This is a genomic window from Sphingobacterium sp. JB170 (assembly GCF_900163865.1).
In the GTDB taxonomy this organism is placed as follows: domain Bacteria; phylum Bacteroidota; class Bacteroidia; order Sphingobacteriales; family Sphingobacteriaceae; genus Sphingobacterium.
This window is the reverse complement of sequence record NZ_FUKU01000042.1, coordinates 1-57671: the sequence shown is the minus strand read 5'-3', so window position 1 is coordinate 57671 and position 57671 is coordinate 1. Positions and strand designations below refer to the sequence as shown.

Genomic DNA, 57671 nt, shown 5'->3' with positions numbered 1-57671 from the left:
TTGATGATTCTTACTATGGATTTCCTATTCATGAGATCCGCGAGATGCAAGTTGCTAATATGGGACAATATGCACACGGGAACCAGCCTATTCAACATATGATCTACCTTTATAATCATGTCGGTGCGCCGTGGAAAACGCAATATTGGGTTCGTGAAACGATGAATCGTATGTATTCACCGAATCCTGATGGTTATTGTGGCGACGAAGATAACGGGCAAACATCTGCTTGGTATGTTTTTTCTGCGCTCGGATTTTATCCGGTTACTCCAGCTACGGACGAGTATATTTTGGGAGCACCATTGTTCAAAAAGGCGACTCTACATTTATCCAATGGAAAACAAGTATCCATTAAAGCGGAAAACAATTCGAATGAAAACAGATACATCAATGCGATGAAATGGAATGGGAAAAATTACACGAAGAATTATATTAAACATAGCGAACTTGTAAAGGGCGCTAATATTTCTTTTGATATGCAGTCCGAACCGAATAAAAATCGCGGCGTAAATAAAGGAGATTTACCTTTCTCGCTGAGTAAAGACGATATCTAAGGGTTGTATACATTTTAGAGATTAGAACCTCCCTTTTTGCAAGCTATATGTTCGCAAAAAGGGAGGTTCTTTTTTTGGGAGCTTGTTAAAGTTTCGAACCGTTTAACTTTAAGGAGTTGAGGATTACCGAAACAGAGCTCAGGCTCATTGCTGCAGCAGCAATCATTGGCGACATCAAAATGCCAAAGCTGGAGTATAAGATGCCCGCAGCTATAGGGATACCGATGATATTGTATAAAAAGGCAAAGAGTAGATTTTGCTTTACGTTCCGCATCATCTTGTGACTAAGCATTATTGCTTTTTCTATCCCCAGAAGGTCGCCTTTTATGAGCGTTATTTGGGCACTCTGCATGGCGATGTCTGTTCCGTTCCCCATAGCGATACCAACGTTAGCTTGCGTTAACGCAGGTGCATCGTTTATGCCATCGCCGGCCATCGCGACAATTTTCCCCTCTTGCTGCAGTTTTTTTATCGCTTGGAGCTTATCCGCGGGCATCATACTAGCTTTGACGAATTCTATGCCTGTTTTTTTAGCGACAACCTGCGCGGTGTTTGGGTTGTCACCGGTAAACATATGGACAGTGATGCCTTGATCTTGGATGTGCTCGATTGCCTCTTTACTAGATTGTTTCACCTGATCAATGATGGTCAGCAGGCCGGCGTATTTTTTGTCCACCGCAAGTATAGAGATACTGTTGCCTTGTTTTTGCGCTTGTGTGATTTTAGTGCTCAGGTCCTTTGGAAGCTCAACATGGTGCTCGCTGATTAATTTTTCGGTTCCGAGTAGGACTTGCATATGATGAATCTGTCCGGAAACCCCTTTTCCGGGGATGTTTTCAAAGTTTATTAAATCCAATAGCTGCAGGTTCTGCTCCTTCGCGCTGTTCATCATGGCTTGAGCGAGCGGATGTGAGCTCGTTTTATTTACCGATGCGGCAATTTGTAGAATGTCTTTCTTCGTGAGAACGTTTTGTTCGTTCGGCCAGATCTCCGATACGCTAGGACGCCCCTGGGTCAAGGTGCCGGTTTTATCGACGATCAAGGTGTCAACTTTTTGAAGGTTTTCTAAAGCTTCTGCATTTTTGATAAGGATGCCATTTTTTGCCCCCTTTCCAATCCCTACCATAACGGACATGGGTGTCGCGAGCCCCAATGCACATGGGCAAGCAACGATCAAGACCGCTAACATATTCGAGAGCGCAAAGGCCAACTTGTTATCTATTCCACTGAAATACCAGGTCAAGAAAGTGACAAAGGCAATGATCATAACCACAGGCACAAAAACACGTGATATCTTATCGGTGAGCTTCTGGATCGGTGCCTGACTTCGGCTAGCATCGTTCACTAGTTGAATAATTTGCGCAAGGAGCGTTTGGTTCCCTACGTGCTCTGCTTGCATTAAAAATGTATGATTCCCATTAATAGTTCCGCCAATCACGGGGCTGTCCACCTCCTTTTCAACAGGAATGGGCTCTCCGGTAATCATAGATTCATCAATGCTACTTGATCCTTCTATTATTTTGCCATCGATAGGTATTTTATCGCCAGCGCGCACACGTAAGGTATCACCTACTGCAATATCGGATACCGCGATTCTTTCTTCATTGGATCCCTGAACACGAATTGCTTCTGCTGGTGCCAATTTGATTAACTCTTTCATCGCAGAGTTTGTTCTAGAATGCGCTTTGGCCTCCATAAGCTGTCCGAGTAGCACGAGTGTCAAAATAACGCTAACTGATTCGAAATAAAGTGGTGGTTCGCCGTGCTGACCGAGCAGTTCGTCAGGGAATATCGATGGAAAAAATAGCGCTACAAGACTGTAAATAAACGCAGCTCCCGCGCCAAGACCAATCAGACTGAACATATTCAAATTCCATGTTTTGAATGACGTCCACGCCAGTCGGAAGAACATCCAGCAAGTGTAAAACACAACCGGAAGAGTCAGAATCAGCTGTATATAGGGGTTTACTGCAGGTGGGATAACCTGGCTTATTATTTTGCCAGGTAGCATATCGCCCATTGCAATGATGAACAGTGGGAGTGTCAGTGCGAAGCTAATCCAGAACATTCGACGGAGATTTTTGTAAGTGGTATCTTCTTCCTCCTCAAGTGTATTACCTACCAGATTCATTCCGCAAATCGGACAGTTGCCAGGGTGATTTTGTTTCACTTCGGGGTGCATCGGGCAGCTATACTCCGTACGCAAAGTTAACGCTGGAATCTTTTCTAGATTCATGCCGCAAATTGGGCATGAGCCCGGCTGGTCATAAACCTTATCCCCTTCGCACATCATAGGGCAATAATATTTACCAGCGTTTTCCGCTGGAGGAGACTTTTTTTCATGATGATGATTGGCGTGTGTATGTTGATCGATCGTCTCGATCGGGACTAAAAACATATTGCATACCGGACACCTGCCTTGTTCGTGGTAAACTTTATGGTCGCCTTCACACAACATAGGGCATATATAACGGCCGCTAGGTGAGGGTTGCTGCTCTTTGTCTTTTGTGATAACCGTAGTATGTAGATCGTGAATTTGATAAGCGCCGCCCGCAGTAGCTAGCTGTTTTTGGAGATCAGGCAAAGAATATTTGCCATCTTGTTCTATCGTTGCTGTTGCCGTTTCTAGGTTTACGGTGGCCTGAACGCCACGTAACTCATTTAGTTTACGTTCTACGGTTGCTTTACAACCACTACAAGTCATACCAGAAATTTTATATTGTTTGGTCATACTAATGTGTTCTAAATGGTGATTTTCCAAGCAAGAGGATTTGCTTTCATAGGCAGTGCTCGGCTTGAAAATCGGATTGAATCTTGTTATCTAAACAATACAAATATCGAAACGTTTTGTAGGTTTTTATTATATTATTCCGCCAAAAAATTATAGAATTTAAGAGTAAGAGGAGGGATGGGGCGATGACGTGCACAAGCCTTAAAGCAATGGCAGGCTACACGCGGTCGAGTGGAATTCGGTTATGGTTGTTTTGTTTTTTATAGGCTGTGGGTGACATGCCCGTTATTTGTTTAAATTGGGTGCTCAGATGGGCAACGCTACTGTAATGGAGTTTATAAGCAATTTCGTTCAAGTTTAGCTCCGCATAGCTGAGTAGCTCCTTCACCCTTTCAATTCGTTGACGTATATAATATTTTTCTAAAGTATACCCTTCGACCTCTTTAAATACCGAACTAATATACGCGTAGCTCTTTCCTGATTGCTTAGCCAGGTAATCCGAAAGGTTATATCGGAGGATGTGATCCTGTTGAATGTGCTCGATAATAAGTGCTTTTATTTGCTGTACGAACGCCTTTTTGTCGTTCTCCAAGAGCTCGAAACCCAATTGATACAGGTTGTTTATGAGTTGTTCTTTTTTACTGCCCAGCTCGGATTCTTTTATCTCTATTTCTCCCAACTTCACCACTACAGGTGTGAAACCGAGCTGCTTTAGCTGTGATTCCACAGCCATTTTACAGCGATCACAAACCATGTTTTTTATGTAGATTTTCATCAGGCGCTTTTGTGTGTAATAGTTTTCATTTAAAGGTACGGAAAAAAAGGGGAGCGCTAAAATGTAACAATATCGCCCAGATTTTTTTGATCATTCTTAGATGATGGGAAAATTCGTATATTGCTTTTGCTCTTCAGCATAAACCTTATAAAATAAATGACGCATTATAATTTAAATAAGACAATTCGAGTGGGGGCAATCGGCCTTAAAGGAATGGGGTGGAATAACCTTCAAGCGATCTTGAAAGTTCCAGATGTGACTTGTGTCGCCATATGTGATATCGATGACCTTGTACTTAATGAACGATCAAAGGAACTGGAAGAAATGGGTATGAAGCCCAAATGGTATAAGGACCATAAAAAAATGTTATCCGAGGCCGATATCGATGTCGTGATTGTGGCAACGCCCGATCATTGGCACTGTTTGCAGGCTATAGACGCCATGCAGGCGGGTAAAGACGTGTATGTAGAAAAGCCTCTCGCCAATTCCATTGGGGAGTGTGATCTGCTTATTCAAGCACAACATAAATATCAGCGCGTTGTACAAGTTGGACAATGGCAACGTAGTCAGAAACATTTCAATGACGCCGTCAAGTTCGTTCACAGTGGTAAACTTGGTAAAATACGGACAGTAAAATCATGGGCATATCTAGGTTGGAAAAAACGTGTGCCTGAGATGCCCGATGGGCCGGTTCCGGCGGGAGTTGATTATCTGACATGGCAGGGACCCGCTGCGCGGAGGCCATTTAATCCCAACCGTTTCCATTACAACTTTCGTTGGTATTGGGAATATGCGGGTGGATTGATGACTGACTGGGGTGTACACCTGCTGGATTATGCACTACTGGGTATGAAAGCTTCAACACCGACGGCAATTATGGCGATGGGCGGTAAATTCGCTTATCCAGATGATGCTGGTGACACCCCGGATACATTAACCGCTGTTTATGAATTTGATGGTTTTAATATTGTCTGGGAGCATGCAACGAGTATAAGTAACGGCCCCTATGGAAGGGAGCACGGTATTGCTTTCATAGGTGATAAGGGGACGCTGGTACTCGATAGAGGGGGCTGGGAAGTGATTGCCGAGAAAGATCGAATGCAGAGCGTTCCGGTGCAGCCCAAGGTGGACAACGGACTCGAGCGGCACATGGTAAATTTTATCAATGCCGTGCGTGACGGTAACCCGCGACACGTTCATGCGCCGATACAGCAAGCGGCCCATATTGCTAAACTCTCGCAGATGGCTAATATTGCTTACCGGACGGGGGATAAGTTGATTTGGGATGCAACAAATAATATGTTTGAGCAAGAAGAAGCAAATAAATTATTGACTGCGACTTATCATAACGGTTATCAATTGCCGCACTTTAAAGATTAATCAACGAAAAACTAATTTATACATGAAAAGAAAAGATTTTATACGAAGCGCCGCTGTGCTTGCAGCTAGCGGTATGTTTTATAAAGCTTCTGCCCAAACGATGAATAATGAACCGCTTCGGGTCGCGTTAATTGGTGTGAATGGTATGGGCTGGGCAGACTTAACCGCGATCTTGAAGGTGCCTAATGTCGAATGTATCGCGCTATGCGATGTGGATGAAAATGTTTTAGATAAGCGTATCGCGGAACTTGCAGCCAAGAATATCAAAGTAGAGCGATATATAGATTACAAGGAGCTTTTGGAAAATAAGCGTATCGATGCTGTTATTATTGGTACGCCTGACCACTGGCACTGTTTACAGATGATCGATGCGGTAGCTGCAGGGAAACATGTATATGTCGAGAAACCGTTAGGGAACTCCATTCATGAATGTGAAGCGATGGTGGCTGCGACAACAAAGTACAACCGTATAGTTCAGGTCGGGCAGTGGCAACGCAGCCAAAAGCATTTCAAAGATGCGGTTGACTTTGTGCATTCGGGAAAACTGGGCAAAGTACGACTGGTGAAAGCTTGGGCATACCAGGGCTGGATGAAGAGTATTCCGGTGAAGCCTGATACTGCCGTTCCGGCTGGTGTACACTACGACAGATGGCTTGGCCCCGCTAAGAAACGTCCGTTCAATCCAAATCGTTTTCATTTCGAGTTTCGTTGGTTCTGGGATTATGCCGGAGGACTTATGACCGACTGGGGTGTTCATATGCTCGATTATGCCTTATTAGGTATGAAAGTTTCAGATCCAAAATCTGTTATGGCGGCCGGAGGTAAGTTCGCTTATCCCGATGACGCTGCCGAGACGCCCGATACGTTGACCACAGTTTTTGAATTTGATGATTTTAATATTCAGTGGGAACATGCCAATGGAATTGATTTAGGGCCGTATAACAGAAATCATGGCGTCTCCTTTATTGGAAATAATGGAACACTCGTGTTAGATCGCAATGGTTGGGAGGTAATTCCCGAGGGTGATCGTATGGAAGCCATAGCTTTGCAGCCGTCCAGTGATGATGGACTATTGATGCATATGCAGAATTTTGTTGCTGCAATTCATAAAAAAGACACCGCGCTGCTTCATGCCCCTGTTCAGGCGGGCGCCCATATCGCGATTTTCTCGCAAATGGGTAATATAGCCTACAAAACGGGTAAAAAATTGTATTGGGACAAGCAAAAACGTCAATTTACCGATGCGCAAGCAAACACATTTTTACGTGCAGAATATCATAATGGGTACACGCTTCCCCAGGTATAATGGGCACTGACACTTCGGTTAAATGATATTAATTCGGCCTGGCTCAGGTGGTTATCTAACGGCTTAAGTGCTTGTTCATGGGGTAGATAGAATTTGGAAATGGGTGGTGAATTTCGTATCTTTGCACATATACCTTTAACACCGCCTTTTATCTTTCGATAAAGCTCTAAAATACGAAGTGTTAAGACATATAGCATTTCTAATAATTTAAAATAATTAATTTCATTGAATGGGTAGAAGCCAAATTACATTTAACAAAAAAGAGCGCGTTAAGAAGCAACAACAGAAAAGACAACAGAAGCAAGAAAAAAAGGAACTTCACAAATCCGATAACAACAAAGGTAAAGCATTAGAAGAAATGTTTGCGTATGTTGACGAATTTGGGAATATTTCAAATACACCTCCAGAGAAAAAATACGAATTTAAGGAAGAGGATCTATTGCGTCCAACGAGTGACGAAGATGAATATCACCATGGAAAAGTTTCTTATTATAATAATGAGGGACACTATGGTTTCATCCGAGATAATCTAACAAAACAGACCGTTTATTTTAACGATAAAATTGCGGGGATTGTGTTACGCCTGGATCAGCATGTGAAGTACAAATTTATTCGTACTAAGCAAGGAAATCAGATCTCTGAAGTGATTTTAAGTTAACAATTGTTTGAATTTTCATAAAAATAGCGGGATACGACATTAGTTTATCCCGCTATTTTTTTAGTTTTTTTGCCGACCCTTTCTAGGGTAGCTTGAATGCTTGACGGCTTAATAACTTCCATGTCCCTTGAGTCTTTATCCAGGTAAGGGCAATGCCTAATTTGATACTCGCCGGCCCATTTCCAGGGTCGTTTGTTTTTGCGAGTAGGGTATGACGCACGATTGCTGTATTCTCTATTACTTGAACGGTTTGATTCTCAATTTCGATCTGTTCAAATACTGAAGTGCCCGATACCAAGGTGCCGATAAATTCTTGTTGACTTTCCACTTTCCCGCTAGAATGTCCGTAGGTCAATTGTTCGATGGATAAATTTTTAAGGGCCGGCTCCGAGGGGTGCAACATTGCTTTTACAAGATTGTTTACTGCTTCCTCGACTTCGGTAACGCTTTTGTCTTGCCCATGAGCGGAGGGTAAACCAACGGTAACTATTAATGTCAACATAAATAATGTGATTTTTTTTACTGGCATAAGGATTTATATTAGTTCTATTCTAAGGTAAGTAATACGATTCAATCTTCCTAGCATTGAATTTTGAGTTTCGTTGTTTAAGCTCTAAAATAGCCGCTTGGGCTTTTAATTTCTGTATTTTTCATTATCTTGCTGCCGTTAGTTTGAACATTCCAAAAGATCTAATTATGGCAATTAATAATAGTATATCGGAAAAAACAGCATTATATATTCAAACCGAAGAATTATATGGAGCGCATAATTACCACCCGTTACCCGTTGTGCTGTCCAAAGGGAAAGGTTCCCTCGTTTGGGATGTGGAAGGGAAGCGGTTTTTTGATTTTCTTTCGGGGTATTCTGCTGTTAACCAAGGGCATTGCCATCCACGTATTATTTCAGCTTTGATCGAACAGGCCCAGCAGTTGACCTTGACCTCGCGCGCATTTCATAGTGATAAGATGGCTTCGTATACCCAGTATATCACGAAGTATTTTGGATACGAGAAGGTGTTACCTATGAATACGGGAGTCGAAGCGGTTGAGACGGCTTTGAAGTTAGCCCGTAAGTGGGGATACAAGGTCAAGGGCGTTCCTAGCAACACAGCAAAAATTATTACCGTAGAGGGCAACTTCCATGGAAGGACGATTAACGTGGTGTCGTTTAGCACAGACCCAGCCGCAAAAAACGGTTTCGGTCCTTTCGTCCAGGGGTATATAACCATTCCCTATAATGACCTTAGCGCGTTGAAAGATGCATTACAGGATTCTGCCGTAGTCGGCTTTTTGGTAGAGCCAATTCAAGGAGAAGCCGGCGTACTCGTGCCTGATGATGGCTATTTGAGGGAAGCCTACGCTTTATGCAATGCACATAGCGTTTTATTTATTGCTGATGAAGTGCAAACAGGGCTCTGTAGAACGGGACGAATGCTAGCCTGTGACCACGAAGGGGTGCGTCCCGATATTTTAATTCTCGGTAAAGCTTTGAGCGGCGGCGTGCTTCCAATTTCTGCCGTACTTGCAGATGACCGGGTGATGTTAAGCATTGGTCCAGGAGAACACGGCTCTACCTATGGGGGGAACCCGCTAGCATGTGCAGTTGCTATCGCAGCCTTAGCAGTCCTGGAAGAGGAAAAGTTAGATAAAAGAGCACAGGAGCTCGGTGAATATTTTCGAGAAAAGCTCCGTGCGATCCATCACCCTGCTGTGGAGACGATCCGCGGGAAGGGATTGTTAAATGCGATCGTTATTAAACATAAGGATCCACAGGCAGCTTATACATTATGCTTAGCGCTTATGCGAAATGGCTTGCTGGCCAAACCCACACACGGGGATAAAATACGATTTGCCCCACCACTTGTCATTTCGAAGGGAGAAATTGACCAAGCGGTGGAAATTATAAAGGTTTCGCTAGATGTTTTAACCTAGGTGCTTCCCCGTAAACAAGGCTAAGGCTGGACAATCGTAGGGGACGCGGCATTGATTCACTGCAGGGTAATCGGGACGAGACATATATTTTTTGTTTTCTTAACATATGATATCTCGAATTTTAAAAATGTTGTATACTTTTGAATTAACAAATTGAATTAATAGATTAAAGAATATATATTTAACAAATGAAAAAAATCGGTTTATCTATTGTGGCTGCAGCAGCCATCATTTTCGCCTCATGTGGCGGTAATTCAACGAATACAAATGTTAGCGAAAAGCAAGAAGTTGCGGAACACCAAGGTGATGTTTTCGCGGTAGATTTAGGTACTTCTTCTGTTTCATGGAAAGCAACACATAAAGGTGGATTTGCACCTAGATGGGGAGTTATTTCATTGTCTTCGGGTGAATTTTCGGTTGCTGACGGTAACATCGTCGCTGGTGAATTCGTTATCGATATGTCTTCGATATCGGTAGATACAGCATCTGTTACGGAAGCTGATAAAGAAGCTTCTGATCTTGAAAATCATTTGAAAACAGGAGATTTCTTTGCTGTTGAGCAGCATCCTAACGCGGACTTCAAAATTACCAGCGTAACGGATTTAAGCGGAGCAGCGGCAGAAGGTGCGGTTGCGGGTTCGAATAAAACAGTGAGTGGTAACTTGACCCTATTGGATAGCACGCTAAACGTTTCGTTTCCAGCGAAAGTTGCTCTCGAAGATGATAAGGTTACCGTTGATGGTAAATTCATCGTCGATCGTACAGCTTGGGGTATTAAATTTGGTGCTACAGCGGCAGATCCTGCAGAATGGGGTATCAGTAAAGATATTGAGGTTGGGGTGAACGTAATTGGTACAAAAAAGTAACCAATAAGGTTTAATTTATACGAAAGTTGCTATCGAGCCGATAATTTTTATCGGTTCGATAGCGACTTTTTTAGTTTAATTTTTAAAAAGCATTGACTCTCTCTCAACAAAAGAAAGCCGATACTTTTTGAAAATTTGCTTTTTCCTTGCTGAAGGCAGGATTGTAACCTCCCCAATCATCGCTGATGGACTGGGTTTCAAGCTTTATTGAAAGTGCATACATCCAGTTAAAGTCTAAATTTCGCTCCATTCGTGTACTCGTCGGTCCCTTCGAATTTTTTTAGTTTTTATCCTGAGAAGCCAGATGGACAGTATAAGTATGACGCTTGCAGCCGATAGTAGTGTACATCCAAGTTCGCATAAGTGACGAATTTGTTTATGCTACTTCTTATAAACCTAGGATCTCACGATTTAACGCATCGTCGGCACCGGTGCTAGCAAAGTCGTCAAAAGTTTTCGTTGTTACCTCGATGATATGGTTATTGACAAATTCAACGCCTTCTTTCGCTCCTTGTACAGGATCTTTGATGCAGCATTCCCATTCAATAACCGCCCAGCGGTCAAAACCGTAACGCGATAGCTTCGTGAAGATGCCCTTAAAGTCTACCTGCCCATCACCTAACGAGCGGAAGCGTCCTGGACGATCAATCCAATCTTGATATCCACCGTATACGCCCGATTTGCCACTCTTAACAAATTCAGCATCCTTAACATGGAAAGCCTTAATACGGTCGTGGTAGAAATCAATGAATTGAAGGTAGTCTAGATGTTGCAATACGAAATGGCTCGGGTCGTAAAGTATATTCGCTCGAGGGTGGTTATCGAGTGCTTCCAAAAATCGCTCGAAGGTGACACCATCGTGAAGATCTTCTCCTGGATGAAGCTCATAAGCAACGTCTACACCGTAGCTATCGCAGATATCAAGAAGTGGTTTCCAGCGATTTGCTAGCTCTTTAAAGCCCGTTTCAACGAGGCCTGCCGGGCGCTGAGGCCAAGGATACACCGTGTGCCATAGCAATGCTCCAGAGAACGCAGCGAGGGTATTCAGCCCCAAGTTTGCTGATGCTTTTGCTGCCAATTCAACTTGATTGACGGCCCATTCTGTACGCGCTTGAAGGTCATTGTGGAACGCCTCCGGCGCAAAGCCGTCAAACATGGTATTATATGCAGGGTGCGAAGCAACCAGTTGTCCTTGAAGATGTACAGAAAGTTCTGTGATTTCTATTCCTTTATCATGTAGGCTTCCTTTGAGTTCATCGGCATACGTTTTGCTTTCTGCTGCTTTTTTTAAATCGATACAACGCGAGTCCCAGGTTGGTATTTGGACACCTTTGTACCCCAAATCGGCGAGCCATGTGGAGATATTATCTAAATTGTTGAACGGTGCTTGATCATCCATGAATTGCGCAAGAAAGATTGCAGGACCTTTGATTGTTTTCATCGTCATAGTTGCTTTTTTTGTTTATATACCAGCCGCGGTATTAACTTGATGATTTGTAATATACGTTTAACGTGCGTATACAGGTTGATTGTTAATGCTTGAAGCGGCTTTTATAATGTAATACTAAAAATACAAACAAATACGATCATTAACAAATCGATATCTAAGCGAATGTGTTTTATTGCGGATCGTTTCCTAAGACGGGCGCTGTGCTTTTTTGAGCGATGAATCAGATGTTATTTATTTTGTTATTAGGTTTTTAAGAAAAAAAGAAGGGTTTTCAAACGGGGAGAATGAAAACCCTAACTAACCAATTATAAACCTAAATTATGAACCACAAAGATAGTGTATTTTTAACACTAAGCAAATGTTTTTGTTATTATTTTTTTGTGTTTGATAAACACGCAAGTTGCTTCCGCGGATTGTATTCTGTATTTTTCAGCACTACGCAGTTTACAATGAAGAAATATTTCTTTTCACGTACTCGGTTTCTTTGCAAAGCTCCTATATTGATCGGTGTTTTGTCATTCGTTTTTTGGTTTAGTGTTACTTGTTACGGACAAACCATCCCGTGGGAAGGGAAGTGGCAATTACGCTACAAGCAGGCGCCACATATGCCGCCTCTTGAAATGGCGCTTGATATTGCGGCGCCGGTATCCCAAATGCTTTATCCGTCTCGTTTAACATTGAAATATCGAGATTTTGTGGGTGAATATAGCCTACTCTTGGTGAGAAAGAATGAATCGGAGCTGGCTATTGCCCGAAATAAATACCCGATTAGGGAAGCGCCTTATTCACTCGGACCTTGGATGATATACCTCAACGGTGTGTTTCATCGGACGGCGGACAATTCGATTCGTATTCGCCGGATGTGGTTCGATAATTTTGCGTTTTTTATGAAGGGGCTGTCTGACAACGAGGTTTTTGTCAATGATAAAGTTTATTTACGTGAATTTTTGTATCGTACCCCGCTGGAATTAAAAAAGGTTGATCCACTCGCCTGGTCGGACAGCGTCGCCATTCATGAAATACTCTCGTCCGACTCGATCTATTATGGAATCTACGACACGTTTTCCACAAACAGTGAGCAGCTCGATTTATCGATACGCGATCAGGAACGTTATGATCGGGATACGATTACGATCGTACATAATGGCCGAACTTTTATTAATAGAGTGCCCATCGAGCGTATGATGGAGCAGCGAAAACTGAAGCTCGATTCTGGACAGAATTATATTGCTTTTTTTGCAGATAACTATGGAGAGCTTCCACCGAATACCGCGAATTTTATCCTCACCGACACAGACTACGGAGGTTATAGCTTTAATTTCGCAGATCGTTCCAATGCATTTGCAACTTTAATGGTTGCGAGTTTTAACTATCAGCCGGATTCGGTTTCCAAAACGGCCGGAAAAAACGATGTCAAAACTTCTGCGCGTAAAGGGAAAACCGTTGCGGTAAGCGATAAGCCAGTAGAGGTGCCCCGTGCGCTACGAAAGGTCGGCGTATGGAAGGTCTCCGATCCTATCTTGTTTCTCGAGTTTTGGGACGATCAAATTCAAGACGGAGATAAGATTAGTATTTTGGTAAATGAGGTACCGGTCCAAAATGGACTAGCCGTTTTACGCGAGCCGCAGCGAATCGGAATAACGCTTAAAAAGGGATTGAATCGGATACGTTTTGTGGCGGATAATGAAGGGGGGATACCACCAAATACCGCTGTTCTAAAAATGTCGTCGGGCAATAAAAATAGGCTGTTTTACCTAAATACCAGCCTGGAGGTTGACAACGTGCTAGAGATTACCTTGTCTTAAATTTTCCTATTGCCGTCTTCTCAACCGAGCAGATTGTTAGTAAATCGCATTTTTATACCCACTTGGAAGTTGTTAATTGTTTTAAAAATTTCGATTAACGTAACTTTTTCGATTTTTGTCAATTTGTCAATCCGGATATAGTTGTTCGGTTCTATCTTTTCAATTAAGATTTGATTGGCTTGGTTTTCAAGACGCAGCGCCATTAGGTAATAGTATGATTGGTAAAGCTCTTCGTACTGTTTTTTGCTGAACACGCCGAGTTTGGTGAGCTTCGCTAATCGCTCCCCTGTGTTTTCCTCATAAATACGGTTCTTAAGAGCATACACGCGCACCAAATCGACGATTGGTGTCATCGCATTTTTAATGTTAAGTACCTCGGACCTGTCGATTTTTTCGGTTTTAATATTTTTAAAAAATGTTAGCGGCGGTTCGTATTGCAGCGCGTTACGTCCAATAAAAGTGAAGAATCGATCATTGGGTTTTTGAAGCTCTTCTTCCAGAAATTCTTTCAATTGGTGGATAATCGTGCGGTCTCCATATAAAAAGCGGCAATCGAAAAATGTGGAGAACTTAATGGCATTTTCGGGTACGGTTTCATCGATCCAATTTTTATAATTTCGCTTCCAGTGTGAGAGCGAATGGGTCCAATCGGGATTGCTTGCCATGTAACCTCCTTTGCAGTAAACGAAGCCGATTTCATTTAATTGGTCAGAGACTTTATTGGCAAAATCGAGGAAGTAGGCGCGTACCATTTCACGGTGTTCGTTGGCCTTATCTTCATATATGATAGCGTTATCCTGGTCTGTTTTTAAGGTTTGTTCTTTGCGACCTTCGCTACCGGTAACCATAAATACGAATTTAGCCGGCGGCTCGCCAATTTCACGGATAACTTTCTCGATGACTTTTATAGCGATCGCATCTGCAATGGTTGTGATAACTTGGTTCGTAATTTCTGCATTGATCCCGCGGCCCAGAAGCTGGTTGATGATTTCGGGCACGTAATTCCATTTTTGTCCCAGCTCCTGGGTGGTCTCAGCTAGTTTGACCGATTGGATGAATACCAGGGGAGATTGCCCCTGTTCACTCAGTAAACGGTTTCTGCTCAAAAACCCGACATATTTGCCGTGTTTCTCCACGAGTAAATAGCGTGTTTTTGTGCGGAACATCATCAATACGGCCTCGTAGAGGTATGCCTGATGAGAAATCGATACAATGGGGTTATCCATCACTGAATCTATTGTTTGATTGGTGTCAACCTGCTTAGCGATTACATTATCGCGCAAGGTAATATCGGTGGCGTAGCCGATAATATTTTCTTGCTCATCGCGAATAAATAAACAACTCACGCGGTTGTCGGCCATATGTTTGGCGGCCTCATAGATAGGGGTTCCTATCAGACAGGAAACGATATCCTTGTAAATAATGCCATCAATGCGGCGGGAGTAGAGCTGTTCGGCGGCGATGTAGCTTTCCTCGAAGGAGGCTGGTGTTTTGACAAAATGAGAAAACTCATCGTTTAACATTCGCTGGCCGAAATCCGTGGTGTAATATTGAAAGAACTCATTATGACTTTGGCATAATTCCAAAAACTCTTTGCGTGGCAGGCTGCAAATGACTGTCCCCTTTTTTGCCATAACGGATTTTAATGCCTTTGTTCTATTGAGTAGGATCGATAGTCCACCGAAGCAATACGGGGAGTTATGTGTCTCTAGCAACCGCCTGTTCTGCACACTATCGAAGAAAAAAGTTTCGTATTCACCTTTTACAATAAAATCAACCCCCTGCAGCTCGGTGATTTCTTGCCGGTAAGCTAGGGTATCTTTAGTGAAGGTTTTTGTTGTCAACGATTTAGCTACTTCGGTGAGTACACTCATTGGAAGGAGGTTAAAAGGTTGTGTCCTTTTTAGGAGTTCGATCATGTTTTCCATAAGACCTATCTTTATTTATGTCCTCGTTTTACCTTTAGTTTTTCTATAATATTCAGTTCTTTCTCAAAACGTTGCTGCTGGATTTGGAAATCCTCGCGCATGAGTTCATTTCTACTACGAAGTTCAAAAAAGCAGTTTGCTGTTAGCTCGGCATCTGCGAGGGCTTCGTGTAAAGTTTTTGGCATCACCTTAAAAAGGTAATCATAGAGCTGCGCTAACTTCAAGTATTTTGTCTGCGGATTAAGCGCGTATTTTTCACTGTTTAGCATTGTGCAGAAAAAATCTTTTCCAATAAATGGATTGTCGAGCTGCGCTCTAAAAAAATCAGCACTCAGAATCTGCACATCGAGTTCAACGAAATGACCAATAATTAAGGGATTGTATTTATTGATATCGTGCGACAGTTTGCGTAGTACATCTTTGCGGCGGTTGCCACGCTCGGCGAGTAGCGCGATATCGATCTGATGGACTTTTTTTGAGCCTTTGCTGATGGAGATATCTTTTTCATAGATGTATTCGCAGACACGCCGGATTTCGTTGGCTTGGCGATCGTAGATGATCCAAGCAACTTGGATGACCGAAGGCCAGTTCTTCTGGTCCGAATAGGGACGGTCCCAGCGTAAGGGCACACCCGAGGTTTCTGTATCGATAAATAAGAGATATTCGTTCAACGCATACGTAGTTGTTCCAAAACGAAGATAGGCATTCAAGTGTGAAATTTACAGTTTATCAGCGTGCTTTTTCGGTTCGTGTAAAATCTGTATCTTTAAGGTATGAAAAACCTATGCCTATTAATTTTATTATGTAATACAGTCCTTGCTTGGGGACAGGATAAAGGGGAGGTTATACTTATTTCGGGGGATTTTAGTTTTACCGAGGGACCTGCGCGGGATTCCTTGGGCAATATTTATTTTACCGACCAGCCCAATAATCGTATCTGGAAATACTCCAGCGGTGGGCAGCTCAGCCTTTTTTTGGAGCCCGCAGGCCGCTCTAATGGACTTTATATCGACCAAGAAGGATATATTATCGCTTGTGCGGATCAGAACAATGAGCTTTGGCGTATTTCTACGACCACCAAGCAAAAAGAGGTGTTGGTTAAAGGCTACAAGAGTAAAAAGTTGAACGGTCCGAATGATCTATGGATTAGCAAGCAAGGGATCATATACTTATCGGATCCTTATTACCAGCGTTCTTATTGGACCCGGACGAAATCGGAACTACCCGAAGCTGTGTATAAGTTGGTTGGCACCGAGCTGCAAAATTTGGATGCTGATTTCGGCCGTCCGAATGGTATTGTTGGATCTCCGGATGGTACACTTTTGTATGTCGCTGATATCGGGGCTAGTAAGACTTATGTCTACGACATTCTTGATGACGGTGCTCTTGCTAATAAAAAGCTATTCTGTGCACGAGGGTCCGATGGGATGACGGTCGATCAAAATGGAAATCTATATCTTACTGGCGACGGCGTATTTGTGTATAATGCTCAGGGGGAACAAATAAAACATATTCGGGTGCCTGCAAAATGGACGGCGAACGTATGTTTTGGGGGTAGCAACAATGAATATTTATTTATTACTGCGTCGGAGAAAGTTTTTAAGATTTACCCAGATTGGCTTTAAGGTCAGTAATATATGGAATGTCGCATTTGGTTTTAGGCGGCATTAGTTTCCGCTTGATGTTGAACGTGCCGCTAATAGGTGCTGAATTTTTTTAGCCACAAAGCGGACGGTTGCCAGAACGGATATCATCAGTACGACATCAATTAACAGGTTTTTTATTTGCAAACCGTCGGAGAGTGGATTGTAATGAAAGTCTATTGAGGTACAAATGACTTTGTAAATAATCAAGGTAACGACTATAATGAGCGCTTTCATTTTGTTGGTGCGTTTGTTGTATTTCGTTAGACGAATATATAAAAAATATCCAGAATTCTTGGGTAGTGGAAAGCTTTTATTTTTTTAGGAAAACTTTTAATTTGTTTACTTGTTTTTAGCGCATATTATAGAGTTGTTTAAACAAAATTAATATTGAACTTTAGTTAGAAATTCTTATATTGTTAATCGATAGAGAGGTTTTTTTGTATTATTACGTTCTTTTTTTTGAATTAATAGTAGCCAATTTCGCTCATTGTTATCCCCACCTGTCTTATTGTATTATGTGTTATTGAAATTTTGAAAACAGTTTTATAATGGAAGAAAAAAAAACAAAACTTACTAGACAAACTGGTGCACCAGTACCAGACAATCAGAATTCGCAAACGGCCGGTCCTCGTGGTCCTTTATTAATGCAAGATTTCTGGTTCCTTGAAAAGATGGCAAATTTTGATCGGGAAGTTATTCCGGAACGTAGGATGCATGCGAAGGGATCGGGAGCATTTGGCACATTCACGGTTACGCATGATATTACGCAATATACCAAAGCAAGTATTTTTAGTGACATAGGTAAAGAGACTGAAATGTTTGCTCGTTTCTCTACTGTTGCAGGTGAACGTGGTGCGGCAGATGCAGAGCGTGATATTCGCGGGTTTGCGATGAAGTATTATACCGATGAAGGTATTTGGGATTTGGTGGGAAATAATACACCTGTTTTCTTTTTTCGTGACCCTATGAAATTCCCGGATTTAAATCATGCGGTGAAACGTGATCCTAAAACGAATTTACGTAATGCAAATAGCAATTGGGATTTTTGGACGTTGTTACCTGAATCGCTACACCAAGTAACCATTGTAATGAGTGATCGTGGGATTCCGAAAGGTTTTAGAAATATGCATGGATTCGGAAGCCATACTTATAGCTTTATAAATAAAGATAATGTTAGGCACTGGGTTAAGTTCCACTTTGTTTCTCAGCAGGGCATAGAGAATTATACGGACGAAGAAGCAGCTCTAGTGGTTGGCCAAGATCGCGAGTCTTCGCAACGAGATTTATTCGATGCTATTGAGCGTAAGGATTTTCCGAAATGGAAGATGTTCGTTCAGATTATGAGTGAGGAAGAAGCTAAGACGTATCGTTTTCACCCGTTCGATTTAACTAAAGTGTGGTCGAAAAAGGATTACCCATTGATCCCCGTAGGTGAATTTGAATTAAATAAAAATGCGGAAAACTATTTTCAAGATGTCGAGCAGGCAGCATTTAACCCAACGAACATTGTTCCGGGGGTCGGTTTTTCGCCCGATAAGATGCTTCAGGGTCGGCTGTTCTCCTACGGCGATGCACAGCGCTACCGTTTAGGTGTGAACCATTTCCAAATTCCAGTGAATAGGCCGAGATGTCCTTACCATGCTTTCCATCGCGACGGACAAATGCGGGTTGATGGTAACTATGGAGATACGATTCATTACAACCCGAATAGTTACGGACAGTGGGAAGAGCAGCCTGAAGCGAAAGAACCTCCTTTAGATTTGGAGGGTACTGCATATGCACATAACTTCAGAGATGATGATGAAGATTATTTCACGCAACCCGGTGATTTATTCCGTATTATTAAAGCCGACGGAAAAGCGCAGTTGTTGTTTGATAATACTGCTGCACAGGTAGGTGGAGCCGATAAATTCATTCAGATTCGGCATATCAGGAACTGTTTTAAAGCAGATCCAGAATATGGCCAAGGCGTAGCTGCTGCGCTAGGGCTTACTATGGAAGAAGTTAATGCGTTTGATTTGACGCCGTACGATAAATGGGCGCCAAGACCTTCGCGAGGCTAAAAATATTGGTTGATTATGATTTAGGTAGGGCCCAATTTAGATGGTCTCTACCTTTTTTTATTTAAAGTCTCTGGATGGAAATAACTCCGTCTGCACGCTTTTGCTCGAACGGTTGTGCATGGTGCGGGTTAATTTTTGTTCTTTTTGTGCCTTTTTATCCGCTGTGCCTTTGATTTGTTCCATGCTTTCTAGCTGTAAGAGCTGGTTCATATTGTGACAAGAGTGTACAATTACATGGAGAACTTTACCCTCTATTTGTAGCTTTCCAACAACCATCAATAAGCGAGATTGCAAAATTACTTTTCGGTATATGTCAAATGTTTTCCCCCATACCACAAGATTCGAAAACCCTGTTTCATCTTCTATCGTAATAAATAACACACCTTTGGCCGTACCCGGACGCTGACGCACGGTAATTAAGCCACATACCTTTACAAGATCCCCATCTTTGAGGCTGTTAAGCTGGGTTGCGGGCGTTACGTGGAGCTTCTGCAGGTGTTTTCTAGCAAAGCTAACAGGATGCGCTTTGAGTGATAAGGATGTGTACGCATAATCTTGCATCACATGTTCCTTAACGGAGATGGAAGGTAGCTCGATCTGCTGCTCAAAAGCACTATCTGAAAGCTGCTCCGCAAACAGTCCGGTAGGATTGTCTGCAAGGGCAGAAACTGCCCATAGCGCTTGCCGGCGATCGAGTCCAATAGAAGCAAACGCATCAGCATCTGCTAGGCGCTCCATAGCGGAGATAGGTACGCCGTTATGAAACACTTCGTTTATTGTTTGATAAGGCTTTGTTCGTCCTTTTAACAAGAGTGCTATTTCTTGTTGTTGTAGTGATTTCACTTGACGGAAACCTAAGCGTAAAATATGATGCATTCCTGACTTTTCCTCCAGCGTATTATCCCATTGAGAATGGTTGATGTCCACCGGACGTACTTGTACGCCATGTTTGCGCGCATCGATGACAATCTGTGCCGGCGAGTAAAATCCCATTGGTTGGCTATTCAGTAGCGAACAGGCGAAGATATCGGGATAGTAGCATTTTATCCACGAAGACACGTAGACCAGTAGTGCGAAACTTGCTGCATGACTTTCGGGGAACCCATAACTACCAAAACCTTCGAGTTGACGATATACGCGCTCCGAGAATTCTTTTTCATATCCGTTTTTTATCATCCCTTGGATAAGCATCCGTTTATACTCGGCGACCTTTCCTTTAGCTTTGAAAGTCGCCATAGTTCGGCGCAAACCATCGGCTTGTGCCGGGGTGAAGCCTGCGGCAACAATAGCGATCTCCATAGCCTGTTCCTGAAATAAAGGGACTCCCAGCGTGCGCGAGAGTATACTCTGCAGTTCTTTAGAGGGGTATTCTATGGGCTCTTCGTCATTTCGTCTTTTTAGGTAAGGATGTACCATGCCCCCCTGTATCGGACCGGGTCTCACAATGGCTACTTGGATCACTAGATCATAAAAATTGTTAGGTTTCAGGCGCGGCAGCATAGACATTTGTGCGCGGCTCTCAATCTGAAATACGCCTAAGGTATCCGCAAGGCTAATCATTTGATAGACTTTAGCGTCATCCTGCTTGATGTTTGCTAAGGTTAGTTCGATGTTATAATGCTTCTTGGCTAGCTCAAATCCTTTACGAATACAGGTGAGCATCCCGAGTGCCAGTACGTCAATCTTCAGAAAGCCCAGCGCTTCGATATCATCTTTGTTCCACTCGATATTGGTGCGATCTTCCATCCGCGCATTGATAATCGGACATAGATCCCAAAGGTTGTTTTGGGTTATTACAAAACCTCCAGTATGCTGGCCAAGCTGTCTGGGGAAACCGATGTATGTTTTCGTTAGCTCGAGTGTCTTTTTTAAATGAAGATCGTCAGCAGCAAAGCCATCTGTAGTAGGTTCGTTGCTGGAAAACCAATCCTCGGTAAATTCATAAGCCGACTTGGAGAGTTTATCGAGCAGATCCACGGAAAGTCCCATTGCTTTTCCGACATCCCGAATAGCCCCTTTCCAGTGCACCTGTGTTACCGTAGCGACGATGCCAGCTCGGTGACGACCGTATTTAGTATAGATATACTGTATGACCTCTTCCCGTCTTTCATGTTCGAAATCTACATCAATATCTGGTGGCTCATTTCTGGCTTCACTCATGAACCGGGCGAAGAGAAGTTTAAATTTTGTGGGATCGACCGCTGTAATTCCCAGGCAGTAGCATACCGCCGAGTTGGCTGCAGAACCGCGGCCTTGACATAGTATTTCACGTTCCCGCGCGAAACGTACCAGATCGTATACGGTAAGGAAGTAAGAGGCGTAGTTCTTTTTCTTGATAAATGCGAGCTCCAGTTCCAATGTTGCACGCAGTGTCTCGGGGATGGAATCTCCGAAATATTGATGAGCACCTTTCCAGATAAGCATAGTTAGCTCTTCTATGGGAGACTTGCTTTCGTTAACAATTTCTTCGGGGTAAATATATTCAAGCTCCTGTAGGGAGAATTTACAAGTATCCGCTATTGCTAAACTGTTTGCTATAGCCTGGGGGTATTGGCGAAAAATTCGGTACATCTCTTTGGGGGCTTTTAAGTAACGTTCCGCATTCGCATGCAGTTTTAACCCGGCCGATTCGACGGTGCATTTCTCACGAATACAGGTTAGTATATCCTGTAGCTGCCGGCGCTCGGGGCTGTGGTAATGTACATCGTTTAGTGCCGCAATAGGGATGTTGAATTTGTCTTCGAGCTGCCATATGCGGTGCATTTTTTTTTGATCATTACTGCTATACAGGAATGCTGCGCCAATATAAAGTTTAGGTCCAAAGGCTTCCTTATACTCTTGTAAACTCTGGAGATAAGTCGTATCGAAGTCAAAATCATTATTTAGGGTATCGGGTGGTAGCACGATGAAAGTAATTCCCGCCGCATGCGCATATACATCAGATTTATAGAGATGACAAGCACCTTTTTCCGCTCGTAGGTTCCCCTTTGTTAAAAGGCTCGAGAGGTTGCTATATGCCATTTTATCTGCTGGGAATGCCAGGAGGCTGGGACCATCGAGCAGGTCTAATCTACATGCGGGAATAAAGCGAATATCTTTGTTTTTGGCAGCTAGATGGGCACGGACGATTCCTGCTAAGGAATTCCTGTCGGTAATAGCGATAGCTTTGTACCCAAGAGCGGCAGCAGTTTCTACGAGTTCCTCAGGGTGAGAACCGCCACGCAAAAAGGTAAAGTTACTGGTTACTTGTAGTTCTACGTAGTCCATCTTTTAAGCAAAAAATCCATGCAGGAACCATTGCGGTTCCCCTTGTCCATATTGACCTAGACGAAAGAGCCAATAACGGGCTCCCTGGTCATCTTCTACCCGGTAATAATCTCGGGCTTCTCCATCTTCTATCCACCATTCTTGCTCGATCCTTTCTGGGCCGTCCGCTTTGGTTAGTTTATATACTTTTTTCTTATGAATGAATAAAATTGGTGGGTAATCGGGCAGGGGTACGGTCACCTTAATGGGTTCGGGTTTACTCAATAGGTGTATTGGCCTATTCAGGTTGTTCGACCAAGGAATGGATGGTGCCTCTTGAAGCGAATGCGCTGTTTTTATCGAGCGTTCGGGCCAGTGCTGCGCTGCGGGCAGGTAGCGACGAATGGCACATAGACCTACCTTCCCTGCTATATTATCAAGGAGCTCAGCGATCTTGCTGTACGCGCTCGGGGCGCCCCATAAAGTTTCCTGCGCATCTTGTATATCTTCCACTATTGAAGCTTCTAAGACAAACAATTCAATACCCAGCGCAGGCTCGATGGTTGGAATCTTTAGCTCAAATAATTTAAAAAGATGTGCTACATTATGAGAAGCTTTATTAGTACCGATATGTATTTGCTGTATGTTTCCATCGATGCGGTGCCCTTTAAAGATGCCGCTGCGCAGACCTTTACCTTCTTTTTGAAGTCTTGCGCAAAGTTCTTCGAGTAGATTTTGCAAGGCTATGGCTATGCCTGTAGCAGTACATATCGGTTCCAAACAGGGGAGACGCTGTTCATAAGGTGCTGCCGGTTTTATCGGCGTAATAACCTCCGGGTAATTGCCCAATGCTTGATGCAAGCGCTGTAATAAGTCCTCTCCAAATCGCCTTCGCAGGGAGCTTCTAGGGATGTTCATGAACTGACCTATGTGTTTGAACCCAAGTTTCTGCATGCGCAGTACGGTTGCTGGCGCTATGCGTAAAGCTACCGGGGGAAGCAAGCCTAATGCTTCAGCATGCTTTGTGGGCTCTACTATGGGAAGCGGAGAGCTGCTATAGCGGGCCAGCGCCCAGGCAGCTCCAATTGTATCGGCAATAGCCGCGCGTATTTGGTACCCTTCGCGAGCAAGCCTATGTTTTAAGCTTTCTATATAAGAGCGTTCATCCCCCCATAGATGCGTACATCCGCTGATATCTAGGAGTAGGCAATCGGGGGAAGTTACAGCAACAATTGGCGAAAAGCGAAGGCACCATTCTGCAAGTGCGTTTAAGACCCTTTGTGTCGTAATGGGGTCGTCTTGAAAACTTGCTACCTCCGGCAGGATTGCTCTAGCACTAGTCAATACATCACCTACGTTGATGCCCTCTTTTCTAGCCCGGGTGCTGACGGCTTTAATGATCATTTTTCCCTGCTCCGCAGCGCAAAGCACGAAGGGTTTATCACGAAGATCGGGCGACTTTTTTAGAACATTATCTACGGATAAATAAGGAAACCATATCGCTAAGAAACGTTTAGGCATACTGCTTGTTTTTTTAATGTGCGTTGTTGTGGTGCTTGTTCTGCGGCAATAGAAATGAATTTGTTGTCTCGCCAACCTAGGGCCCATTTTCTTGGTTTTCCTCCTCGTATTTTCTCTAGGTTTACCTCCCATAAAGGAAAGCCAACTCCTGGTAAGCCGTTCTCTGTATAACTCGCTAGCGGGGTGATCTTCCATCGTGCGGTGCAGGCAAGTGTATTTTCGCGACGTGGCTTTCTGCGATGCAAGAAGCCTGTTACCTGACTTTTTTCGACAGCAAGCTGAAGGCGTTGCGATTCGGTAAAAGACACCTCGCTGAGTTCCGCTACTACCGCCGAGAGGGCGCTGCATTTGAGTGCTTGCTCCATTACCCACAACGCTTCTTTATCTTTTGTAATGTCGATGAATATGATCTTGTCGGGTTGAACACCGAAGTAGCCTAAACCGGCGGGGAATAAGCTTCGCTTGGTGCTAATCCAAAGGCAAGGTGTGTCATTATTCATCAATATGGATAAGATGGATGACACGAACCCACTTACCGCAGTAGCACATGCGGCTGTTTGGCTGATAAATTCATGAATTGTTCCTTTTGGGAAGGTATGTCTAGGAAATGCGTCCGCCATTAACTGGAAACCTATATCTTCTTGTTGTAAGTCTGTCGTCGCGCTTTTGAAACCTTCCAGCGAAAGTATCTCTTGCTGCAGTTTCTTGATGATTTCTTTTTTTTCTATCCCCACCATATCCGAAAAATTAAGTACATTTGTTATTATTAATAACAAACATGTGTTATCAATTATAGCAAATGAAAACTGAAAAACAAAAAATATATTTTGCTTCTAATATTAAATTTCTTCGTGAGCGCAAGCGGATGAGTCAAGAGGCGAGTGCAGCAAAACTTGGGTTGACAAGGGCTAAGCTAGCTGCTCTTGAAGCTGGAAATACAAAGTCTCCACAACCGGAAGATTATTTAAATTTTTCATTTTTTTTCTCCGTTAGTGTCGATACATTATTGAAAGTAGACTTGTCCAAGTTGGGGGAGCTGAAATTGCGCGAGCTCGAGGAGGGCAATGATGTGTATATAAGAGGAGGTAACCTGCGTGTGCTGGCTATCAGCGTCAATAAAGAAAACAATGAGCATGTAGAGTACGTCCCGATAAAGGCGAAGGCCGGTTATGCTACGGGCTATGCAGATCCAGAGTTTATTGCCGGTTTACCAAAGTACTCGATGCCAAATTTACCCAAAGGCGATACTTATCGTATATTTCCAATTACAGGGGATTCCATGCTTCCTATACCGGAGGGAAGTGATATTACAGGTAAATACCTTGCCGACTGGAGTTCCATAAAGCCCAATACGCCCTGTATTGTTATTTTAAAAAGACAAGATGACTTCGTTTTTAAATTGGTGACTATTCATGCCGATGGTACCCTTGTTCTACGGTCGTTAAACCCTGCTTACCAGCCTTACCAAGTTGGCATCAATGAAGTCTTGGAGATCTGGAAATTTCACAGTTATACTACTAACGTTTTTCCCGAATCACCTTCGGATATATCGACAGTGCTTCGGGCCATCCAAGAATTGGATCGTAAGATGAATACAAAATAGATACATACCTCCGGGTCTTTTGTTGTACGTCTGGTGTGCCCATAAGGCTGCTTAGATTATGTTTTGGTTAAAAAATCAAGTATTTTGCGGCCGTTAATTCAGTATATGGAATATTTCGAAGAACTTACCTCTCTATTAGATCAGGAGCAGCATTACGATCGAGCGCAGTATGAAACCCTTTTATTAAAAAGCTCGTTGCAGGAGCGCCGCGCGCAGGGGATGACCTGGTTTCCAATTTCTATTGGGGAGAGTGAGCTGGGACGAGGTGATTATTTAACCATTAGCGTGAATAAAGTTAATAATCTTCAAGAGGGAGATAAATTCCGTTTCGGTATGCCGGTGTCCTTATTCTCTAATCATGATCCAGAGTATGATCGGATTGATGGAATTATTGCTTTTGTGCGTGGGAACACAATGCGCATTTCATTCCGCGTGGATGAGCTCCCTGACTGGAGTCGTAGAGGTAAGCTGGGGGTAGATTTGCTGTTCGATGAAAACGCTTACCGGGAGATGCATGATGCCCTGCGTAAAGCGAAAGAGCTAAAGTCCGCTGGTCAGCAAGGAGCACTTATTCGGCAGCTTGTCGGAGAACAAGTTTTGCCAGCAGCTGCCTTACAACAGGAATTAAACTATACGAATGAAAACTGTAACGCCAGTCAAAATAGCGCTATTCAGCATATCTTAAGTGAGCGCCCCTTATCGATCCTGCATGGCCCTCCAGGTACGGGTAAGACAACAACATTAATTAAGGGCATAGCGGCATTATTAAAGCAGGAAAAAAGACAAATTTTGGTTGTTGCTCCAAGCAATATAGCTGTTGATGTGCTCACCGAGAGACTCGATGCGGCAGGACTGTCAGTGGTACGCATAGGAAATCCTGTTAAAGTGTCTAGCCACTTACAGGAGCTCACGCTCGATGCGCAGATGGAAACCCACCGAGCAAATAAAGAAGCTAAAGACCTAAGCAAGCAAGCTCGCGCATATACCGAGATAGCTCATAAATATAAACGGAGTTTTGGGAAGAATGAACGGGAGCAGCGTAAGGCTTTGTTTGATGAAGCGCACAAACTACGTAAAGAGATTGAACGTGTACAGGATTATATTTTGCAAGATATTTTGGACCATGTGCAAGTGGTTACAGCAACCCTCGTGGGTGCCAATCATTTTACAATTCGTGATCGGACGTACGCCACCGTTGTTATCGACGAGGCGGCACAGGCACTTGAACCGGCATGCTGGATTCCTATTCTTAAAGCAAGCAAACTCGTGCTGGCAGGGGATCACCTGCAGCTGCCGCCGACCGTGAAATCGCATCATAACATGTATGAAGGCCTTAATAATACTTTATTTGAGAAGCTTGTTCGAAAATATCCTGCAGAAGTCTCTTTGCTTGATATGCAGTACCGGATGCATGAGCAGATCATGCAATATCCATCGCAAGCGCTCTACCAGGGGAAACTGCAAGCAGCTAGCACGGTTGCAGGTTGGACGTTGTTGCAAGATTCGGCCCCGATCGAGTTCATTGATACAGCGGGTAGTGGTTTTGAAGAAACCCAGCTTGATAGTGCCATCTTTAATGTTGAGGAGGCTGCGTTTTTACGGAAGCACCTTAGCCAGACAATAGCGTCTCTTGCAGCGGCTTATCACGAAAAGCCGTTTCCTAGCATTGGCGTTATAGCCCCATATCGCCGCCAGGCGGCATTCTTAAAGGAAATCATCACCGAGGATGAGCAGTTGCGGCCTTTTGCAGCATTTATTCAGATAAATACTATCGATAGTTTTCAGGGGCAAGAGAAAGATGTGATTTATATTAGCTTGACAAGGAGCAACAGTGGACAGCAAATAGGTTTTCTGTCTGATGTTCGGCGCATGAATGTCGCGATGACGCGCGCCAAGAAGAAGCTTATAATTATCGGCGATAGCAGCACCATTGGGCAGCATCCGTTTTACCAGGGGTTGTTATCATTTGCGGAGTCTACGGCGCAGTATCGTAGCATCTGGGAATGGGTCTAAAGTTTTTTATAAGAATTTTGCTTTCAATCTATTTTGTATTTTTGTTCTTGATTTCCAAGGATGTCGTTAGTATTTTTCTTAAGAATAATTCTATCTCGTTATATGCCGAATTTAAATATTATAAATTATTGTACGACCAATGCATTTAGAAGTGTTTTGGTTCTGTGTATTATGCTGATCTATACCAGCGGTCTGCTTGCTCAGGGAAAACGTATCTTGTTTCTCGGCGATTCTATTACCGATGGAAATTGGGGTGGGGGCGGCGTAAAGTCCAGTAGTGAGCGTAACCATTGGGATCAAAACCACCTTTTTGGAAGTGGGTTTATGTATTTATCGGCGGCTTTTTATATGGGCGGGTATCCCGAGTATAAACTCGAATTTTTTAATCGTGGGATAAGTGGAAACACGTTAGATGATCTTTCCAAACGCTGGCAAGAAGATGTGCTTGATATAAAACCCGACGTCGTTTCGATTTTGATTGGAACCAATGACATTGCCCAATTTGTGCAATCAGAAAAGAAATCATTCGACTACGCACTTTGGTCACAAACATATGCCACGTTAATACAGCAAACTCTCGAAAAATACCCTGATGTTCGGATTGTTTTATGCACACCGTTTGTAGCACGTGGGGAACGTGTGAAAGATGAACGGTATGTTTCGCTTGTAACGAAACTCTCCGTGGAGGTCCGTCAGCTAGCCACCGCGTACGGCGTTACGGTAGTGGATTTTCATGCATTGTTCGCTGAGCTGGAAAATGAGCACCCGCGGGTAGCTTCGGATTACTGGCTTTGGGATGGTGTCCATCCGACGGCAGCGGCTCACCAAAAAATGGCCGAATTGTGGCGATCCGTGGCGGGGGAGTACGTGACTGAACATAAATAATGGTATTATCTGGTTATTATGTATTTACCTAGCATTCCGGAGGTGTTGAAGGTACGGTTTCTCGCGATACATTATTCAAAGACCCGAAATATTTATAGTGGCGATGTTTCCTCGTCGCTATTTCCTTGATCCTACTTGAAGCTTAAAACTTCGAAAAAATGTTCATTTTTTCCTTCACGTTAACTAATTGTGATCAAAATATGAATTAATAGAAGGGTTGAGCACTACCACCCATAAAAAAAACATATTTATTTTTATTTAAAAACATTTTTTTTACGTGTGTATGTGATAATAATGATGTTTTTAAATATTACGTTAGCTTTCTTGTTATTTTTTTACGTTAAAAATTGTTAATTAATTTAAAATGTATTCTTAATAGTGTGTTAATAATGCGTCGCTACTTTTGGGAAATAATAATCAACCATTAAAGTGATGAAAATTAAAATGTCGTTTTTAGGTGCAATGCTATTCTGCGGCGCATCGTTACAAGCTCAAACTGACAACGGAATCATGCGCATGGACGAATTTGCGTATCCCGTAAAAAGACAACATGTAAGTATTCCCAATGTTGGCGGCTTTCAGGTATTGAAATGTGATTTTCACATGCATACTGTATTTACAGACGGTCACGTATGGCCGAATGTTCGCGTGCAAGAAGCATGGAAAGAGGGGTTAGATGTTATCTCGTACACTGAACACATGGAGTATAATCCCCATCATGAAGACGTAAAGGTCGATCATAACCGATCTCATGATTTAGCGGTTAATCTAGCCAAAGAAAATAATATTGGCCTGATTAAAGCAACCGAAATAACCCGTCAAACGCCTCCGGGACATTTTAACGCACTTTTTATTAAGGATGCTAATAAGCTGGTTGCTGATAACGATTCGAAATTAGATCAAGAAGCGATTGATAAAGCGATTGAGCAAGATGCATTTATCTTTTGGAACCATCCAGGATGGCAGGTGGATAAAATTCCCGGTTCATACGAATGGATTGATTTTGTCGAGAAAATGTATCAAGAGAAAAAGCTTCACGGTATCGAAGTGGTAAACGGACTGGGGTTCCACAAGAAGGCATTAGACTGGGGCCTAGACAGAGATCTCACAATTATCGGGAATACCGACATACACAACCTTATTGCACATAGTTATAACATTGGCCAAGAAGGTGTTCATAGGACAATGACCCTTGTGATGGCTAAAGATAAAAGTGCCGCATCAATTCGTCAAGCGCTCGATGCTGGTCGTACCGTAGCATGGTCGAGTAAATACTTGTTCGGTAAAGAGGAGCATGTACGTAATTTGGTTGATGCTTGTATCGAGGTAGGTTCGGCTTATCACGAAAAGAAAAATGCAAAAACGAACCGGGTAACGAAGTATTACGAGGTGAAAAATAATAGTGATTTATATTTCGAGTTGATTTTAAAAGAAGGTAACGGTACTAAGCGTATCGTACTTTATCCAGAATCTACACAAATATTAACCGCGCAGGATGGGCAAGCTAAATTAAGTTATGAAATCGTATCGACCTATATCCGCAGCGATAAACATCTTCAATTTGATATAAAATTGAAATAAGCTATTCGTTTTATGAGACCATACATACCAATATTTCTATTGGCAGGGACGATATTGTCCTTCCCGATGGAGTCGAAAGCTTCGAAATTAAGGAACGAACTAGCTTTCCGAAGCGATTATCAGCAAACTATTTCAGGGCAAGTTGTCGATGGCAATGGGAATCCAATTGAAAATGCAACCGTGACCGTACAGGGAACAAATAAAGGTACGGCGACGGATCAAAACGGACGATTTACTTTAGAAACCGATGCATCTTCTGTTACGCTAGCCGTTTCCTACGTCGGTTTTACCACCAAAACACAGCAAGTCACTGGCCCATTTAATAATATCGTGATACAGCTCGATAACAAAAATGACTTAGAAGAAGTTGTCGTGGTAGGTTACGGAACACAGAAAAAGATAAACCTTACTGGTGCGGTATCGCAAGTAGGATCTGAAGTGTTAGAAAACCGTCCCGCAGCGAATTTAAGCCGTATGCTGCAAGGTGCCTTACCGAACTTAAATTTGAAAATGGTGGACGGAAGTCCTACACGTGGAGCAACATTTAATGTGCGGGGAACAACTTCGATTGGAGCCGGTGGTAGTGCGCTTGTTTTGATCGATGGGGTAGAGGGTGATCCGAATATGGTGAACCCGAATGATATTGAGAGTGTAACGGTTTTGAAGGATGCTTCGTCTGCTGCAATCTATGGTTCACGGGCAGCATTTGGGGTTGTTTTAATCACTACTAAATCACCAAAAGGCGGTAAAGCTACCGTCACATTTAATTCGAACCTCTCGATCAACAATCGTGTTGTTGAACCGAAATTAATAACCAATGGATACGAGTGGGCAAACAACTTCAATACGGCATTCAATGCATGGAACGACTACAAGTCAACTCCAATTTCTGTAAACAATATTTACCCTTTTTCGTTGGAATATTTGGAAAGGTTAAAGCAACAATCGGAGAATCCGACGGGCGAGGATGCTATCTTCAATGAAGCAACCAACCGTTGGGAATATTTTGGTAATACGGATTGGTATAATATGGTCTATCGCGATGATATGCCAAGCACCGAGCAAGCATTGAGCATTTCAGGTGGCGGCGAAAAAGCATCTTATTATTTATCCGGACGTTATTATCATCAGGCCGGGATTTTCAATTACAATCCAGATAAATTTAATAAATATAATATCCGCGGTAAGGGTGATGTGAAAGTTAACGACTGGTTAACCTTTGAAAATAATACTGAAATCAGTTCATATGATTACCATTATCCCATGTTTGCTGATGGTGACGGGAATATTTGGCGTCAATTTGAACACCAAGGATATCCGATGGCGGTAATACATAATCCTGACGGGACATATACCCATTCGGCAGTATATACTGGGATAGCTTCTTTTATGGAAGGTAATAATGCTTCCGATTTAAACAATACGGTATTAAGAAATACAGCAGGCGTGATCATTAAGCCGTTTAGTGCTCTTACCTTAAAAGGGGACTTAACGTACTCGCGAACGTGGCAGGATGAGCAGCGGACGAACAACTATGTTGATTATAGTAACTCCCCGGGCGAGGTTTATCGCTTCGGCCGCAGCATGTTGCGCGAGCTGGGGGAACGTACCAAATATATCGCCGGCAATATTACCGCAAATTATACGCAAACTTTTGACGAGAAGCATGATATTAATGCCTTGGTAGGTTATAACGTCGAATCGCAAACTTTTAAAACGTTAAATGCACAGCGCGACGGGATTATCCTTCCGGACAAACCTGATTTTAACCTGATGGACGGGCTAAACTATAATATCGCCGGTGGTGGTAACGAGTGGGCATACATAGGGCTATTCTACCGTTTAAATTATGCGTATGATGGTAAATATCTATTGGAGCTGAATGGCCGTTACGATGGGTCGTCCAAGTTTCCTGAAGATCAACGGTATGGTTTCTTTCCTTCGGTGTCTGCGGGTTGGGTCGTGTCGAACGAGTCATTTTTTGAAGATGCTAAACCGCTGGTCAGTAATTTGAAGTTCCGCGCATCTTTCGGTTCATTGGGGAACGGGAATGTTGCGCCGTACCGTTACTTGGAACAAATGTCTGTCGCTAAGACAAATGTTGTATTGGGCGGCGTACAACCAAGTTACACGTCGATTCCAGGAGTAATTCCTGATGGACTTACTTGGGAACGTTCAACGACCTTCAACGTGGGGATGGATTTAGGCTTCTTTGACAACGCGCTGAACTTGACGTTTGACTGGTACAACCGGAAAACTTATGATATGTTCACTATTGGTCAGCCCTTACCAAATGTATTTGGTGCAGCAGTACCGTACGGTAACTTTGCCGATATGTCAACAAAGGGATGGGAGCTGACGGTTAACTATAACAATCAGTTTGAGCTTGCCGGGAAACCTTTCAATTGGGGTATCAACGGATCGTTATGGGATAGCAAATCACATCTTACCCGCTTTAACAATCCTGAAAATGTGCTAAGTAGCTATTACGTAGGACAAGAAGTCGGTGAGATATGGGGATATCAAACATTGGGTTTTTTCGCCTCAGACGAAGATGTAGCGAACCATGCTGACCAGAGTTTCATTCGTAACTCCAATAATAATGTTTGGCTGGCAGGCGATTTGAAGTTTGCGGACCTCAACGGTGATGGTGTTGTTAACCAGGGTGACAATACTCTGGATAATCCGGGTGACCGTAAGGTGATCGGTAACAACTCTCCGCGTTATCAATTTGGTTTTACACTATCGGGTCGTTGGAATGGGATAGGCCTATCCGCTTTTTTCCAAGGTGTTGGCAAGCGTGATTATTATTTCGCTAAAGAAGCCGGCTTATTCTGGGGACCGTATAACAGACCTTATGGTTACCAGCCGACCAAGATGATGGAGGATATCTGGACCGAGGATAATCCTGATGCTTACTTCCCACGTTACCGTGGCTATACCGCTCTTGGTGCCGACCGTTCGTTAGGCGCCCCACAAACACGGTATTTACAAGATGTTTCGTACTTAAGACTGAAAACATTGACTTTGGATTATACATTGCCTCAACGGTGGGTACAGGGAGCTAAATTGAGCAATGTTCAATTGTTCTTGACTGCTCAGAATCTATTCACGTTTTCGGGTTTGTTTAAGCATACGGAGAATTTCGACCCAGAAGTCATCGAAAAACCAATCGGAGAATTAACCAATGGATCCGGAGAAGGATATGCGTATCCGCAGCTCAAGACCACAACATTTGGTATTAATGTTACTTTCTAAACATACTTCAATGAACTTAAAACTAAAAATCGGCATATTAGGATTCATAGCTGTGGCTTTTTCATCATGTAGCAAAGATTTCCTCGATCGCGAGCCTTTTGACAAATTGGTGCCTTCTACATATTTTAATACCGAAGCGGACCTTCAGCTTTATGTAAATTCGTTCTATCAGCAATTTACTCCATCCGCGTTAGCGCTCGTACAGGCAGACGAAATGGGAGAGTATACTTCTAAGAATAATTCCCCAAAGTTTATTGCAGGGAATTTCTCTTCAGTTGATCAAGGCGCGTGGAGCTGGACCAAGCTGCGAAACGTGAATTACTTTTTGAGTAAATATGATAACCCTGCCATCCCTGAGGAAGCAAGAAATCATTTTGCCGGAATCGCACGGTTCTACCGCGCACTGTTTTACTTCGATATGGTAAAAGATTATGGAGATGTGCCTTGGTATTCACAGCCTCTCTCAACGGAGGATCGCGAGCTATTGTATAAGCCGAGAGACCCGCGAGCGTCCGTTATGGATTCTGTACTGGCAGATTTGGATTTTGCGGTAGCCAATATTCGAGACGCCAAGGATAATACATCCTCTACCATTACTAAATGGGTAGCCCTCGGTCTTAAATCTCGGATTTGTTTATTCGAAGGTACCTACCGTAAGTACCACGATGAGTTAAATCTTCAAAACACGGCCGACAAATGGCTCACTGATGCATTTAATGCATCGAAAGAATTGATAGACTCGAAACAGTATAGCTTGTACAGTACGGGAAGTCCGGAGACCGACTATAGAACCTTGTTTATTAGTGAAAATCCTGTTTCTACGGAGGTGATGTGGGCAAATGTTCACAATAATTCATTGAAACGATGGCATGAGATTACATGGAAATTTAATTCTGCTACCTATGGCGCGCGGTGGGGATTAAATAAACAATTTGTCAACACGTATCTAAACACTGACGGAAGCCGGTTTACCGATAGGACAGGATTTGATGAGATCCCGTTTGTCCAGGAGATGAAAGAACGTGATCCACGACTGGCGCAAACTGTTCGTAGTTTAGGATATACGCGCTCAGACGGTTCGGCTGCTCCTCCAAACTTTGGGTATACCTTCACGGGCTACCATCTATTGAAATTTAGCTTGGATGATAAACGTTTGGATGGAGTTGCAGAAGGATATAATTCCATCACAATGATGCGCTATGCTGAAATTCTGTTGAACTATGCGGAAGCGGCAGCGGAACTTGGAAAGTTAACTTCTGATCCCTTGATCTGGGATGAAACTATCGGAGCCCTTAGAGCGCGTGCCGGTATTGAAGAAAATCGACCCGTCGTTGCTGATCGCTACTTGCAGCAAGTCTATTTTCCGGATATCACCGATAAATATTTACTGGAAGTACGCCGAGAGCGTGGAATCGAACTTGTGTATGAAGGATTGCGCTATGATGACCTTATGCGCTGGAAAAAAGGCGAACTGCTAGAAATGTCGTGGAAAGGTATTTATGTGCCAGCGATGGATCAAGCAATGGACTTAGATGGCAATGGTACACCGGATGTTTCGTTTGTTAGTAAAACACCATCGTCCCCGCAACAAGGTGTATCATATGTCGTTATCGACGGTAGCGCTTCGAAATTATCAGAAGGTACCAAGGGGCATATTATCTGGCGAGACGACGAAGATCGTCAATTTGACCAAAAGAAATACCTTCGACCAATATCTAATACGGATTTGGTTATCAATCCTGATCTAGGTCAAAACCCAGGTTGGTAGTACATTATACTTAGTTTTTATCGTAGGAGTCCTTTGCGCGTATTGCAGGGACTCCTTTTTTTCTTGGCGCGATAGGTAGGCAAAACTGTCGAGGAACACTTTAGCAAATTTTACTGTTGCCGGAGGTGTCGATCGATGCTATTTTTGATTTTGTTGATCATATTGTTTTTTTAATATAGGACCAGGTTGATTTATTTGGTGAGCATTAAATTGTGCACCGGGTTTTTCTCCCTTGCTCCATTTTAACGGAAGTCGTTTCCCCTCGATATCGTCACGATCGGGTGTGGGATTTTCGGGCCGAGAATCTCCGGTTTCTTTAATCCATGTGGTAAGTACGCTACGCAGGTAGGATAATATTTTTTGATTGTTTTGGTCGTTCACCAGGTTGGTAAATTGAAAGGGGTCGGACGACACATTAAATAGCTCTTCGGCCGGTCTCGGTTTTAGAAAAACATCTTCTTGATTCGCGTTAGTCGCCCCTTGCTCGTAGCTTGTCCAGAGCTCTTCTCCGGCGGGGAACATTTTTGTTGATTCGCCAGCTAGGTTTTGCCTGTTTGGGAAACCATTGCGGATATATACCCAGTCTCCAAACCTTACCATACGTTCATAGGCTTGAAACACATGCCAGTTATGTTCTGCGAATACAAAATCTCTTGTTGCATGTTCGCGACCTTGCATTGTTCCCAAAAAGCTTTTTCCTTGTATTCGATTGTCTATTGCGGGAAGCCCGGCTATTTCTAAAATGGTAGGAGCAATATCAATTGCGCTAACAAGTGAAGAATCGCGCGCAATACCTATTTGTGGGCCGTGGACAATAAAAGGGCTTTTTATTCCACTGTCGTATAGTCGAGCTTTATTACGCGGAAATGGACTTCCGTTATCGCTCATAAAAATGATATAGGTATCTTCATAAATTCCTTGACGTTTAAGTTCGCCAACTACCTCACCAACGTAATGGTCGAGTCGCGAAATTTCGTGATAGTATCCAGTAACGTCTTTTCGTGTTTGAGGTCCGTCGAACATCATTGGAGGTACTTTTATACCGTCTGGATTATACATCGTTCCGTGCTGATCGAATTGCCAGTCGCGATGCGCATCGTGTGAGGCAAACCACATAAAAAACGGTTTTTCTTTTGGCCGATTTTGAAGTATCGATAACCAATCTTCTTCTGCGCCAGGCCCTTTTCCTAGCGAAATCAATTCAAAAGCTTTTTTGACCGCATTACCCATATGATTCTTCCCTGAAAGTGCAGTATAATACCCTTTATTCCGGAGGATTTCCGGAAACATAACTTGATCCGCCGGTAGAGGGTCGTGTAGCTCGGGGGCGCCGGTATTGTGCGGGTATCTACCCGAGATTAAGCTACACCTACTTGGACTGCAGCTGCTTGTTGTAAGATACATATTGTTAAATACCAGACTAGAAGCTGCCAGGGCGTCAATGTTGGGCGTTTTGACATCCGTATTTCCATAGAAACCGATGTCGCCCCATCCGATATCGTCTGCAATAATAAGTACTACGTTCGGCTGGCTATTTTTATCAATTTGGCCAAATAGTGATTGTAAAGCGCAGACGCCTATTATTATCATTACTAATGAAAGTTTTCGAAGCATATTGACTGTAGATTGTACGTGATCAAAAGTAGTTAATGTTCGATTAATTGACCGCTTGTGCCGATCTATACGTGTGGATCGGCTGCGCACTTGAATTCAATCGCTCGATTAACAAAGTTAACGAGTTCAAGATGAACTATTGTTGTTTCAATTATTCAAATTCTTGTTGATTTGTCTCAAAAACATGCTGATTGCGAATAAATTCGAATCGTATGATATTGATAGTGTGTTTGTTATGGTGTTTGTCTATCAAAGTATTATTATCTTGATGATTATGGGGAAAAGAATATTTTTATTAAGTTTATCTAACGAGACGAATATTAGTAAATAGGCATGTAAAGTTTGCCTATAGTTGTCTTAACTAATTATGAGCCTGATATATCATTTCATAAAACAGGTAATTTAACGGGTCTTAGCGAAAGCTTGGCGGTGAATCATTTTTGTGGCGATTACAAAACAGTAGTTCTTTTACTTAAGTTTTAGATTGCGGACGTTTGATTTGTTGCTTACAGGATAGGTAATAGAAATCGACACGGAGTTGACGACATTCCAAGACAATTAGCGGAATTCGAAATTAAATGGGTGTTGAAAAATGTACGAATATGAAAGAATCGATTTTAATTATTGATGATAATAAAGAAATACTTGAACTACTTTCTGACGTTTTAGAAGATACATACAAATTACATCTCGCAGAAAACGGAGAAAATGCTTTGTCTTTATTAAATAAAGAGATTGTTCATCTAATCATTTCAGACGTGATGATGCCGGGAGTTGACGGGTTTGAATTATGTAAAATTCTTAAAACAGATATTAAATACTGTCATATTCCAATTATATTGTTGACGGCTAGAAATACATTTAACGCCCAAATTGAAGGCCTAGAAAATGGAGCCGACGCGTATATACAAAAGCCTTTTTCTCAACGTTTATTACGAACACAAATGGCAAATTTGCTTAGTAATCGTGTCAAAATAAAGGATCATATTGCAAATTCTCCGTTCGAGGATGTAAGGGTAATCGCACTATCCAAGGGTGATGAGTCTTTTCTTAAAAAGTTAGATGACTATATATGTAAAAATATGAAAGAGCCGCATTTGGATATTGATTTGCTAGCCTATCATATGCACATGAGCCGGCCGACATTTTATCGGAAAATAAAATCTCTATCCTCGCTGTCACCAAAGGAATTGATCGATATCAAGCGATTAAAAAGGGCGGTCACGCTCATTGCCGAAAATGAGTTTTCATTGTATGAGATTTCAACTATGGTCGGGTATAGGTCACAAAGCGTTTTCACGAAAAACTTTCAACGGTATTTTAAACTTGGCCCACGAGAATATTTCAATTCTCTTCAACGCGAAACTGAATATCGTCGATAAAATTTCGAAGACCTAATATTTCGCTATCCTTTTTTAGCCTGTCTTGTCATTTTATGTTGCAGTAATTCCATACGATAAAAGTATACAAATTGGAAGTATCCTTTAAACGTATGAAATTACTATTTTTTACCATTGAATTTGCTGATCTTCATCTGGTATTAATGTATTCAAATCACGTTGCATGGATAATGTCCCCTCTACGCGATATTTTAGTCGTTGGCCAGGAATTGCAGTATAATCTTCAAACTCATAGGAAAGATATAGGGTGATATAAACGTGCTTCATATAGGGACGCTGAGCGTCCCATGCCTCATCAATGGTATAATAAGATTGCTGTTCTCCTACTTTAAATTTGTTATTTTCCGAATTATCACTCCATATTTCTAATTTTTTCTTTTGAAGATCGATCTTGTCGTCCGTAAACTTGATAAACACCTTGTAATTTTTGCGGTCGAGAAAGTCTATATCTCTGAGACCGGCATAGAGAAATAATGTTTGTTCATCCACAACAAATGTACGGTGGGTATTTAATGTAAGCGGCTCATTATCTCCTTCAAGATATATCTTATACAATGTTCCACCATATTCCCCGGAATAGTCGTTAAATGGTGTGATACGCAGCATTGCTCTGCGGTAGTGTTTGTGAGGATTTGCGATGTAGTTGTAGTTAGGTTCATCTAAAATCTGTAAAGGTAACAACCATTTGTCTGACTGATCTAAATCTCCTAATGTGAAATCGATGGGCACAGTGACGGTGCTTACATTTGCCGGAACATCAACGACAAGTGGCATACTATAATATTTACTTTCTAACTGTTTGAAATATAATTCGCTGCGATGGCCATATTGCTCTTGGTTTAATTTTGCCAAAGTATCCGTATCCAATCCTAGATGAATAGTTCGATCAATGGAATTTGGTGTCGAACCACTCACAATTATTGGGAGATCAAATCGCATTTTCCCTGCCGCATTATATCGGACGTAGCAGAACGTTACACCTTCGGTATTGGGGCTTGCTTTGAATGAAGGCATCTGGACGAACTGTTCTTCTTTCCACTCATCATTGCATGATACAACGCATCCTGCGGTTGCAATCATTAAAAAAACTAGATAAATACTTTTTTTCATTACAAAAAATTAAAACTATTATTCAGGATTTGTCCAACCTGGATTCTGAATCAGGTACTTATTGCGCTTAAGTTCATTAAAGCTAATTGGCCAAAACCACATTTTGAGGGTAAAAATAGAGGGCAATGACGGGGTGGCTATTGGTGTGTGGAAAAGTTCTGCCTGCGCTTTTGTCGCGTATGCGTCATTTCCATAAACTTGTGCCGATTCCTCTGCGGGGGCGTCCGTCCATCGACGCAAATCAAAGTAACGATGTCCCTCAGCAAATAATTCGATTTGGCGTTCTCTTTTAAGTTTTTTTCGAAATTTATTTTGGTCGGCATATACTTCGCTCGCATAATCTACTAATCCCGATCGAATCCGGATTGGTTGGATTCCGTTTTTCATTTCACTGATATTGCGCGAGATAGAATGTGTTTTACTGCCATCCCACGATGGAATGTTAAATGATCCTGTTAATTCATTCAGCGCTTCAGCATATATTAATAGAACTTCGGCATAGCGGATTGCCGGATCAACTTTTTTCGTCATCCGACTTTGATCATAGGCAGTAACGGCTACATTACTGATGTCATCGGGATGTATATATTTTTTTATTCCAATCCCAGTCCGTGTCCAATACGTCGTGTTTTTATACCCATTTGGATCTCCACGATAATACCAAATTTGAACATTGCTTTTTTCGTCTCTAACGCTTTCTGAATTTAGTAAATTCCAAGTCGATCCATTATAAGAAACCGAAGCGTAAAATCGAGGCTCACGCTGTGCATACTGTTTACTCACGCCTATACCTAATGGTCCCAATTCAGGGTAGAGACTTAGTTCATCTTTTGTGACAAAACCTGTCTTGCGGGCTTGCGTATTATAACGTCCCTCGTATGCATCTAGCCCGGCGTACATACTGTTCATTCCTGGTATGTCGCTTCCGTCATTCATATAATACGCGTCCACCTGTTTCTGTGTCATACCATGCGAATTATAGCCTTTTCCTTCCAGCCTAGGTAACTGATGCAATACCAATACATTAATCCCTTCACCACCTTGGTTTTGACCACGTGTAAATATCAGTTCGGGATTTTGAAACGCAGGCACCGTGCCATTAAATAAAGCCCGATATGACTCAAAGGGGTCAATATTAAGCCAGCCAGATGGCCAGTTTTCATTGGAAAATTCACTATCTAGCGGAGGTGTAACGGTAGCGGGATATGCAATGTCGCCTGTTTCCTTTTTATACGCTACAAATAGTTGATATTGCCCCAAATCTATTACATCTTTTGCGGCGGCCGCCGCTTTTGCCCATTTAGATTCATCATAAGTCGGCGAAAGTAAGGGAGTCCCATCTTCGTTGATCATCGCCGTTGCTACCGCCCCAGGGGCTTTCCCATTGGCGAGCGGACTTGCGGCATACAACAAAGCTCTGGCACGAAGCGCTAAGGCTGCGCCTCGGCTCGGCCTCGCAATTTCTTGGATACCTTGCTTCAGCGGAAGTCCTTTAGCGGCTTTAGAAAGTTCGTTCGCAAGATAATTTGCACATTCCTCGTACGTATTTCGTGGCTGCGCTATTTCATCATATTCTTTCGTGTAATCAATGCCCTCATCCGAAATTATTGGTATTGGACCATATGTACGTAATAAGATAAAATAATAGTAAGCTCTTAAAAACCGCGCTTGACCTTTAAGAGCAGCAATTTCTGATTCTGAAAATGTTGTGTTTATATCGATATTATTAAGAAAAATAGTCGCTTGTCGAATTCCTTTATACGCGGTATTCCATATTTCACTACTTTCGCCGTGCAAACCACCTTCATCATATTGCCCGTTCTTCCATCTTTTGTAACCATTATTCTCGTCGCCAAAGAACATGTCATCAGCGAAATTAAAAGGGACTGTTTTTTTACTGGCTACATCCTGTAGATAGTTACTACCTAAAAAGGAATACGTTCGCGCTAACCAACGATTGACGTAATCGGGGTTCGTGAAGGCGTCTTCTGTTGTCAATCGTTCATCAAATAGATAATCGGAGTCCAAATAATCGGCACATCCCGTACTTAATAAAGTAAATCCGACGAAAGTTAAAATTGAATATATATTTTTCATAATGTCGTTGATTATAAATTAATAGAGACTCCTGCTGAAAAAGTTCTACTTAATGGGTAAGTCTTACCCGTTGAACTTCCCAGTTCTGGGTCCCAGAGCTTAAAATTGGTGAATGTCAGTAGATTGGTGGCTATAAGAAACACGCGAACCTGTTTAAGATGTGCTCTGTTTACCAGCTTTTGAGGTAAAGAATAACCTAAATCCAATGTTTTTAACCGTATGTACGAACCATCTCGCAACCAGAAAGTAGACTTACGATAATTATTTGCATTTGCGCCGTATGTCAAACGCGGATAGTCAGCATTTGGGTCTTCATTTTCACCTAATATCCACCGATTACTATTTGCCATGTCCGACATGATATTTCCCCAATTTTCACCCAAACTAAACATATACACCGATGAACCGTCAATAAAATAAGTTGATTTCCCTACGCCCTGAAAATGCATATTTAAGTCCAACCCATTCCAACGGACCGACGTACCAAAGCCAAAGGTGAGGTTCGGTCTAGTGGTCGCGCCAATTGCTACTCTATCATCGTCGTTAATAATACCGTCGCCATTAACATCTTTGTATTTAATATCACCAGGCATCACTTCGCTAAATGTCTGTGTCGGGCTATTCCGAATGTCTTCATAGTCTTTAAATAAGCCTAAGTCGATTAATCCCCTTGCCTGGTTCACTCGGTTTCCTGCCTGGAGTTTATAGTCGTAAATTGTATTTTCTTCGTCTCGTTCTATAATTTCATTTTTACTATAGGTGATGTTACCGCGAAAAGTCAAATCCACTTGTCTTATTTTTTGTTTAAAAGAAAAATGGCTATCAAATCCTTGTGCTTCGACGATACCGACATTAGCGGATGTGTTGTTTTCTAACCCAACGAATCCGGGTAGAAAATTTCGACTCATATAAATTCCTTCACGGCGTTCTGTAAAATAATCGACCGACCCATTAAGCTTATCTTGGAAAAACGAGTAATCGATTCCCAAATCTTGTTTGGTCGCAATTTCCCAAGAAACGTTAGTAGCAGCAACGGACGAATAACGCATTCCGCTCCAAGAATCGGAAGCGTCAAAATCGCCAAAATTGTACCCGCCTCCATCCATTTGCTCGATCGTATACAAATACGGAAACCGAACATCACCTAAATTGTCGTTTCCAGTCTTTCCGTAGGAATACCGAACCTTAAGCATATTGATCCACTCGGCATTCTTTACGAAAGGTTCTTCGCCAATATTCCACGCACCTGAGATTGCAGGAAAGAAGCCGAATCGGTAATCTTTGTGAAAATTTTCGGAGCCAGTGTATCCGAAATTGAAATCAATATAATACCGGGATTTCCAATTGTAATTTACGCGTCCTGCCCATCCCTGAAGACGTCGTGCAATACCGTTTTTAAGATCGGTGCCGATATTTTGAGTGAATACTTTTGCCTGCTGATTATATTTAATTACACTTCCAAAACGATGATCACCGATACTACGGTTATAGTGTAATTCCCATTCAAAAAACTCTCGTTTTTCACCGTCTGAACCTGATGTTTGCGTCATTACCTTCTCTTCAAATATTCTTTTAAAGATTAATTCTCCGTCAGCATCTCGATAGCGGTTCGCATCCCATAATTCTGGACGTTTAGATCGGTTGATATAATTGTTATTATAGGTGTCGTAACCAAAGCGACTTACGAGCCGAAGTCCTTTCGTCAGGAAATTTAAATTTTGGTTTAAACTTAATGTCGTTTGAATATTATTGCTCCAATTTTCATTGTAGCCCGTCATTGTAGCCTGAGTCCATGGATTTATGCGGCCGTCACCATTATTGGGATCGTCGTCACCATCATCGTCGGCGGGTATTTTTCCGTCCGAGTATACAACGGGAGCAGTTATCGCGTTATATCCCATCAATGCTGTCCAAATAGCATCAGTTCCAACGCCTGGGTCATTTTGTTTACGTAATGATCCTGAAATACCAGCAGTTAACAATGTAGATTTTGTGATATCCATATCGACACTAAGTCGATAGGTATATTTACGGAAATTGGCGTTCGTGTTATAATCTCTTAATGCATCGTCCACATTATACATACCTTGTTGGTTCTGGTAACTTCCCGAAATGTAATAACGCGCCGTCTTTCCGCCTCCATTAATGTTTAGAATACTACGCTGGCTTTTTGCTCCATCACGCAAAACAAGGTCGCTCCAATCTACATTGGGGAACAGATCTGGATCCAAGCCCAGACGAAGTATTTCAAGCTCTCCAGATGAAAATAATGGCTGCTCATTCCGCGCAACTTTTGCCTCATTGGCCATAGAAGCATATTGATAACCATCAACAAATTCTGGAAGTTTCGTAAAAGTGTTATAAAAGCCTTCCACTTTAGCATGAATATTAACTTTTCCTTCTTTACCTCGTTTGGTTGTAATCAGAATAACGCCGTTGGCGCCTCTACTTCCATAAATTGCGGTCGCGGATGCATCCTTTAACACAGAAAACGATTCTATGTCTTCCACATTTATTTCATTTAAATCGCGTTCAAATCCGTCGATTAGTACCAAAGCAGCGTTGCTAGCGCCGAATGTCGAGATACTCCGTATCCAAAATTCTGAGATACTCCCTGGTCGACCTGAAGTTTGCATCGCCATTATACCTGGTACGACTCCTGCTAGTCCATCAGCAACGGAAGAAGAAGGGTTTGATTTGAGCTGCTCCACATCTACGGTGGTAATTGCTCCAGTTATAGCTATTTTTTTTTGCGCACCTGTAGCAGTAACCACGACTTCGTTTAAGACGCTTGCATCTGATTCTTTCAATTCGACGTTTATCTCCTTTTGAGTTTTCACTAATATTTCTTGCTTTTGGTAACCCAAATAAGTAAAAACAAGTGTTTGATACGAATTAACTTTTAGACTGTATTTGCCGTCGATATCGGTGATGGAACCTAAACCCGGAGTGTTACTTATCGAAACACTTACTCCACTAATTGGATGCTTATTTATATCTGTTACCGTGCCTTGAACAACGATCTCTACCTGTGCTATGGCATTAAATGGGATACCAAGGCACGCGATACATGCTAGTAAAATAATTTTCATAATTTTTGTTCTACTTTGATTGATTATTCTTCTCTAGCGATTTTTCGGATGAGATAATTGTTCGTGTCACCAATGTAAAAACACTCTCTTTCGTCATCGTAAGCAATTGCTTGTGGTTTATTAAAACGAGCTTCTGTTCGTAAATCGCCATCTGCGTATCCACTCGTGCCATTATTTCCGCGTCCGGCAAAGGTACCGACTCTCCCTTGTGGGGTTAAAATACGTATTGCATGATTGTTAGAATCACAGAAATAGAAATCATATTGGTCACCGCCAGCAGCGTCGTATTCTAAATTTTTCACAAAAACACCCTGTACAGGATTATGCAATCTCGCGCTAGTTCCTATTCCATCGGCATATCCAGATATTCCGGCACCTCCACAAATTGTGTAAGGCGTCTTAAAGGTCTTTTTCTCTCTATCATAGTCTGTTCGCATGATAAAATGCTTTTCATTTTCGATCAAATAAGCATAATCTCCAGAAGGGTGTATTACCATGCGTACTGCGATGCCACTATAAGGATTCGCAAACACAAGTTTATCTTCTTTTGATTCAAAATCGTATCGGCGTACGTCACCCGCTCTATATCTAGAATAGTATAACTCACCGTTTGGATGAACCATTGTTCCCTGGACACCACGGGCATAAACAGGAATAGCTTCCTTTTGGAGGAAATTAGAGTTTCTGCTAAATATGTAATTTCCATATTTAGTGTCACTGGCATGGTTGTCAGCAACTACCATATCTTGATCGCCATCTGCTTTCCAACTGATTATAGAAGTTCTTCCAAATCCTGTTCGAAAGTAACTGACATATTCATTTTCGAAGTCGATCAAACGGGAACTGTTACCATCGGCAGTAAAATATAAATGGTTTTTATTTTTTGGATCAAAAGAGAGCCACATTATCCCTTTAAAAGCACCGCAATCATTGAAGGGCCCTTCTTTTTCTTGGAAATCTGTTGAAACTTGATAGTATTTTCCGAGAAAGGTAGATACAAGCAGCTTTCTATTGTAGGAGAATGTCTCCTTCGACATTGCACTCGCTACTTCTTTATTCTGTTGATCGATAATTGCGATGTGAATATCCCCGTCATATGCTTTTTCGGGAATGGTACAATAAAGGCTATTATTCTTTATTCCAATAACCTTTGCGACTTTCCCTCCAATCGTTACTATAATTTTAGTCGGGTCGTTTCCGAAATTTTCTCCATATATAATCAGGTTATTTCCTACTCCTCCTTCTTTTGGATAGAAGTCTGTGATTAAGACCGGTTTAGAAGCATCAAAGCCGCCTTCTTGTGTTACCGTCTCTTTTTTACATTGCGTTAAAGTAAGCACGATCAATCCGAGCAATAATCGATGGATGTGCCAACACCTAACTTTGTTTTGAATTTGCATATACATATAGGTTTCGTCCGAAATACATCGGTTTAAATAAGGTTAGTTAATTTGTATTATTTGTACGATGGTTGTGTGCCAAAGCGTTGAGGTTTAATACCCTAAGATAGTAGTGGTCTTCTCGTAAATAATATTAATTGATATACAGTTATGTATATAAGTTATTAATGCGAAAGTATCTTTCTGAATTGAGCAGCTTAATTTCATAGTCAGTTCTTTCTTTTTTGGTTACAAGTATATTTATTAACGTATTTATCTAAATCGTCTGTTATTGAGGATATTCATAATCGAATTGTTGTACGCGTGCGGTACGTTTTGATCTAAATCGCTCCATCGATTTACGCTGCAAATTTATAATTGGTTCAATATCATTAATATTGCAAACGGTGGCATTTTTTGAAAGGAAATTTCGTGTTACTTTCTTTAAATATCCAAGAGCTAAAGTACAGACTCTGGGTGGAACTGTTTGATCAAGATTTTGTCGAATCGTATCAATTTTTTTTCTGGTCTTATGTAGGCTTCGGCGATTGTTATTAATTTGAAAATCGAGTTAGTCACATTCTACGTTTTAAATCTGTAGAAATGATTCGTGGGCAATTATAGTTTAAAGGGGGCTATGTGCTACACCGTTTAAATTTCAGCAATCCTGTATTCTTATTGCGTTAGCCTATAAACGCCAATCAGGAAATGTAAAAAATAGTATATAATCGAATTAACAAAAATATAATATGGATTAGCCGTAGGTCGGATGCTGAAAAGGATATTTTTGCTTCGGTCGAAAGTACTGGTAAATGTCTAGCATGACGCAAAACAATGAAAGATAATTTTAAATCATTTGGGGAAGTCAAAGAACTCCTCCAGCTAAACCATGGATGTGAATCATCATTCACAGCAATTTACCATCGTCACCAACAAAAAATATATTCGAATATCTTAAAAATAGTACACTCGCCTGAGTATGCACAAGAGATTTTACAAGATGTTTTCCTTAGTCTTTGGCAAAATCGATATAAGATAGATAAAGACAAATCCGTTGCAAGCTGGCTTTTTGTCGTGAGTTTTAATAAATCAATGGACTTTCTCAAAAAGAAATTACGTGACCATATCGATTTTGTAGAGGACTACGATTCGTTGTACCTAGATGTAGAGAATGGGCACGAGCAAGATGAAATCCTACGCGGACAGCTACAACTATTGGAAGAAGCTATCGACAAATTATCTCCACGTAAGAAAGAGGTTTTCCGCCTGCACCGTTACGAAGGATATTCCAAAGAACGTGTGGCAGAGACGTTGGGTTTATCGGTAAACTCGGTCTCAGAATATCTTAAACAGGCCAATAAGAGTATTAAACAACACATAGCGACCAGTAATTCCTATGCTTATGGGAATAGTGTGCTAGTTCTAGCCTGTGCATATATCTATCTGTAAAACAAACGGTATGCGTGTGTTGGTTTGTTATTAATGTTTTAATAATAATTTGTTAACTACTGACCCTATTGCCGTTTGAGTTAACCCGTCGTATTTACGTATGATGGGAAACAACATACGAAATAGCATCCATTCTTTTTGGAAAGGTAAGCTAAAACAGGCCGAAGCGAAAGATTTACTCGATAAAGTTGAGAACCAGCAGTCGGACTTACAGCGTCAGCTAAAATCGGAGTTTGGTGAGCAGCAAGAAGACCAAGAATTGCTCAGTTCGGATCAGTCCTACAAATTGTTGCAGACAATCCGCAGCCGAGCAGGTATACACGGGCATGTTAGAAAAATTTATCCTTATAAATGGATTGCTGCAGCTGCTGTGTTGGTAATCCTCGGTACGTTCGGCACCTACTTTACCCTTCAGAATTCGAATGACTATACAACAGACGCTATTCACACCTTAATTGCGTCAAACAAAATCTATACGGTTTCCTCGTCGTATGACACGGTCCGATATGTGTTGTGCGATGGTTCCACGATCGTGCTCTCACCACATAGTACCATCCGTTACGATAATGAATATGGTAGCGCAAACCGCCAAATAGAGCTGATTGGCGAAGGAAAGTTTGCCGTGCAGCGTGACAGTCTGTTACCCTTTGAAGTGAAGGCAAATGGATTTACCACGACAGCGCTCGGTACGGAGTTTATTGTTGACGGTAGAAAATTAGCGAATACAACGGTACACCTGTTATCAGGGAACGTGGTGATCCGTTCCACCAATGAGGCAAGAATGCGAATCCGGGACACGTACTTAACCGTTGGAGAGATGTTACATATAGATGAGACCCGTAAAATAATGGTGAGGGAACCTGCTGTAAAAGTAAAACTGGATACACAATCAGAAATCGTAGATCAGCATATATCCAATAGCCTTACCGGTCAACCGAAAAACCTTCGATTTGTAAGAAGTGATTTAACAGAAATAATTCGTCAGGTCGCTCAAAAATTTGATACACGTATCATCCTAGATCCAGCGGTGCCGCGCAACTTGACGTTCACCGGTGAGTTCTCTGCGCATGATGATTTGGCAACGATTTTAAATACCATCTGCCTAGTTAACGATCTGCAATATATAAATGAAAGCGCTAATCAAGTGCTAATCCGTTTAAAAAATAACATACGGGCACCGGAAGAGGAAACATATGAAATAAAGTAAATGAATCACAAGTAAAAACCAAACAATAACAATTTCTATGAAACTAAACAGATTTTATCATTTTTTATCATTGCTATGCCTAGTTTATATGTTCTTTTGTGTTGGAGAACTACAGGCGCAGCAAACCGGACAAGTGAAGGGGCGTGTGCTCGATCAGGACGGGAATCCATTGAGTGGGGTTTCGGTTTCAACTAAAGACGAACAACGCAGTGCGGTTTCTACAGCCTCGTACGAGAATGGCGTCTTTGAACTACGCAATCTACGGGTCGGCAGGCGTTATAATATCGTATTTTCACGTGTTGGCTACCAAAGTCACGTCGAAACCGAGTTTCTGGTAAGTGCAGATGACAAAAATTCGTTACTCGTTCGTTTGATCGAACAGTCGTCGTCGCTTGAGGAGGTTGTCGTAACTGCGCTCGGTATCACACGGGCATCGAAATCGGTTGGGTTTTCGGTACAGCAGGTGGACGGGAATAAGATACAGGAAGCACATGAGACTAATTTAGTGAACACGTTGAGCGGGCGCGTGGCGGGCGTACAGATTACAAATTCCTCTGGCGGTATCGGAGCTTCGTCCAATATACAGATCCGAGGACAGAACTTTGTGAGCGGCTATAATTACAATAATTCACCGCTATTCGTGGTTGATGGTGTTCCGGTGAGTAATAACAACGAACAATCGACACGAGCTTTTACTGGAAGACAGGATTTTAATAACCCCAATTTTACAGGAGGGGAAGGAGAGGTTGATTATGGAAACGCGGCAGGGGAAATTGATCCGAATGACATCGAAAGCATTTCGGTACTTAAAGGCCCTAACGCTGCGGCATTGTATGGTTCACGTGCATCGAATGGTGTTGTATTGATTACCACTAAATCTGGTAAAGACGCGAAAGGCGTTGGAATTAATTTTAATACACATGTGGATTTTGGAACACCATTGAAACTTCCTGATTATCAATATGAGTATGGTCAGGGCCGCTACGGTAACTATGAATATGTGGATGGTGCGGGTACCAATCCAGGAAAGTTTGATAACGTTATGGAAAACTGGGGCCCATCCTTGAATGGTCAATTGATAAAGCAATGGGATTCGCCAATTGATCTGGCAACCGGAGAGCGCATTGCAACACCTTTTGTCGCACATCGTGATCAATTGAAAGATTTCCTGCAGACTAGCAAAACTTTTACAAACAGTTTATCGATATCTAATAGCAACGACAAACTCAATTACCGTTTTTCGTATACCAATCTGTCTCAATCTGGTATGGTACCAAATACGGATTTAAGCCGAAATTCGCTCGGAATGAATGCGGGGTATCAGATTGTCCCGAATTTAAGATTGGACGTGGTGATGAACTGGGTTAATAGTTCGAGTGATAACCGGGCAAGTTATGGCGCTAAGAATGATGAATCCGTCATGCGAATGTTTTTATATATGCCGCGTAACTTAGATATGAATTCGTTGAAAGATTACTGGCGGCCGGAAAGTAACAATACCGAACAAAATTCTCCAATCTTTAATATGAATGGTACAATTTGGAACAACCCATATTTTGTCGCTTACGAGAATCTGAATGGTAATAATAGGGATCGCGTATATGGTAATGTAAAGGCCACATACGACATTCGCCCAGATCTTAAGTTGATGGTGCGTTCGGGAAGAGATTTTTACAATGATAAGCGGACGATGAGACATGCAAACTCATCGAGTCAGTATAAGAATGGTTACTATCAGGAGGACGATGTCTATTTTATTGAGTCCAACCACGACATGCTCTTGAGCTATAGTCCGGTTTTGCATTCAGATTTTTCTTTCGACGCTTCGATAGGTGGTAACTTAATGTCGCAGATTTCAAAGCGTTTAGGGGCAATTGCTCCGCGCCTAGCAATACCGAACGTGTACAATCTGACCAATAACGGAGAACCGTTGTTAGCGGGGAACACCTATCAGGAAAAACAGATTAATTCCATTTACGGAACCAGTCAGATCGGTTATAGGGATATGGTCTTTTTAGATATAACTGGCCGCAACGACTGGTCGAGCGCATTACCAAAAGCCAATAATTCCTATTTCTATCCGTCGGCCTCCCTGAGTATAATCGCCTCTGAACTGTTTGGATGGCGTAGCGAGCAACTCAATATGTTAAAAATTAGGGGTGCGGCTTCTTCGGTAAGAAGAGATTTGGAACCGTATCGTACCCTGCCTAATTTCATGGTGACGCAAGGATGGGGGGGAGAGACAGTGGCTATTCATAATAACAATTATCCTAACGAGAACATTCGTCCCGAAAAGGTAGTGTCCTACGAATTTGGATTCGATTCTAGATTCTTTAGCAATCGACTGGGGTTGGATCTCACCTATTATAAAAGTAGAACAACCGATCTAATTATCCCTGTAACGCTCAATCCTTCGGCGGGTTACGATACCAAACTGTTGAATGTGGGTGAGATGACGAATCACGGGTTAGAGCTTATGGTGAGTGGAACGCCGATACGCAGCAACAATTTTTCGTGGGATATCTTCGTCAACTATTCTTTCAATCGAAATAAGGTGATCTCGCTAGCTGAAGATCAAGGTATTTCCCGTATTCGTCAGTTGGAACGTTGGGCATCCCTGGAGCTACGCTCCGAAAACACAAAAGGTGACGGGTCGTCGGGCTCTCTTTATGGCGATTATCTTATTTATGATAACGATCAGTTAGTGCACCGCAATGGACTCCCGCAGGAAGAGAATGGTGATTGGGGATACCTGGGAAATGTCAATCCGAAATGGATAGGTAGTATAGCTAACGATTTGAGGTATAAAAATTGGAATCTTAATTTCTTGTTCGCAGGCCAAAAAGGAGGTGTAGTACATTCCCGGACATTTATCGAAGGAATTGGGGCAGGAAGTCTTCCTGAGTCATTACCATTTCGGGATGAAAATGGTGCGGGAACAATCGTTGGGGAAGGGATCGATATCGATACGGGCGAGCCGAACAGCGTAGACATCCCCGTGCGTGATTATTGGCAGGCATACTATAATAACGACCGTATTGCAACATTCGACGCCTCTTACCTCAAACTAAGAGAGGTAAAGATAAGCTATAGGTTGCCGCAACGCATATTGCGACGAACGGCGATTAAAGCGGCTTCGGTATCGCTTATCGGTAGAAACTTAATGCTATGGAGTGATGTACCGCATATAGATCCGGAAGTTTCGGCATACGACGGGCAGTTTGTCGGCGTAGAGGCAATGTCCCTTCCATCTATGCGTAATTTTGGGATGTCGATCAATGTGGCTTTTTAGCTGAGTTTAAAATATAAAATTATATAATATGAAAAATTATTTCGTTTGTCTGGTAATTGTAATGCTATCCTTTCAGGCTTGCCAAAATTTCGAAGAAATTAATATAGATCCAAATAATCCGGCAGTTGTGCCCGTCGAGATGCTGCTACCACCGATTATTAGTGGCAGTGCAAATACTATGGTAGGAAGTGGTCGTCGAGCTGGGCAGTACGTCCAACATCTGGCTTATCCTGGTGGAACTAGTGAAAACGATGGACGCTTTAATCTCACAGGAGCAAGCTGGCGTGAGGAGTGGAATAATGCAGTACGATTAATTAAAGATATTAATCAAATGAAACTTCTAGCGGAGCAAAACAACCAGCCGGCATACATCGCGCTGGCATATATCAATAAGGTATACGTTCTCTCACTGGTTACGGATGCATTTGGCGATATTCCATATGACGAAGCCGGCATGGGAAATATCGATGGAATGGAATTTCCGAAGTTTCAGGCCCAAGAAGAAGTTTATCAACGGATGTTAGCAGACCTAGATTCAGCCAACAATCTTTTGGCAGAACTTCCCCAAGGAACGTCGATTAGTCGAGATATTCTATACGATGGCGAGCTTCAGAAGTGGCGAAAATTCGCAAACACGCTAAAAATCCGTATATTAATGAGGCAATCGGCAAAAAAAGATGTGTCGCAGCAAGTATCGGAAATATTCAACAATCCGGACCGTTACCCCATATTCGCTAATGTAGATGACGGTGCGACTTTAGTATATAATAATTCGAGCGATTTTTATAATTGGTATATTCAGAATCCTTCTTCGGATGGAAGCGGTGTTGACTTTTCGGATAATGCGAAAGTAAGTGATGTAATGATTGGATTGCTAGTGAAAGGAGGGGATCCCCGCTTGTTTATTTACGCCGCGCCGACTAGAAATTCGTTTTTGGCAAACGGGAGTTTGGAATACCGAGGACAGACCGCTGGGTTGAGTTCCGCCGAGCAGGAAGCATTATACGAACGTACAAATTACACCGATGGCGATTTTTCGGTAGTAGGACGCCGCATAAGACGAGACAATCGCGCATTCTTAATGACCTATAGCGAACTGTTGCTGTTAAAAACTGAAGCTATTCAAAGAGGTATGGGAGTTTCGGGGCAGGCTAACGAAATATATAAAGAGGCTGTAGAGGCGTCCTTTGATAAGTGGAAACAAGTAGGCAGCCAAAACCAAACGCAAAACCCTTATATCAGTGATAATCAGCGGGAAGAATATTGGTCAAATGCAGAAAATCAATACCAATCCGAAAAAGGACTTACAATGATTGCTGAGCAATATTTTGTGGACAGCTTCCTAAATGGCTTCGAAGGGTGGGCTTCCTGGCGTAGAACAGGTATTCCCGAAATCAAACCGGGAGCCTCAGTGCGGGCAGAGATCCCCGTACGTTATGTGTATTCCGATAACGAGCAAAACAACCCGAGCCTAATCGAATGGGTGCAGGAGCATATGGACGGAACGATGCCGGATCAAAATGTAAAGGTTTGGTTCCAACCGTAGCAGAAAGATTCGATCTAGTAAATAAGAAAAAGTTAACTAAGACAAGAAAAATGATTCGAATGAAAAAAGTATTTTTTATGGCGCTTGTAGGCGCCGCAAGCCAGATTGCTGTACCTACCGTTGCGCAGGTTAAGCCAACAAGCTACCTGAAAAACCTGCATTCACATAATGATTATACAAGAAACCATCCGTTTGCATTAGCGTATGGATTGGGGTTTGGGTCCATAGAAGTCGATCTCTTTTTAAAAGACCGTAATTTATATGTGGCACATGAATACGAGGAAATTACGCCCGAGAATACTTTTGAAAGGTTGTATCTGGAACCGATAATAGCAGCATTTGAAAATACTACCGATGGATTCTTGTATCCCGAAAATGGACGGTTGCAGCTCTTGATTGACCCCAAGTCCGACGGGCATGCGGTCTTGAAATTGTTATCGGAGAAGCTTCAGCCCTATAGAGATCTGTTTGATAGTAAAAATAATCCGAAAGCAGTAAAAATCGTCATTAGTGGAAATCGTCCAACACCCGAAGAATTCCATCTCTATGATAATATCTTCTATTTTGATGGTGAGTTTAATAAAAATTACACGACTGCGCAGTTAGAGCGAATAGGACTCTTTAGTGCTCCGTTTTCACAATTATCGATGTGGAATGGCTTGGGACGGTTGACCCGTCAGGACTCGATAACGGTGAAAAATGCAATAGATTCGGTACATCGCCTTGGCAAGGAAGTAAGATTTTGGGCAGCGCCAGATACCAAGACGACATGGTATGAATGGATGAAGTTTGGTATTGATTATATCAATACCGATCAGCCTATGGCTGCCGCTGAATTCATGCGATCATATTCAAAGAACAGCTTTTCGAATAATGTCTTTTACAAGACCTATTTGCCCAAAAAGAAAAGCAACGCTTCTGTTGAAAGGCCGAAAAATATCATCTTGCTGATCAGTGATGGAGCAGGCTTGTCACAACTTTGGGCGGCCGCCATGGCTAACAAAGGGCAGTTGAATGTATTGAATATGCCGTATACGGGTTATCTATTCACGAGTTCTACCGATAATTATCACACTGATTCAGCGGCAGGGGGAAGTGCGTTGGCAACAGGGGTAAAGACTCGGAACCGATTTATCGGTGTCGATACAACCGGTAGGCCTGTGGACAATTTACCCGACTTGATCGCAAGGGCGGGTATGGTGGGTGGAGTAGTATCAAATGACGGTATTACGGGTGCGACACCATCTGCTTTTTACGCGCATGTCCGCGAAAGGAATAACGCAGATAGTATTGCTGCTCAGCTCGTAGATTCAAAATTATCTTTAATGGTTGGTGGATCGGCTAAGGAATTTGCTACTGCAGATAGTTTGGTGATTAAGCAACTGCGAGAAAGAAATGTAGAGATTGTAGATGGGGCTGATCATATCGCACGTTCAAAAAGCGATCGTCTGCTGGTATTTGCCCAAGATCAGGTAGATCGGGAATGGAATAAGCTTCGTGACGACCAAAATGAAGCACATACAGCGTATCGCTTGATTGAAGATGTTTTTCGTCCTTCGGTATCTTTTTTAGAAGATAGAAGTGCGGATAAAGGGTTCTTTTTGATGGTTGAAGGCGCGAAGATCGACGGAGGCGGCCACAGTAATTCTATTCCGTTTACCGTGACAGAATATCTAAGTTTTGACCGCTTGGTCGGCCAGGCATTGCAGTATGCAGATCTCAATGGCGAGACCTTAGTACTCGTCACCTCAGATCACGAAACCGGAGGTTTAGTGCTATTAGATGCCAATAGACAAAAAGGACAGGTCTTGGGTAATTTTGCTACTACAGACCATACCGGGATCCCCGTTCCGTTGATGTCATATGGTCCGGGAGCAGAAATTTTTCAAGGATTTTTGGACAATACTGATATTGTGAAGCGAATTCGTCAATTGCTCGAACTGCCATCTAAATAGGGGTATGACTTATTGCAATAAAGGGGCAGCTTAAACTAAATTTGAGACGCCCCCTTTTCAATTTGCACCAGTTCATTATCCCAACCGATCGCCGTTGGTATGTTTGGTTTATGTATGCAACATCGACGTAGCTATGGCATTCTAGCGATTAAGAACCCAACTTTCTCATTCGTCTAGATGAGAAATAACATTTTTATTATTGAATTCGGGACAATACAATATTACGACTAACCTTAATTTAAATATATGACGTCATTGCTGTCCACTTAAAATAAGCTGATTGACACCTGTTAAACAAACTGTGCTTTGGCATTTCTGTAATCTTCGGGTTGACTTGATTGAAAACAATGAATACGGTTTTTGTTCACTGATCAAGGCAACGAAAACTGTGTTGGATAAAATAGAATTGGAAAATCGGACGGAAACGCAGATTACATCCAAAGAAAGGATTGATAAACGGCTCTGGAATCCGGTTGCTATTCGCGAAGCTATTATTAACTCGATCATTCACAATGATTACACCCGTGAAGTGCCACCCAAGTTCGATATTTTTTCAGATCGGATCGAAATTATATCGGCAGGTAGGTTGCCAGAGGGGTTGAGTGAAGAAGATTTCTTTGAGGGCGTATCCATTCCGAGAAATCGAGAGTTGATGCGTGTTTATAGAGATTTGGAGCTGGTGGAGCAACTCGGCTCTGGCGTACCACGTATTTTGGAAAGTTACGGTAAGGAATGCTTCCGCTTCATGGGATACTTTATCCGGATGATATTTCCGATTTCGGAAGGTGTCCCCCCAAGTCTCCCCCCAAGTCGAAAGATTTCTGGCAGTATTTACGGGAGAGCATAGCAGAGAGGGTTTGCTGGGCTTTCTTGGCTTATCGGACCGAAAAAACTTCCGTGAGAAATATTTAAATCCGGCGATTAAAGCAGGGCTTGTCGGATTATTAGACCCTGATAATCCAACTAGTAGCAAGCAGCGCTACGTATTAACTACGTTAGGCAAACATATGGGCAATAAATAATCTATACAATTACATCTTCGATAATCGGATAAAGATCCCATATATCAAATGTTTCCGAAGAATATTATCTAGAAATGATTGAGTGGAGCCGACATACATATGCTAGCAATGCTCTAAACAACGGTAAGCCATAGAATATGTAAGTAAGTTGCTTGCGCTACTATACAGCAAACACAGGTATATGCAAAAATCGTAAGTGAAGAGTTGGGTAAGGTTGTAGATGAGCATGTAAATTAATTATTAAAACTTATGTTTTCTGCGAGTTTTAATAACTCTTAAATTCTAGTGGATCTATAAGCTCATGATTATCAAAAAGTCGTAGAATCATTAAAACTTGTAAACAATTAAAGTTTTAATGATTTATTGAATGTCTTTGCACTATGAGAAATTACACAAACCGCAAACAATACCTGTCTAAATTATTAGCCTATAAAGATAAAGACCTTATCAAAGTAGTTAGTGGATTACGTAGGAGCGGAAAAAGCACCTTATTTGAATTGTATCGTCACTAGTGTCCCATTAAAATTGGGACGTTTTAAAAATTAAATAAATTTGGCCCATTAAGGTCCGTTCGTTCTTTGTCATATTGAAATTTAGTTTTGCTAAAGAGCTCTCGCAGGTTCGCTTTATCGGTGAGGGAGATGCTTAATATCTGTAGCACTTCGTAAGTGCTTCTGTCCAATTTCATATCGTGCTGAACGATGGCCACCAGGCAGTAGGTGCAGATGGCGGCATAGACCTGGATCCGGACGGCGTTCTCGGTAATGCCCCAGAATTTTTTGATTTTAAGGTGCTGTTTCAGCCATTTGAAGAACAGTTCTACCTGCCAGCGGTTCCTGTAAAGATCCGCGACTTGCAGGGCTGATATATGGGTGGCATTGGTCAGAAAGACGAACTCTCTTTCCTGTTGTTCATCCCAGTATTTGACCAGCCGAAGTGCTCCTGGATAGTACTGTTTCGGGTAAAAGCCGGTCAATCCGATCGTTAGATCTGAAAGCACATTTCTGGGCAATCTGCGTTTCCATTTGATGGTTTTGTACTGCAGATTAGTCTTTGCCCTGATCACGAAGTAAGCTCCTATCTGATGGATTTTATACAACATCTTAAAGTTGTTGTAAGCCCGGTCAAATATGTAGTATGACCCTGATTCATAAGGGATTTCTTTCATAGCCTTTGAGTCGTGAACGGAAGCTTCCGTGAAATGAAAGAATGCCGGTATCTGCGTTTCCACATCATACAATGTGTGTACTTTGATACCACCCTTTCTCCGGCGGAACTTTGCCCACCAGAACACGGAAAGGCACAGATCGATCGTTGTCGAATCGAAAGCATATACGTTCCCACCCAACTCGAAGATGTTGGTGGCTCTGGTCTCTCTGGCCTGGTTGACCAAGTAATAGGCGTACTCCTCGAAGATATGGTAATCCCTATCCTGGTTGGCTCTGGCTAACGATGATCTGGAGACATTCTTGCCCATTCCCAGATGATAGCATTTGGATTGGTGGGCATCAAGTGCGATCACCAGATCCCGGAGACTTT

Annotated in this window: 39 protein-coding genes (1 of these 39 running past the window's edge); 23 read left to right on the top strand and 16 right to left on the bottom strand. The window is 42.3% G+C overall.

The genetic code is table 11. The features are described from left to right. Positions 1-554: the final stretch of a GH92 family glycosyl hydrolase gene (locus FM107_RS12370; RefSeq protein ID WP_086948821.1), read on the top strand. 1741 nt of this gene lie to the left of the window's left edge; 554 of the gene's 2295 nt are visible here — the last part of the coding sequence; the start codon falls outside the window, past its left edge; its stop codon occupies positions 552-554. 85 nt (positions 555-639) lie between these two features. Here FM107_RS12370 and FM107_RS12365 read toward each other — a convergent pair whose 3' ends face one another. Both FM107_RS12365 and FM107_RS12360 read right to left on the bottom strand, forming a co-directional pair. Beyond that, on the bottom strand, positions 640-3285 hold the full coding sequence (locus FM107_RS12365; RefSeq protein ID WP_086948820.1) for a heavy metal translocating P-type ATPase: 2646 nt from the start codon (positions 3283-3285) through the stop codon (positions 640-642). Positions 3286-3502: 217 nt separating this feature from the next. Next, positions 3503-4060 carry an AraC family transcriptional regulator gene (locus FM107_RS12360; RefSeq protein WP_086948819.1) on the bottom strand — a complete coding sequence of 186 codons (558 nt, stop codon included), beginning with the start codon at positions 4058-4060 and terminating at the stop codon, positions 3503-3505. Between the two features lie 156 nt (positions 4061-4216). Between FM107_RS12360 and FM107_RS12355 the strand changes: the two genes are divergently transcribed. The 3 genes from FM107_RS12355 (at position 4217) to FM107_RS12345 (ending at position 7404) form a co-directional block, all read left to right on the top strand. Further along, positions 4217-5440: a Gfo/Idh/MocA family protein gene (locus tag FM107_RS12355; protein ID WP_086948818.1), complete on the top strand. Its 1224-nt coding sequence runs from the start codon at positions 4217-4219 to the stop codon at positions 5438-5440. Positions 5441-5462: 22 nt separating this feature from the next. Beyond that, a complete protein-coding gene (locus FM107_RS12350; protein WP_086948817.1) occupies positions 5463-6746 on the top strand; it encodes a Gfo/Idh/MocA family protein in 1284 nt (427 codons plus the stop codon). A gap of 229 nt (positions 6747-6975) precedes the next feature. Then, on the top strand, positions 6976-7404 hold the full coding sequence (locus tag FM107_RS12345; protein ID WP_218778972.1) for a cold-shock protein: 429 nt from the start codon (positions 6976-6978) through the stop codon (positions 7402-7404). 82 nt (positions 7405-7486) lie between these two features. Here the strand turns inward: FM107_RS12345 and FM107_RS12340 are convergent, their stop codons facing one another. Next, entirely contained in the window at positions 7487-7906 is a 420-nt protein-coding gene (locus tag FM107_RS12340) for a nuclear transport factor 2 family protein (RefSeq protein WP_179204474.1), read from the bottom strand. Positions 7907-8100: 194 nt separating this feature from the next. Between FM107_RS12340 and rocD the strand changes: the two genes are divergently transcribed. Further along, entirely contained in the window at positions 8101-9336 is a 1236-nt protein-coding gene (rocD, locus tag FM107_RS12335) for an ornithine--oxo-acid transaminase (protein WP_086948815.1), read from the top strand. A 188-nt stretch (positions 9337-9524) separates the two neighbouring features. Next, positions 9525-10202 (top strand): YceI family protein, encoded by a 678-nt coding sequence (locus FM107_RS12330; protein WP_086948814.1) that lies wholly within the window; start codon positions 9525-9527, stop codon positions 10200-10202. 388 nt (positions 10203-10590) lie between these two features. On the opposite strand, the gene FM107_RS12325 is transcribed toward FM107_RS12330, so the two are convergent. Further along, the gene (locus FM107_RS12325; RefSeq protein ID WP_086948853.1) at positions 10591-11643 is read right to left on the bottom strand and encodes a sugar phosphate isomerase/epimerase; all 1053 of its coding nucleotides are present in this window, start codon (positions 11641-11643) and stop codon (positions 10591-10593) included. A gap of 458 nt (positions 11644-12101) precedes the next feature. Here FM107_RS12325 and FM107_RS12320 point away from each other — a divergent pair, with 458 nt between their 5' ends. Beyond that, on the top strand, positions 12102-13457 hold the full coding sequence (locus tag FM107_RS12320; RefSeq protein WP_086948813.1) for a hypothetical protein: 1356 nt from the start codon (positions 12102-12104) through the stop codon (positions 13455-13457). 20 nt (positions 13458-13477) lie between these two features. Here FM107_RS12320 and FM107_RS12315 read toward each other — a convergent pair whose 3' ends face one another. Next, positions 13478-15385, bottom strand: coding sequence for a DUF294 nucleotidyltransferase-like domain-containing protein (locus FM107_RS12315; protein WP_086948812.1), 1908 nt, complete (start codon positions 15383-15385; stop codon positions 13478-13480). 11 nt (positions 15386-15396) lie between these two features. Continuing rightward, positions 15397-16095, bottom strand: a complete 699-nt coding sequence (locus FM107_RS12310) for a 3'-5' exonuclease (RefSeq protein ID WP_256959504.1) — start codon at positions 16093-16095, stop codon at positions 15397-15399. A gap of 63 nt (positions 16096-16158) precedes the next feature. Between FM107_RS12310 and FM107_RS12305 the strand changes: the two genes are divergently transcribed. Further along, positions 16159-17010 carry an SMP-30/gluconolactonase/LRE family protein gene (locus tag FM107_RS12305; protein ID WP_086948811.1) on the top strand — a complete coding sequence of 284 codons (852 nt, stop codon included), beginning with the start codon at positions 16159-16161 and terminating at the stop codon, positions 17008-17010. 42 nt (positions 17011-17052) lie between these two features. On the opposite strand, the gene FM107_RS12300 is transcribed toward FM107_RS12305, so the two are convergent. Further along, on the bottom strand, positions 17053-17265 hold the full coding sequence (locus FM107_RS12300) for a hypothetical protein (RefSeq protein WP_086948810.1): 213 nt from the start codon (positions 17263-17265) through the stop codon (positions 17053-17055). Between the two features lie 314 nt (positions 17266-17579). Here FM107_RS12300 and FM107_RS12295 point away from each other — a divergent pair, with 314 nt between their 5' ends. Next, complete coding sequence (locus FM107_RS12295; RefSeq protein WP_086948809.1) at positions 17580-19094, top strand: catalase; 1515 nt, start codon at positions 17580-17582, stop codon at positions 19092-19094. Between the two features lie 57 nt (positions 19095-19151). On the opposite strand, the gene FM107_RS12290 is transcribed toward FM107_RS12295, so the two are convergent. Genes FM107_RS12290 through FM107_RS12280 form a run of 3 tightly spaced genes read right to left on the bottom strand, consistent with a single transcriptional unit; the run spans position 19152 to position 24598 of the window. After that, positions 19152-22361 (bottom strand): error-prone DNA polymerase, encoded by a 3210-nt coding sequence (locus tag FM107_RS12290; protein ID WP_086948808.1) that lies wholly within the window; start codon positions 22359-22361, stop codon positions 19152-19154. A gap of 3 nt (positions 22362-22364) precedes the next feature. Then, positions 22365-23861, bottom strand: a complete 1497-nt coding sequence (locus FM107_RS12285) for a DNA polymerase Y family protein (RefSeq protein WP_086948807.1) — start codon at positions 23859-23861, stop codon at positions 22365-22367. Next, positions 23843-24598 carry an ImuA family protein gene (locus FM107_RS12280; RefSeq protein ID WP_086948806.1) on the bottom strand — a complete coding sequence of 252 codons (756 nt, stop codon included), beginning with the start codon at positions 24596-24598 and terminating at the stop codon, positions 23843-23845. Before FM107_RS12280 ends, FM107_RS12285 begins: the two co-directional genes overlap by 19 nt. A 62-nt stretch (positions 24599-24660) precedes the next feature. On the opposite strand from FM107_RS12280, the gene FM107_RS12275 reads away from it, so the two are divergent. The 6 genes from FM107_RS12275 (at position 24661) to FM107_RS12250 (ending at position 34969) form a co-directional block, all read left to right on the top strand. Further along, the gene (locus FM107_RS12275; RefSeq protein ID WP_086948805.1) at positions 24661-25464 is read left to right on the top strand and encodes an XRE family transcriptional regulator; all 804 of its coding nucleotides are present in this window, start codon (positions 24661-24663) and stop codon (positions 25462-25464) included. A 105-nt stretch (positions 25465-25569) separates the two neighbouring features. After that, positions 25570-27477 (top strand): AAA domain-containing protein, encoded by a 1908-nt coding sequence (locus tag FM107_RS12270; RefSeq protein ID WP_086948804.1) that lies wholly within the window; start codon positions 25570-25572, stop codon positions 27475-27477. 171 nt (positions 27478-27648) lie between these two features. Then, positions 27649-28362: an SGNH/GDSL hydrolase family protein gene (locus FM107_RS12265; RefSeq protein WP_086948851.1), complete on the top strand. Its 714-nt coding sequence runs from the start codon at positions 27649-27651 to the stop codon at positions 28360-28362. A gap of 432 nt (positions 28363-28794) precedes the next feature. Beyond that, positions 28795-29943 (top strand): Sb-PDE family phosphodiesterase, encoded by a 1149-nt coding sequence (locus FM107_RS12260; RefSeq protein ID WP_086948803.1) that lies wholly within the window; start codon positions 28795-28797, stop codon positions 29941-29943. Between the two features lie 12 nt (positions 29944-29955). Next, positions 29956-33201, top strand: coding sequence for a TonB-dependent receptor (locus FM107_RS12255; RefSeq protein WP_086948802.1), 3246 nt, complete (start codon positions 29956-29958; stop codon positions 33199-33201). Positions 33202-33211: 10 nt separating this feature from the next. Continuing rightward, positions 33212-34969, top strand: a complete 1758-nt coding sequence (locus FM107_RS12250; protein ID WP_086948850.1) for a RagB/SusD family nutrient uptake outer membrane protein — start codon at positions 33212-33214, stop codon at positions 34967-34969. Positions 34970-35107: 138 nt separating this feature from the next. On the opposite strand, the gene FM107_RS12245 is transcribed toward FM107_RS12250, so the two are convergent. Continuing rightward, complete coding sequence (locus FM107_RS12245) at positions 35108-36559, bottom strand: sulfatase (RefSeq protein ID WP_086948849.1); 1452 nt, start codon at positions 36557-36559, stop codon at positions 35108-35110. A gap of 626 nt (positions 36560-37185) precedes the next feature. On the opposite strand from FM107_RS12245, the gene FM107_RS12240 reads away from it, so the two are divergent. Beyond that, positions 37186-37965: a response regulator gene (locus FM107_RS12240; RefSeq protein ID WP_086948848.1), complete on the top strand. Its 780-nt coding sequence runs from the start codon at positions 37186-37188 to the stop codon at positions 37963-37965. A gap of 126 nt (positions 37966-38091) precedes the next feature. Here the strand turns inward: FM107_RS12240 and FM107_RS12235 are convergent, their stop codons facing one another. From FM107_RS12235 to FM107_RS12220, 4 genes are read right to left on the bottom strand one after another with little or no spacing between them, the layout of a single operon-like run. Continuing rightward, on the bottom strand, positions 38092-39093 hold the full coding sequence (locus FM107_RS12235) for a DUF4973 domain-containing protein (RefSeq protein WP_086948801.1): 1002 nt from the start codon (positions 39091-39093) through the stop codon (positions 38092-38094). A gap of 18 nt (positions 39094-39111) precedes the next feature. Continuing rightward, positions 39112-41190 carry a RagB/SusD family nutrient uptake outer membrane protein gene (locus tag FM107_RS12230; RefSeq protein ID WP_086948800.1) on the bottom strand — a complete coding sequence of 693 codons (2079 nt, stop codon included), beginning with the start codon at positions 41188-41190 and terminating at the stop codon, positions 39112-39114. An 11-nt stretch (positions 41191-41201) separates the two neighbouring features. Continuing rightward, positions 41202-44282 carry a TonB-dependent receptor gene (locus tag FM107_RS12225; RefSeq protein WP_086948799.1) on the bottom strand — a complete coding sequence of 1027 codons (3081 nt, stop codon included), beginning with the start codon at positions 44280-44282 and terminating at the stop codon, positions 41202-41204. 23 nt (positions 44283-44305) lie between these two features. Then, positions 44306-45682, bottom strand: a complete 1377-nt coding sequence (locus FM107_RS12220) for an IPT/TIG domain-containing protein (protein ID WP_086948847.1) — start codon at positions 45680-45682, stop codon at positions 44306-44308. An 813-nt stretch (positions 45683-46495) separates the two neighbouring features. On the opposite strand from FM107_RS12220, the gene FM107_RS12215 reads away from it, so the two are divergent. From FM107_RS12215 to FM107_RS20245, 7 genes are all read left to right on the top strand, one after another. After that, positions 46496-47110 carry an RNA polymerase sigma factor gene (locus FM107_RS12215; protein ID WP_086948798.1) on the top strand — a complete coding sequence of 205 codons (615 nt, stop codon included), beginning with the start codon at positions 46496-46498 and terminating at the stop codon, positions 47108-47110. A 100-nt stretch (positions 47111-47210) separates the two neighbouring features. Continuing rightward, on the top strand, positions 47211-48317 hold the full coding sequence (locus tag FM107_RS12210) for a FecR family protein (RefSeq protein ID WP_086948797.1): 1107 nt from the start codon (positions 47211-47213) through the stop codon (positions 48315-48317). Positions 48318-48354: 37 nt separating this feature from the next. Beyond that, entirely contained in the window at positions 48355-51609 is a 3255-nt protein-coding gene (locus tag FM107_RS12205) for a SusC/RagA family TonB-linked outer membrane protein (protein WP_086948796.1), read from the top strand. A gap of 28 nt (positions 51610-51637) precedes the next feature. Continuing rightward, positions 51638-53155 carry a SusD/RagB family nutrient-binding outer membrane lipoprotein gene (locus FM107_RS12200; protein WP_086948795.1) on the top strand — a complete coding sequence of 506 codons (1518 nt, stop codon included), beginning with the start codon at positions 51638-51640 and terminating at the stop codon, positions 53153-53155. 59 nt (positions 53156-53214) lie between these two features. After that, positions 53215-55110, top strand: a complete 1896-nt coding sequence (locus tag FM107_RS12195) for an alkaline phosphatase (RefSeq protein ID WP_179204473.1) — start codon at positions 53215-53217, stop codon at positions 55108-55110. Positions 55111-55390: 280 nt separating this feature from the next. Continuing rightward, the gene (locus tag FM107_RS12190; RefSeq protein ID WP_218778971.1) at positions 55391-55957 is read left to right on the top strand and encodes an ATP-binding protein; all 567 of its coding nucleotides are present in this window, start codon (positions 55391-55393) and stop codon (positions 55955-55957) included. Next, entirely contained in the window at positions 55896-56132 is a 237-nt protein-coding gene (locus tag FM107_RS20245; protein ID WP_373407999.1) for a Fic family protein, read from the top strand. Before FM107_RS12190 ends, FM107_RS20245 begins: the two co-directional genes overlap by 62 nt. 535 nt (positions 56133-56667) lie before the next feature. Here FM107_RS20245 and FM107_RS12185 read toward each other — a convergent pair. Further along, a partial coding sequence (locus tag FM107_RS12185) for an IS4 family transposase (RefSeq protein WP_086948793.1) occupies positions 56668-57671 on the bottom strand: 1004 nt, incomplete at its 5' end.

Coding starts and splice junctions, on each gene's coding strand:
- FM107_RS12285 (WP_086948807.1), bottom strand. CDS start 23,861: ATGCCTAAACGTTTCTTAGCGATATGGTTTCCTTATTTATCCGTAGAT.
- FM107_RS12230 (WP_086948800.1), bottom strand. CDS start 41,190: ATGAAAAATATATATTCAATTTTAACTTTCGTCGGATTTACTTTATTA.
- FM107_RS12315 (WP_086948812.1), bottom strand. CDS start 15,385: ATGGAAAACATGATCGAACTCCTAAAAAGGACACAACCTTTTAACCTC.
- FM107_RS12255 (WP_086948802.1), top strand. CDS start 29,956: ATGAGACCATACATACCAATATTTCTATTGGCAGGGACGATATTGTCC.
- FM107_RS12265 (WP_086948851.1), top strand. CDS start 27,649: ATGCTGATCTATACCAGCGGTCTGCTTGCTCAGGGAAAACGTATCTTG.
- FM107_RS12360 (WP_086948819.1), bottom strand. CDS start 4,060: ATGAAAATCTACATAAAAAACATGGTTTGTGATCGCTGTAAAATGGCT.
- FM107_RS12365 (WP_086948820.1), bottom strand. CDS start 3,285: ATGACCAAACAATATAAAATTTCTGGTATGACTTGTAGTGGTTGTAAA.
- FM107_RS12340 (WP_179204474.1), bottom strand. CDS start 7,906: ATGTTGACATTAATAGTTACCGTTGGTTTACCCTCCGCTCATGGGCAA.
- FM107_RS12240 (WP_086948848.1), top strand. CDS start 37,186: ATGAAAGAATCGATTTTAATTATTGATGATAATAAAGAAATACTTGAA.
- FM107_RS12275 (WP_086948805.1), top strand. CDS start 24,661: ATGAAAACTGAAAAACAAAAAATATATTTTGCTTCTAATATTAAATTT.
- FM107_RS12200 (WP_086948795.1), top strand. CDS start 51,638: ATGAAAAATTATTTCGTTTGTCTGGTAATTGTAATGCTATCCTTTCAG.
- FM107_RS12290 (WP_086948808.1), bottom strand. CDS start 22,361: ATGGACTACGTAGAACTACAAGTAACCAGTAACTTTACCTTTTTGCGT.
- FM107_RS12260 (WP_086948803.1), top strand. CDS start 28,795: ATGAAAATTAAAATGTCGTTTTTAGGTGCAATGCTATTCTGCGGCGCA.
- FM107_RS12250 (WP_086948850.1), top strand. CDS start 33,212: ATGAACTTAAAACTAAAAATCGGCATATTAGGATTCATAGCTGTGGCT.
- FM107_RS12325 (WP_086948853.1), bottom strand. CDS start 11,643: ATGAAAACAATCAAAGGTCCTGCAATCTTTCTTGCGCAATTCATGGAT.
- FM107_RS12220 (WP_086948847.1), bottom strand. CDS start 45,682: ATGCAAATTCAAAACAAAGTTAGGTGTTGGCACATCCATCGATTATTG.
- FM107_RS12355 (WP_086948818.1), top strand. CDS start 4,217: ATGACGCATTATAATTTAAATAAGACAATTCGAGTGGGGGCAATCGGC.
- FM107_RS12330 (WP_086948814.1), top strand. CDS start 9,525: ATGAAAAAAATCGGTTTATCTATTGTGGCTGCAGCAGCCATCATTTTC.
- FM107_RS12245 (WP_086948849.1), bottom strand. CDS start 36,559: ATGATAATAATAGGCGTCTGCGCTTTACAATCACTATTTGGCCAAATT.
- FM107_RS12225 (WP_086948799.1), bottom strand. CDS start 44,282: ATGAAAATTATTTTACTAGCATGTATCGCGTGCCTTGGTATCCCATTT.
- FM107_RS12270 (WP_086948804.1), top strand. CDS start 25,570: ATGGAATATTTCGAAGAACTTACCTCTCTATTAGATCAGGAGCAGCAT.
- FM107_RS12195 (WP_179204473.1), top strand. CDS start 53,215: ATGAAAAAAGTATTTTTTATGGCGCTTGTAGGCGCCGCAAGCCAGATT.
- FM107_RS12305 (WP_086948811.1), top strand. CDS start 16,159: ATGAAAAACCTATGCCTATTAATTTTATTATGTAATACAGTCCTTGCT.
- FM107_RS12350 (WP_086948817.1), top strand. CDS start 5,463: ATGAAAAGAAAAGATTTTATACGAAGCGCCGCTGTGCTTGCAGCTAGC.
- FM107_RS12345 (WP_218778972.1), top strand. CDS start 6,976: ATGGGTAGAAGCCAAATTACATTTAACAAAAAAGAGCGCGTTAAGAAG.
- FM107_RS12295 (WP_086948809.1), top strand. CDS start 17,580: ATGGAAGAAAAAAAAACAAAACTTACTAGACAAACTGGTGCACCAGTA.
- FM107_RS12205 (WP_086948796.1), top strand. CDS start 48,355: ATGAAACTAAACAGATTTTATCATTTTTTATCATTGCTATGCCTAGTT.
- FM107_RS12210 (WP_086948797.1), top strand. CDS start 47,211: ATGATGGGAAACAACATACGAAATAGCATCCATTCTTTTTGGAAAGGT.
- FM107_RS12300 (WP_086948810.1), bottom strand. CDS start 17,265: ATGAAAGCGCTCATTATAGTCGTTACCTTGATTATTTACAAAGTCATT.
- FM107_RS12280 (WP_086948806.1), bottom strand. CDS start 24,598: ATGGTGGGGATAGAAAAAAAAGAAATCATCAAGAAACTGCAGCAAGAG.
- rocD (WP_086948815.1), top strand. CDS start 8,101: ATGGCAATTAATAATAGTATATCGGAAAAAACAGCATTATATATTCAA.
- FM107_RS12215 (WP_086948798.1), top strand. CDS start 46,496: ATGAAAGATAATTTTAAATCATTTGGGGAAGTCAAAGAACTCCTCCAG.
- FM107_RS12320 (WP_086948813.1), top strand. CDS start 12,102: ATGAAGAAATATTTCTTTTCACGTACTCGGTTTCTTTGCAAAGCTCCT.
- FM107_RS12235 (WP_086948801.1), bottom strand. CDS start 39,093: ATGAAAAAAAGTATTTATCTAGTTTTTTTAATGATTGCAACCGCAGGA.